Annotated in this window: 55 protein-coding genes (1 of these 55 only partly in view); 33 read left to right on the top strand and 22 right to left on the bottom strand. The window is 71.2% G+C overall.

Annotation, left to right across the window (positions count from 1 at the left end):
* The 20 genes from KV557_RS24725 to KV557_RS24630 all read left to right on the top strand — a co-directional run.
* Positions 1-1,097, top strand: partial view of a hypothetical protein gene (locus KV557_RS24725; protein ID WP_218203667.1) — the final stretch only. Its footprint begins 1,168 nt before the window's first position; only the last 1,097 of its 2,265 coding nucleotides appear in the window; its start codon lies beyond the left edge, outside the window; its stop codon occupies positions 1,095-1,097.
* A gap of 203 nt (positions 1,098-1,300) precedes the next feature.
* Positions 1,301-1,876, top strand: a complete 576-nt coding sequence (locus KV557_RS24720) for a hypothetical protein (RefSeq protein ID WP_218203666.1) — start codon at positions 1,301-1,303, stop codon at positions 1,874-1,876.
* Between the two features lie 55 nt (positions 1,877-1,931).
* Positions 1,932-2,765: a hypothetical protein gene (locus KV557_RS24715; RefSeq protein ID WP_218203665.1), complete on the top strand. Its 834-nt coding sequence runs from the start codon at positions 1,932-1,934 to the stop codon at positions 2,763-2,765.
* A 131-nt stretch (positions 2,766-2,896) separates the two neighbouring features.
* Positions 2,897-3,364, top strand: a complete 468-nt coding sequence (locus KV557_RS24710; RefSeq protein WP_218203664.1) for a hypothetical protein — start codon at positions 2,897-2,899, stop codon at positions 3,362-3,364.
* A gap of 381 nt (positions 3,365-3,745) precedes the next feature.
* A complete protein-coding gene (locus KV557_RS24705) occupies positions 3,746-3,991 on the top strand; it encodes a hypothetical protein (RefSeq protein WP_218203663.1) in 246 nt (81 codons plus the stop codon).
* A 60-nt stretch (positions 3,992-4,051) separates the two neighbouring features.
* Positions 4,052-4,252 (top strand): hypothetical protein, encoded by a 201-nt coding sequence (locus KV557_RS24700; RefSeq protein ID WP_218203662.1) that lies wholly within the window; start codon positions 4,052-4,054, stop codon positions 4,250-4,252.
* 104 nt (positions 4,253-4,356) lie between these two features.
* Positions 4,357-4,809, top strand: coding sequence for a RapZ C-terminal domain-containing protein (locus tag KV557_RS24695; RefSeq protein WP_218203661.1), 453 nt, complete (start codon positions 4,357-4,359; stop codon positions 4,807-4,809).
* Positions 4,810-4,946: 137 nt separating this feature from the next.
* Complete coding sequence (locus tag KV557_RS24690; RefSeq protein ID WP_218203660.1) at positions 4,947-5,306, top strand: hypothetical protein; 360 nt, start codon at positions 4,947-4,949, stop codon at positions 5,304-5,306.
* A gap of 79 nt (positions 5,307-5,385) precedes the next feature.
* Positions 5,386-5,997, top strand: a complete 612-nt coding sequence (locus tag KV557_RS24685) for a hypothetical protein (protein ID WP_218203659.1) — start codon at positions 5,386-5,388, stop codon at positions 5,995-5,997.
* Positions 5,998-6,140: 143 nt separating this feature from the next.
* Complete coding sequence (locus tag KV557_RS24680) at positions 6,141-6,863, top strand: NUDIX domain-containing protein (RefSeq protein ID WP_218203658.1); 723 nt, start codon at positions 6,141-6,143, stop codon at positions 6,861-6,863.
* Between the two features lie 140 nt (positions 6,864-7,003).
* Positions 7,004-7,474, top strand: coding sequence for a hypothetical protein (locus KV557_RS24675; RefSeq protein WP_218203657.1), 471 nt, complete (start codon positions 7,004-7,006; stop codon positions 7,472-7,474).
* A complete protein-coding gene (locus KV557_RS24670) occupies positions 7,471-7,680 on the top strand; it encodes a hypothetical protein (RefSeq protein ID WP_218203719.1) in 210 nt (69 codons plus the stop codon). Before KV557_RS24675 ends, KV557_RS24670 begins: the two co-directional genes overlap by 4 nt.
* A gap of 50 nt (positions 7,681-7,730) precedes the next feature.
* Positions 7,731-8,168, top strand: coding sequence for a hypothetical protein (locus tag KV557_RS24665; protein ID WP_218203656.1), 438 nt, complete (start codon positions 7,731-7,733; stop codon positions 8,166-8,168).
* 121 nt (positions 8,169-8,289) lie between these two features.
* Positions 8,290-8,610, top strand: a complete 321-nt coding sequence (locus KV557_RS24660) for a hypothetical protein (protein WP_218203655.1) — start codon at positions 8,290-8,292, stop codon at positions 8,608-8,610.
* Positions 8,603-9,265 carry a hypothetical protein gene (locus KV557_RS24655; protein ID WP_218203654.1) on the top strand — a complete coding sequence of 221 codons (663 nt, stop codon included), beginning with the start codon at positions 8,603-8,605 and terminating at the stop codon, positions 9,263-9,265. Before KV557_RS24660 ends, KV557_RS24655 begins: the two co-directional genes overlap by 8 nt.
* Complete coding sequence (locus KV557_RS24650) at positions 9,262-9,903, top strand: hypothetical protein (protein ID WP_218203653.1); 642 nt, start codon at positions 9,262-9,264, stop codon at positions 9,901-9,903. The genes KV557_RS24655 and KV557_RS24650 overlap by 4 nt, the downstream gene beginning before the upstream one ends.
* On the top strand, positions 9,900-10,127 hold the full coding sequence (locus KV557_RS24645; protein ID WP_218203652.1) for a hypothetical protein: 228 nt from the start codon (positions 9,900-9,902) through the stop codon (positions 10,125-10,127). Before KV557_RS24650 ends, KV557_RS24645 begins: the two co-directional genes overlap by 4 nt.
* Entirely contained in the window at positions 10,124-10,711 is a 588-nt protein-coding gene (locus KV557_RS24640; protein ID WP_218203651.1) for a hypothetical protein, read from the top strand. The genes KV557_RS24645 and KV557_RS24640 overlap by 4 nt, the downstream gene beginning before the upstream one ends.
* A gap of 27 nt (positions 10,712-10,738) precedes the next feature.
* A complete protein-coding gene (locus tag KV557_RS24635) occupies positions 10,739-11,029 on the top strand; it encodes a hypothetical protein (protein ID WP_218203650.1) in 291 nt (96 codons plus the stop codon).
* Complete coding sequence (locus tag KV557_RS24630; RefSeq protein WP_218203649.1) at positions 11,026-11,292, top strand: hypothetical protein; 267 nt, start codon at positions 11,026-11,028, stop codon at positions 11,290-11,292. The genes KV557_RS24635 and KV557_RS24630 overlap by 4 nt, the downstream gene beginning before the upstream one ends.
* Positions 11,293-11,427: 135 nt before the next feature.
* Here the strand turns inward: KV557_RS24630 and KV557_RS24625 are convergent, their stop codons facing one another.
* From KV557_RS24625 to KV557_RS24615, 3 genes are all read right to left on the bottom strand, one after another.
* A complete protein-coding gene (locus KV557_RS24625; RefSeq protein WP_218203648.1) occupies positions 11,428-12,585 on the bottom strand; it encodes a hypothetical protein in 1,158 nt (385 codons plus the stop codon).
* A 7-nt stretch (positions 12,586-12,592) separates the two neighbouring features.
* Entirely contained in the window at positions 12,593-13,426 is an 834-nt protein-coding gene (locus tag KV557_RS24620) for a ParA family protein (protein WP_218203647.1), read from the bottom strand.
* Between the two features lie 1,301 nt (positions 13,427-14,727).
* Positions 14,728-27,741 carry a hypothetical protein gene (locus KV557_RS24615; protein ID WP_218203646.1) on the bottom strand — a complete coding sequence of 4,338 codons (13,014 nt, stop codon included), beginning with the start codon at positions 27,739-27,741 and terminating at the stop codon, positions 14,728-14,730.
* 1,089 nt (positions 27,742-28,830) lie between these two features.
* On the opposite strand from KV557_RS24615, the gene KV557_RS24610 reads away from it, so the two are divergent.
* From KV557_RS24610 to KV557_RS24585, 6 genes are all read left to right on the top strand, one after another.
* The gene (locus tag KV557_RS24610; RefSeq protein ID WP_218203645.1) at positions 28,831-29,439 is read left to right on the top strand and encodes a hypothetical protein; all 609 of its coding nucleotides are present in this window, start codon (positions 28,831-28,833) and stop codon (positions 29,437-29,439) included.
* A 41-nt stretch (positions 29,440-29,480) separates the two neighbouring features.
* On the top strand, positions 29,481-29,897 hold the full coding sequence (locus KV557_RS24605) for a hypothetical protein (protein ID WP_218203644.1): 417 nt from the start codon (positions 29,481-29,483) through the stop codon (positions 29,895-29,897).
* A 125-nt stretch (positions 29,898-30,022) separates the two neighbouring features.
* On the top strand, positions 30,023-30,238 hold the full coding sequence (locus KV557_RS24600) for a hypothetical protein (protein WP_218203643.1): 216 nt from the start codon (positions 30,023-30,025) through the stop codon (positions 30,236-30,238).
* Positions 30,239-30,423: 185 nt separating this feature from the next.
* Positions 30,424-31,626 carry an AAA family ATPase gene (locus tag KV557_RS24595; protein WP_308130056.1) on the top strand — a complete coding sequence of 401 codons (1,203 nt, stop codon included), beginning with the start codon at positions 30,424-30,426 and terminating at the stop codon, positions 31,624-31,626.
* Between the two features lie 28 nt (positions 31,627-31,654).
* Positions 31,655-33,277: a VWA domain-containing protein gene (locus KV557_RS24590; protein WP_218203642.1), complete on the top strand. Its 1,623-nt coding sequence runs from the start codon at positions 31,655-31,657 to the stop codon at positions 33,275-33,277.
* Positions 33,278-33,312: 35 nt separating this feature from the next.
* Positions 33,313-34,386, top strand: coding sequence for a DUF6744 family protein (locus KV557_RS24585; RefSeq protein WP_218203641.1), 1,074 nt, complete (start codon positions 33,313-33,315; stop codon positions 34,384-34,386).
* A gap of 495 nt (positions 34,387-34,881) precedes the next feature.
* Here KV557_RS24585 and KV557_RS24580 read toward each other — a convergent pair whose 3' ends face one another.
* From KV557_RS24580 to KV557_RS24550, 7 genes are all read right to left on the bottom strand, one after another.
* Positions 34,882-35,103, bottom strand: coding sequence for a hypothetical protein (locus tag KV557_RS24580; protein WP_218203640.1), 222 nt, complete (start codon positions 35,101-35,103; stop codon positions 34,882-34,884).
* Positions 35,104-35,429: 326 nt separating this feature from the next.
* The gene (locus KV557_RS24575; protein WP_218203639.1) at positions 35,430-36,752 is read right to left on the bottom strand and encodes a UDP-glucose dehydrogenase family protein; all 1,323 of its coding nucleotides are present in this window, start codon (positions 36,750-36,752) and stop codon (positions 35,430-35,432) included.
* Between the two features lie 95 nt (positions 36,753-36,847).
* Positions 36,848-37,303 carry a GNAT family N-acetyltransferase gene (locus tag KV557_RS24570; protein WP_218203638.1) on the bottom strand — a complete coding sequence of 152 codons (456 nt, stop codon included), beginning with the start codon at positions 37,301-37,303 and terminating at the stop codon, positions 36,848-36,850.
* Positions 37,297-38,538, bottom strand: coding sequence for a hypothetical protein (locus KV557_RS24565; RefSeq protein ID WP_218203637.1), 1,242 nt, complete (start codon positions 38,536-38,538; stop codon positions 37,297-37,299). Before KV557_RS24565 ends, KV557_RS24570 begins: the two co-directional genes overlap by 7 nt.
* Positions 38,539-38,583: 45 nt before the next feature.
* Positions 38,584-39,879 (bottom strand): aminotransferase class III-fold pyridoxal phosphate-dependent enzyme, encoded by a 1,296-nt coding sequence (locus KV557_RS24560; protein WP_218203636.1) that lies wholly within the window; start codon positions 39,877-39,879, stop codon positions 38,584-38,586.
* Between the two features lie 54 nt (positions 39,880-39,933).
* Positions 39,934-40,128 (bottom strand): hypothetical protein, encoded by a 195-nt coding sequence (locus KV557_RS24555; protein ID WP_218203635.1) that lies wholly within the window; start codon positions 40,126-40,128, stop codon positions 39,934-39,936.
* Positions 40,125-40,277: a hypothetical protein gene (locus KV557_RS24550; RefSeq protein ID WP_218203634.1), complete on the bottom strand. Its 153-nt coding sequence runs from the start codon at positions 40,275-40,277 to the stop codon at positions 40,125-40,127. Before KV557_RS24550 ends, KV557_RS24555 begins: the two co-directional genes overlap by 4 nt.
* A gap of 198 nt (positions 40,278-40,475) precedes the next feature.
* Here KV557_RS24550 and KV557_RS24545 point away from each other — a divergent pair, with 198 nt between their 5' ends.
* Entirely contained in the window at positions 40,476-41,696 is a 1,221-nt protein-coding gene (locus KV557_RS24545) for a helix-turn-helix domain-containing protein (RefSeq protein WP_256177903.1), read from the top strand.
* 414 nt (positions 41,697-42,110) lie between these two features.
* On the opposite strand, the gene KV557_RS24540 is transcribed toward KV557_RS24545, so the two are convergent.
* The 4 genes from KV557_RS24540 to KV557_RS24525 all read right to left on the bottom strand — a co-directional run bounded on the left by KV557_RS24540 (position 42,111) and on the right by KV557_RS24525 (position 44,337).
* Positions 42,111-43,160 (bottom strand): zeta toxin family protein, encoded by a 1,050-nt coding sequence (locus KV557_RS24540; protein WP_218203633.1) that lies wholly within the window; start codon positions 43,158-43,160, stop codon positions 42,111-42,113.
* Entirely contained in the window at positions 43,157-43,459 is a 303-nt protein-coding gene (locus KV557_RS24535; RefSeq protein ID WP_256177902.1) for a hypothetical protein, read from the bottom strand. The genes KV557_RS24540 and KV557_RS24535 overlap by 4 nt, the downstream gene beginning before the upstream one ends.
* A 134-nt stretch (positions 43,460-43,593) precedes the next feature.
* Complete coding sequence (locus KV557_RS24530; RefSeq protein WP_218203631.1) at positions 43,594-43,827, bottom strand: hypothetical protein; 234 nt, start codon at positions 43,825-43,827, stop codon at positions 43,594-43,596.
* Positions 43,828-43,884: 57 nt separating this feature from the next.
* Entirely contained in the window at positions 43,885-44,337 is a 453-nt protein-coding gene (locus tag KV557_RS24525) for a hypothetical protein (protein WP_218203630.1), read from the bottom strand.
* A gap of 354 nt (positions 44,338-44,691) precedes the next feature.
* On the opposite strand from KV557_RS24525, the gene KV557_RS24520 reads away from it, so the two are divergent.
* The gene (locus KV557_RS24520; protein ID WP_218203629.1) at positions 44,692-45,939 is read left to right on the top strand and encodes a hypothetical protein; all 1,248 of its coding nucleotides are present in this window, start codon (positions 44,692-44,694) and stop codon (positions 45,937-45,939) included.
* A 29-nt stretch (positions 45,940-45,968) separates the two neighbouring features.
* A complete protein-coding gene (locus KV557_RS24515; RefSeq protein WP_218203628.1) occupies positions 45,969-46,559 on the top strand; it encodes a hypothetical protein in 591 nt (196 codons plus the stop codon).
* Between the two features lie 74 nt (positions 46,560-46,633).
* Here the strand turns inward: KV557_RS24515 and KV557_RS24510 are convergent, their stop codons facing one another.
* Both KV557_RS24510 and KV557_RS24505 read right to left on the bottom strand, forming a co-directional pair.
* Entirely contained in the window at positions 46,634-47,230 is a 597-nt protein-coding gene (locus KV557_RS24510) for a hypothetical protein (protein WP_218203627.1), read from the bottom strand.
* Positions 47,227-48,030: a hypothetical protein gene (locus KV557_RS24505; protein ID WP_218203626.1), complete on the bottom strand. Its 804-nt coding sequence runs from the start codon at positions 48,028-48,030 to the stop codon at positions 47,227-47,229. Before KV557_RS24505 ends, KV557_RS24510 begins: the two co-directional genes overlap by 4 nt.
* A 246-nt stretch (positions 48,031-48,276) precedes the next feature.
* On the opposite strand from KV557_RS24505, the gene KV557_RS24500 reads away from it, so the two are divergent.
* Positions 48,277-48,591, top strand: a complete 315-nt coding sequence (locus KV557_RS24500; RefSeq protein ID WP_218203625.1) for a hypothetical protein — start codon at positions 48,277-48,279, stop codon at positions 48,589-48,591.
* 97 nt (positions 48,592-48,688) lie between these two features.
* Here KV557_RS24500 and KV557_RS24495 read toward each other — a convergent pair whose 3' ends face one another.
* The 6 genes from KV557_RS24495 to KV557_RS24470 all read right to left on the bottom strand — a co-directional run bounded on the left by KV557_RS24495 (position 48,689) and on the right by KV557_RS24470 (position 53,914).
* Positions 48,689-48,889, bottom strand: a complete 201-nt coding sequence (locus KV557_RS24495) for a transposase domain-containing protein (protein WP_308130055.1) — start codon at positions 48,887-48,889, stop codon at positions 48,689-48,691.
* A gap of 257 nt (positions 48,890-49,146) precedes the next feature.
* Positions 49,147-50,028 carry a plasmid pRiA4b ORF-3 family protein gene (locus KV557_RS24490; protein ID WP_218203624.1) on the bottom strand — a complete coding sequence of 294 codons (882 nt, stop codon included), beginning with the start codon at positions 50,026-50,028 and terminating at the stop codon, positions 49,147-49,149.
* A 146-nt stretch (positions 50,029-50,174) separates the two neighbouring features.
* Entirely contained in the window at positions 50,175-51,212 is a 1,038-nt protein-coding gene (locus KV557_RS24485; RefSeq protein WP_218203623.1) for a zeta toxin family protein, read from the bottom strand.
* On the bottom strand, positions 51,209-51,511 hold the full coding sequence (locus tag KV557_RS24480; RefSeq protein ID WP_218203622.1) for a hypothetical protein: 303 nt from the start codon (positions 51,509-51,511) through the stop codon (positions 51,209-51,211). The genes KV557_RS24485 and KV557_RS24480 overlap by 4 nt, the downstream gene beginning before the upstream one ends.
* A gap of 161 nt (positions 51,512-51,672) precedes the next feature.
* Positions 51,673-53,070, bottom strand: a complete 1,398-nt coding sequence (locus KV557_RS24475) for an IS4 family transposase (protein WP_218203621.1) — start codon at positions 53,068-53,070, stop codon at positions 51,673-51,675.
* Between the two features lie 484 nt (positions 53,071-53,554).
* Positions 53,555-53,914 carry a hypothetical protein gene (locus KV557_RS24470; protein WP_218203620.1) on the bottom strand — a complete coding sequence of 120 codons (360 nt, stop codon included), beginning with the start codon at positions 53,912-53,914 and terminating at the stop codon, positions 53,555-53,557.
* Between the two features lie 158 nt (positions 53,915-54,072).
* On the opposite strand from KV557_RS24470, the gene KV557_RS24465 reads away from it, so the two are divergent.
* The 3 genes from KV557_RS24465 to KV557_RS24455 all read left to right on the top strand — a co-directional run bounded on the left by KV557_RS24465 (position 54,073) and on the right by KV557_RS24455 (position 56,308).
* On the top strand, positions 54,073-54,813 hold the full coding sequence (locus tag KV557_RS24465) for a hypothetical protein (RefSeq protein ID WP_218203619.1): 741 nt from the start codon (positions 54,073-54,075) through the stop codon (positions 54,811-54,813).
* Between the two features lie 89 nt (positions 54,814-54,902).
* On the top strand, positions 54,903-55,769 hold the full coding sequence (locus tag KV557_RS24460) for a DUF6192 family protein (protein ID WP_218203618.1): 867 nt from the start codon (positions 54,903-54,905) through the stop codon (positions 55,767-55,769).
* Between the two features lie 125 nt (positions 55,770-55,894).
* Positions 55,895-56,308, top strand: coding sequence for a hypothetical protein (locus tag KV557_RS24455; RefSeq protein ID WP_218203617.1), 414 nt, complete (start codon positions 55,895-55,897; stop codon positions 56,306-56,308).
* Positions 56,309-57,144 lie beyond the last annotated feature (836 nt).

Genomic DNA, 57,144 nt, shown 5'->3' with positions numbered 1-57,144 from the left:
TGGGCGGCATGAGCCAGACCGGCAAGGGCATGTTGCTGCGCAACATCATCCCGGCCCTGGCGCTCGACCCGCGGGTGAACATCCGCCTGGCCTCCGCCGCGAAGGCCGCCGAGCTGATGGTGTTCGCCCCAGTGTGCGCGACGTTCTTCGGCGGCCGGGGATCGGTGCCGCGCTTCCGCGAGCTGCTGCGGGCCTTCCTCGCCGAGGCGATTCGCCGTGACGACTTCATGGTCGAGAACGGCATCACCCGCTTCACCGAGGAATCCCTCAAGCTGTTCCCGCTGGAGATCCTTATCGCCGACGAGGCCCAGCTCTTCACCCTCGACGCCGAGACGCGCGAGCTGCTGGAGGAGATCAGCGGATTCGCCGCCAGCCTCAACATGGGCGTCCTGCTGGTCACCCAGGACCCGGACACCAGCGCCATTCCGCCGAAGTTCAACAAGAACACCAAGTCCCGGCTGGCGACGCGCACCGCCAACGACAAGCAGACCAACGCGATTCTGGGCGCCCGGGCCACCGGTATGGGCCTGGTCGCGCATGAACTCTCCGTCGATATCCCCGGCATGACGATCGCGGACTGCGCGGGCGCCATCGGGGTGCTGCTGCGGTCCTTCTTCCAGGAGGACCGCAAGTTCGACGCGGTCGCCCCGCTGATTGCCGCGGCGGTCGAATTCCGTGCGGAGGCCGGGCGGCTGCCGGGGCAGTTCGAGGACCCGATCGAGGCCCACCTGATCAAGGCCTTCGGCACCACCTCGGCGGCAGGCGGTCCGCGGGGCATGGGTCGGCCGGGCCCGGTGGCCCAGGCCGAGGCCCCGTTCCTGGTGCTGCTGCGTCAGGTCTTCGAGCGGGCCGGCGTCCAGGAGCTGCGCAGCTCGGACATCGCCATCCTTCTGTCGGTGCTCGACCCGGCCGGGGACTGGGGCCAGCGGACCGAGGAGAACTCCCGGGCCTGGAGCACCCGCGCGGGTGGCCGGCTGCGCGAGGCGATCGAGCAGGCCACCGGCCGCAAGATCGACACGGTGCCGGTGGTCGGCCCGGACGGCAAGAAGGGCAACGGCTACCGCCTCGCCGATCTCGACGCCGCAAACGACGCATAAGGGGCAAATGAGGTTCGCCAGGAGGTTCGCCGCTCCGGAGAACCCCAGGTCAGAAGGTTCACCGCGGGTTCCTTGATCGCCGGTCAGGTTCGACGGCGCGGGAACCTCCGACCCTCCTGGCGAACCTCGTCCAACCTCCCTGGGCAGGACAAATACCCACAAACCTCCCTCGCTGGGAACCTCCGGCGAACCCCGAAGGGCAGATGACGATCATGGACCAGCTCAGCATGTACGCCACCCCGACCCCTGCGACTTCGGCCGCCCCGACCGCCCCGGCGCCGGTCTCCTTCGAGCGGTACCTCATCACCGACGTGACCGGCCGCCAGGTCGAGGTGCACGGCCCCGGCAACACCTGGAACATCGCCCCCGTCGCGCACCAGCCCGTCGCCCCCGCCGCGGCCGGCCCGCAGCAGGCGCAGGCCATCGTCGTCCAGGCCGGCGAGCCGCTGTTCCCGCGATGGGCCGTCAAGCTCGCCCTCGGCATCGCGCTCGGCGGCCTGGCCATCGGCGGGGCCGCCATCGGGCTGGAGCTGCTGGCCGTCGCCCTGGACCACATCGCCCACGCCATCGCCGAACTGGTCAAGGCGCTCGTGATGGTGGTCGCGCTGGTGGTCGGACTCGCCGTCGCGATTGCGGTTCTCGGCACCTTCAACCGCAGCACCCGCGGCGGCGAGGCCGCCGGAAACGTCTACATCGACAACTCCGTGACGACCAACGTCACCAACGTCACCAACCACGTGAAGAAGCTCAAGGTCAGGGCCAAGTTCCTTATCAAGTGACCTATGCAGATACCGAATTGACGACACGAACCCGGAAACCGGAAGGAGAACTCGCGTGGGAATCTTCGGCGGCCCGCACCTGGTGCGCATCCTGGGGCCCCTCTCCATCAACGGCGCGGTCATCGCCTGCCCGCAGTGCCGCGACAACGGCACGGGCCACGGGCACACCATCAGCGCGACCGCCAAGGACGGACTGGCCACCATCACCTGCCGCAACGGCCACCAGTTCACCGCGAACGGCTTGCAGGCCCGCACCGTGACCCACATGCCCCGGCGGGGCCGGTTCGAGCTGCGGCTGGGCGACACCACGATCGGCGGAATCGCCGCCAGGCCGGGAAAGGCCAAGCCGGACGCCGGGGCGAAGCCCTCGCGCACCCTCACCCCGAAGGGCGGCGGTGCCGGCGGGGGTGGCGGCAGGTCGAGCGGGGGTGGCCGTGGCGGCCTGGGTCTGACCGGGCTCCTGGCCGCCGGACTCGGCACCGCAACCGCCGGGCTCAACACGGTCTCCACGCTCGGACGGGCCGTCAGCGACACCACCAAGCTGCTCAACAACGGCGTCGGCGTGGTCCGCGACGGCACCAGCATGCTGGCCAAGGCCCAAGTGGCCGGCTACCACGAGGCCGCGGACGCCCGGGCCGAGGCCGCCGCCGCCCTCCAGCGTGAGCACGATAAGGAGATCGGGGCCGCCGAGCGCGCCGAGCGCGCGGCCGAGCGCAAGCACGAGAAGGCCGTGCTCGGCGCCCAGACGCGCAACGCCGCCGCGCAGCGCACGCACGAGGCGGGCATGCAGGCTGCCCAGGCCCCGGCGAGCCCGCAGGCCGCCCGGCGCCGGGCCCTGGACCGCACCGGCGGCTCGGCCAGCACCCGCGCGGCCCTGCGGCGGGGATAGCGACACATAATGCAGACTCGGAGTCGGCATACACTGGACATGCCGACTCCGAGTCTGCATTATTGGTGGTGCGGGGCCACAACCCCGACAGCCATCGTCCGGCGGGTTCGACCAACCAAGGAGCACACACCGTGTCCCTGAGTAACAACGAGGCTCTAGACCTCACCCACATCCGCACCGAGAACGGCAGCACCACCCTTGTTACCACCCGCGCCGCGCTGGACGAGATCGAAGCCGGAATGATGCGCCCCACCAAGCGCCTCGTCCGCCAGATGTCCGCCGTCCGCTCGTCTGCCAACATCGAGTACCGCGACGGCCGCAAGGTGGACATCCGCCCGGCCACGCCGGACGAGATCGCCGCGCTGACCGCCCTGAAGCAGCCGGAGCCCACCCCCGCGCCGACGCCGCAGTGGCGCACCCTCAAGGGCTACAAGACGGGCGACACCGTCACCCGCTGGGACGGCGACCGCAAGAGCGGCCCCATCGGCGAACCGACCGAGGTCATCCTCCGCATGTACAGCGGGTGCTGGTACGCCACCTACCCCAACGGCCGCGAGCGCTTCATCGGCGGCAGCGCGTCGAAGCACTGGGTCTCGTGACTCGGTCCTGCGGCCATGGCGATTGCGGACCCGACGACCCATGGTGCGCCACCAGTGCCGAGGCGGATGCCGCCCTCGCGCAGTGGCGCACCGCCCGGCGCACCGGGCTCGCGTTGGTGCCGAAGTCGTGCAAGTTCTGCACGGCGAAAGCGGTGACCGGGTGCCGGATTTGCCAGGCCGATCTGTGTGCCGACTGCCGGATCGACCACCACCACGAGGGCTACGACCCCGACGCCAGCCGCCGTTGACGTCAATGCGGCGGCCCGGAACCCCCGGGGCGGTCGGCGAGCTTGCCGGCAGAGGCGACCGCCCCGGGTGCACCCACCAGCTCCGAGCGGAGCGGGAGGGCACCACCATCCTCCCAGCCACCAAGGAGCAGCAGTGACCACCCGCCCGAACCAGCAGACCAGACAAGCGGGCCGCGAGCAGATCGCAGCCCTCAAGGCGGCCCGCGACCAGATCCACCAGGACGCGGAGAAGGCCAAGGCCGAAGCGGACAAGGTGATGTGGCAGGCGATCGGCCAGCTCATCCAGGACGGCCATGCCATCCAGAGCGACGCCGCCGCCGCCACCGGATTCTCGCGCGACCACGTCGCCAAGCGGATCGCCCTCTACCGCAAGCAGTGACCACACCGCCGCCCCGCGGACCACCGCGGGGCGGCCCATCCCCCCCAAGGAGCGCTGATCATGCCCAAGTTCCAGGCGAAGCAGGCGGTGCGCATCGTCGCCTGCGCGGACAACCCCAAGGTGGTCGGAGAGATCGGATACATCGTGGACGAGGCCGAGCCGGGCCCGCTGACCGACTACCGCTGGACCGTCAGGTTCGGCCGCTTCTTCACCGGCCCGGTGCTGTGCAGCTCCGACGAGCTGGCCCCCGCCGACAGCTGACCGGGTACAGCGACCCAGCTCACACCCCGGCTGCCCAATCCTGGGCAGCCTCCCCCGCCGCCGTGCAGCACGATCCCCCTGCAACCCCTCGGAGAGGACCAGCAATGACGCACACCGCCGAGTACGAGCCCGACGTCCAGGTCGAGTCCTTCGGCTTCCTGCACGGCCCCGTACCCGAGGCCCACCTCGTCATCGACCTGCGCCAGCACTTCAAGGACCCGCACGTCAACCCGGAGCTGCGCCACAAGACCGCGCGCGACTTCGAGGTCCGCGAGGCCGTGCTCGCCACCCCCGGCATCAACGCCCTGCTCGACTCGCTGGCCGGTGCGGTGGAGGCCTTCAAGGCCGGGCCGATGGGCAGCGTGCCGCTGCGCGTCGCCATCGGCTGCGCCGGCGGGCGGCACCGCGCGGCCACCGTCGCGGAGACCCTGGCCGCGCGGCTGTCCGAGGTCCACCACCTGGTCGTCACGCTCAACCACCGCGACATCGACCAGAAGGTCGTGGAGCGGGACCAGCACGGCCGCCACCTCGGCCAGCCCGGCCGCATCGTCGCCTGAGACCCGCATCACTCCACTTGCGTCCAGCCCTGGACATACCGAGTCGGCTGCCTGCGCGACGCTCGACCCGGGCTCCCCCAGCCGGTGGGACTCGGAAATTCCGAGTCCCACCCCCATCCAAGAGGAGATTCACCACCATGGCCGACCAGACAGGCAGCAGCCTCCCGGACCGCGTGGTGACCGGCGCCGTCGTTCACCACGGAGCCACCGGTGTCGGCCTCGGCGGCGACCTGGAACACCTCGCCCCGGCCGCCGCAGCCGCCCTGCGACTGCTGGCCGACGCGATCCGCAAGGGCGCCGATCACTGCGACGTTGTCGAGGCCATCAAGTCCGCCGGCATCGCCGAAGCGTTCGCCGACGTCTTCGACGCGGCTGCCGACAAGGAGTTGGGCTCCCTCCCCGACGACGACCCGTTCGACTTCGACATCCGCCTGGCCGCCGACAACCTCAGCGCGGCGGCCAGTGACATCCGCCGCGCCATCTCCCCCTGGATCTGACCGACCCCACCGCGGGCGGGGCGGCCCACCTTCCACAGCCAGCCGCCCCGCCCCACTCCCCGAAGAGGAGCACCCCATCATGCAGCACACCACCACCGGCACGGCCGCCCGCTCCATCGAGCGGCTGGCGCTCTTCGGCGCCCTGCTCTCCGCCTTCGGCGAGGTGCACCCGTTCTGTGACCACTGGGTCCAGGGGTCCGTCACGGCTCGGTGCAAGCGCCTGTACGGCGACCACCAGGTCTACTTCGACGGCGTGGCGGTCGGCGAGGAGACCGGCGACCGCACCGGCCAGCGGACCATGGCCGCCAGCACCCGGGGCCGCCTCGCCGTCGCCTCCCATGTCGCCAGCTACACCGTCGTCCAGACCGCCGCGGCCGTGGGCATCACCCGCGCCTTCGGCTACCGCATCCCCGCCCCGGCCCTGCTGGTCGGCGTGGCGGTCAACGCCGGGACGCACGCCGCGCTCGACCGCGGCGCGTTCTTCCTGTGGCTCGCGGGCAAGGTCGGCAAGGGCGGCTACATCGAGCACTGCCAGGCCCTGCGGCTGGACGAGGAGGACAACCTGCGCAAGGAGGCGAACGGCCCCGGCACCGCGTGGATCGAGCTGGACGCCGCGCTGCACCGGGTGATCGGCGTCGGCGCCGCCGCCCTCACCACCTGGCTCGCCACCCGCCGCCGCACCCGCCGGTGACGCACAGCCGCATCCGCCCGACCCTCCACAACACCCCGGCCCCGACCAGCGCAACTACCGACCCGACAGCCAGCCCCGGGCGGGGCGGCCCACCTTCCACAGTCAGTCGCCCCGCCCCACTCCCCGAAGAGGAGCACCCCATCATGCAGCACACCACCAACGTCCCCGCCAACCTGCGCGACTGGACCGTGAGCTGGCCGGAGTACGCGCCGGTGGACATCACACCGGAGGAGCTGCTGGCTCAGGCGCTCGACCGGGAGGTTCCGTTCTGGGCCGAGGGGGCGGTCACCCCGGACGCCGTGACCGACTGGGCCCAGCGCCAGGCCGCCGCGCTGGTGCCGTTCCAGCTCGACGACCGGGGCTGGCCTCTGCACCCCGCCGGCCGCACCGGCCGCACCGGCCGCAACCTCGGCAAGTGGGGGGAAAACCAGGCCGCCGACCCCATCGTGATCGCGGGCACCGGCTCGGACCGGCGGATCCTGCTGATCACCCGGGACGACATCGGGGTGGAGGCGATCCCCGGCGGGATGGTGGACGACGGCGAGCCCGCCCCGGCCGCGCTGGTGCGCGAGCTGCGCGAGGAGACCGGAGTGGACCTGAGCGACCACAAGCCGATCATCCTGGGCCGGGACCTGGTGGACGACTGGCGCCAGACCGACCACGCCTGGGTGGCCTCCACCAGCGCCCTGTACATCCTGCCCGCCACCGTCACCGCGACGGCCGCCGACGACGCCCTGGACGCCAACTGGTACCCGGCGGGCTCCATGGCCGCCCTGGAGACCGCCATCGCCGCCGCCGGCCGCACCCTGTACGCCGCCCACCGGCCCCTGATCGCCCGCGCCCTCGCCCACCCCGCCCAGCAGTAACCCGGCAGCCCGGACGGTACGGCCGCCCAGCTGCGGCCGTACCGCCCGGCCAGCCATATCACCACCATTTCAAGGCTTTTGCCTCGATTGTCGCAGCAGCCTGATACACCGACATCGACACGGCGCCGAGAGGAGTGACCATGGCGAACACCTCCACCAGCAAGGCCCTCGAACGGATCGTTACCCAGGTCCAGCGCACCCCGGGCTGGACCGTCACCCGCCAGCGCGGCGGCAGCGGCGTGACCGTCCTTGCCCCCGGCGGCGATCTGCTCCACTTCAACTCCCGCGGCAGGGGCGGCCGGAAGCTCGACAACGTCGAAGCCGAGCTGCGCCGGGCGGGCTGGCAGCCGGACGCCGCCGAGAGCGCCCGAGCCCAGATCGCCCGCCAGCGGATCCGAGACGACCGAGCCCGGGCCGACAGCGCCATCGAGACCGCCCAGCGCGAGGGGCAGCGCCGCGCCCACGCCACCGCACTGCAACAGGCCCACGCCGAACTCGAAGGGGCCTCGGCCCAGGTGCGCGGCGCCGAGCTGAATCTGGCCGCCGCCCAGCGCCGATGCACCGCGGCGAAGGCCCGCATCGCCAAACTGGAGAGCGAGCGGCCGGCGTGACCGCGCGACCGCACGACCACCCGCTCTGGGGCTCGCCCTCCGCCGCGCAGCTCGACCCGAAGCGCCTGCCGGCCGGAGACTCCTGGACCTACGGTTGTCCACGCTGCTACCTGCCGACCCAGGGAGGCCGGGGCGGACTGGCCGCCCACCTCGCCACCGTCCACGGCGGCGAGAGCGCCCCGACCACGCGGTTCACGCTCGACTAGCCCGACCATCGACACCACCCCGAACCCGAACCGACAAGGAGGGAACCGCCTTGACCACCGACCACCGCACCCGAGCCCTGGAACTGCTGCCCACCGCCAGCGGCGAGGTGAACGCCGTCGTGCACGCCGTGCTCTACCTCGGCGACCAGTTCGCCACCCTGGTCGAGCAGATGCAGGCCGACGCCACCACGACCAACGCGAACAACGACCAGTACGCGCAGCAGGCCGCCGAGCGCGAGCGCGCCGAGCAGGAGCGCCGGGCGCTGCGGGCCCGGGCTCTGGACGTGCTGCGCGGCGCCAAGGGCGGCGCCACCGACCGCCAGTTCGCCGCTCTGCTGGACGAGGCCGGGATCACCACCGACTGGGAGACCCGGCAGGACTGGCTGGGCGAGTGGCACCGCGGAGACCAGATTCGCACCGTCCGCAGCACCGACCCGCTGGTCTTCCCGGTCCACCACCACGCCGCCAACGTCCCCGACGACCTGTAGCACTCCGGCTCCGTCGCCCATCCCGGCGCACGTAGTCGAGCGGGTGTCCCGCCCACCGCGAAGGGGGCACCCGCTCGGCCACGGCCGCCCGGCCGGCACCGAGACACCCCGAAGGAGAACCGTGCACTACACCCCCACGGACGAGCGCGTCTGGCAGCAGCAGGCCGCCAACGGCCTGCTCTCGCTGCTGAAGACCGCCTCGGACAACGAACTGCCCGTCATCCCGTGGACGGTCGGGCCCGGCCGCCTGCTGTTCGCCCGGATCGACGCGCCCGAGGGCCGCCGGCAGCTGTTCGAGTTGTGGGCGGCGGCCCTGCACCTCACCGACCGCCGGGAGACCGCCCCCGGCGACCGGATCACCCTGACCGCCTCCGGCGAGCTGGGCGGGATCACCGTGCGCATCATCACCGACATCTGGACGGAGGACGAGCAGCGTGCCTGACTCCCTGGAGACCCACCTCGGCTACCAGCGCCTCGACCACAAGCAGGACTGCAAGAAGCCCAGCTTCGAGATCGACCTGCGCCAGAGCAAGGGATACCGGGACTACCCGGCCAGCGGCCACGTCTGTACCGCCGGACAGCACGACGAAGACGGCTACGACTGCGACCACGCCAACACCTACTCCAAGACGACGATCCGGATCATCTGCCAGTCCTGCGAGCAGGCCTATGAGCTCCGCGGCGAGGACGTGACCCTCAGCTCCCGGTCCCCCCAGGACCTGGCCGTGGACCTGCACCCCAAGCGCACCGCCGGGCTCTACCTCTACGAGGGCCCGCGCCGCAACATCTACAACGGCCAGCCCGAGTGGATCCTGGTGGCCCACAACGAGGCCGGCGGCCGATGGCCGGTCGCCGAGGAGCACGTCGCCGGGATCATCTTCCCCAAGTCCGGCAAGCGCGGCGGCCTCAAATGGACCGCGAACGCCGGAATGCAGATCAACCCCACGAAGCCCCGCGGCGACTTCTTCCGGCACACCTGGGAGCGCTACGCCGACACCGAGTTCCCGACCCCGGCCGCCGCCGCGAAGTGGATCGGGGCCGTCGGCGCCGAGCTCTACGCCCAGCGGATTGCCGCCCAGAAGGAGAACGAGAAGTGACGAACACACCCACCCCAGCCCACGCCTACGCCGGAGCACCCGACCCCGTCGGCGAGGCCGCCCTCGTCCTCGACTACGCGGGCCGACTCCTGCGGGACGACCTCTCGCAGCCCGAGCACCGCGAATACCTGCTCCGCCACGCAGCCCTGACGGACCGCACTCACCTCCTGGCGATCGACACCGGCCAGGCCGACACCATGCTCGGCAAGCTGCGCAGCACCGCGGTCGCCGCCGCACGCGAGCTGGTCCGCTTCGACCTGAGGCACGGCACCGACCGCGGCCGGCACGCCATCGGTTCCCCACTGTGGGGGACCGACGACGACGTGACCGCCTACGTCCGCGCCGAGTACCTGATCTGGCGGAACTCGGGACCTGCCGAGCGGGCCGGCGCGGACATCCGCCGGTACACCACCCTCGGCGACGACCTGATCGTCATGCAGAACCGCCTCAACCGGGGTGAGGAGGTGCCGCTGGACGAGCGGTTCGACCTCGCCCGGCGCAAGGTCGCCATCTTCGTGGAGATCGAGGGCACCTGGGGCGGCGTCACCGCCGAGTCCGTCAGCAATGCCAAGGCGGAGCTCGCCGCCCTGGAGCGCACCGCCGCCGACAGCACCCAGTCGAAGGAGCCGCCGCAGTGAGCCGCCGCGACCCCGACATCCCCCGCGAGGTGCCCGGGCAGCAGCCCGGCGCCCAGCCCGTTGACGTCCGCCTGATGGGCGAGGACGGGGCCGTCCGGCGCCTGGTCGCCGCCCTGGCCGTGACCGGCCTGTGCGGCCCCGCGTCCTACCGCCCGATGCGCGACAGTACCGGCACCCGCGCCTACCTGACCGTCATCGTCCCCGCCGAGGAGAACCCGAAGTGACCGACATCGACACCGTGTACAGCGACACCGCCACCGAGGCGTACACCACCGAGTGGGCCGGGGAGAGGTTCCGCATCGATCCGATCCCCGCCGGCTTCGCCGGGATCCACCTCCTCGCCACGCTGGTCGGCATCGACGCGCCGCAGAACCCGAGCACCGCGTCGGACCAGATCGCGCGGGCCTCCACCGACTCCTCGCGCCAGCCGCAGCAGCGCATCCTCCTCCGCCAGGCCGCCACCGAGCTCAAGAACTCGCTGTGGATCGACATGGATGGTGTGACAGCGGCCCGCGAACTGCTGGTGCGGGCCTGGAAGGTGGCACCGGGCGCGTGGGGCTTCACCAGCTCGCCGGGCGGGCAGGCCCAGTGCTGCTTGTGCGGGGAGACCTCGCCGGACCTGCGCACGGACACCGCCAGGCCCTACGCCGACGTGGACGCCCTCAAGGCCTGGTACGGCGGGCATGCCGACGCGTGCGTGCCGCTGCCGCGCCCCGACTGCCGGGAGTGCATCTGCGGTGGTTGCAAGGCCGGACCCTCGCCGATCCACTCGTGCAACCGGTGCACCTGCTACGACGATCACGAGTAGCCTCAGCCGAGACGAGAGGAGACCGACATGACCGCGCAGCCGATCCACAGCAGCGAGCCGTTCATCCCCCCGATGAAGACCTTCGGCGAGCTGCGCGAGGCGCTGGCGATCTGGGGACTGCCCGGCGACCTGGAGCGGTTCAACGCCGAGCTGGACGACGTGGACCTGGACGACATCACCAAGGTCCGCGAGATCACGCAGGCCTACCGGCACCGGGTGATCCTGCGCCAGACCCCCGAGGCCATGGCCGCCCTGACCGTGCCGACCGACGACTTCGAGGCCCAGCTGCGCCGCAAGCTCGAAGAGGTGGGCGGGTGACCCACGCCTGGTACGGAGACGGTGCCGAGAAGGCGCGAGTCGAGCTCACCCGGTCCGAGCGGGCCGCGGTCGAGGACGTACGGGCCTCGCTGGAGCTCGACCCCCGCCAGGGCCGCCCGCTCCCGGACGCGGGGCCCGGCTCGGAGACGTACGCGGTCGAGCTGCTGCCCGAGGTCACGCAGGGCCGCGGCATCTCGGTGATCTACAGGTACTCCCGCGAGCTCGATGCCTGCCTGATCATCTGGCTGCTGGCCGGACCCTGATCCGGCCGGACACGACGAAGGACCCCCGCCAGGCAAATTGGCGGGGGTCCTTCGTCGTTCGCCAGGATATTCGATCAGCTGCCGCCCCGGTCGGGTGCACTGCCGTGTGCACCCGATCCGCGGGGTGGGGTCGCGTCAGGCGCTGGCGTCGCTGAACGTGGCGGCGGGTACCTCCGCCTCCCCGGCCTGCCCGGGGAGTGACACCTGGACGTCGTTGCCGCCCGGAGTGCCGGCACCCTCCGCTGCCGCCTCGCCGGCAGCCTTCGCCGCGCGCTCCTTCTCGGCGGCCTCCCGGGAGAGCCGTCGCTGCTCGGCCCGCTCGGCGGCGGCCTTCGCATCGGCGGCCTTCTTGTCGATGGCCGCCTGGGCCTTCTTGCGGGCCGCGGCGAGGCCCTTGGCGCTCTGCGCGAGCAGGTCGGCCAGGGCATCCAGCTGGGCCGTCACATCCTCCGGCGCGGCCGTGATGGCCCGCCGAAGGGCGTCCGCATCCGTGAAGGTGGCGTTCTTGGCGAGGAGGCTGGTGCTCACCGCGTGGATGCGCTTGGCGGCGGCGTGCGTGGGCACCGGAAGAGCGGACTCTGAATTTCCGAGTTCCTTCCGGTCGGTCAGGAATCCGAGCTCCCGGGCGGTCTGTTGCAGCGCGGCCTGGGTCGGCCGGGGGCGCTTGCTGTTCTTGGCCGCGGCGGTCGTGACCAGCTGCTTGGCGGCCTCGGGGCCCTTCGCCGCCAGGACGTCGACCACGGTCTTGCGGGCGGACGCGCGGATCAGCAGGTCCGTGATGGCGGCGCCCAGCGGCTCCAGCAGCCGGATCCTGCGCGAGTCGTTGATGAGCTCGAAGACGTAGGTGTCGTCAATGCTCAGCCGGTCGGCCGCCCAGGTTGCGAAGTTGGCGTACCCGGCTTCGAGGTGGAGCTCGTTCGCCTGCGCGTACTCCAGCAGGATGCCCTTGTTGAGGTTGACGTAGCTCTCGACGTGCCGGTGTCCGGCGTCGATCTCCTCCAGCAGCGACTCGATGTGGCGCAGCTGGTCCTTCTTGCTCGCGATGCCTTCGAAGTCCTGCGGGGTGACGACCCGCCGGTTGACGAAGAAGCCTGTCCCGCCCTGGGGCTCGGCGGCCGGGGCCGGGGCTGCGGTAGCTTTCGCCGGCACTCCGGCCTTCGCGGCACCAGCGGGGGCCGCGGCCTTCTTCGCCGCTGCTCCGCCCTGGAGCTCGGCCGGCACGGCCGGATCGACCGCGGCGTCCGGCGCCTTGCGCAGTCGGCTGGCGCCCTTTTGAACGAAGTTGTTGCCCATGCTTCTCCTAGGAGTTCAGGGAGGCGGTGAGGATACGGTCGTAGGCGGCCACGACCGCCAGGCCGTGATCACTGGTGCTCGAAGTGATGGGCAGGCAGGCGAACCGTGCCTCCCGACGCTCTTGATACTCGGGGATCGTCAGGTCTTCCCGGTAGTAGTCCGGGTACGTGTCGGCCAGGTACTTGGCGATCTCGGCGGCCAGCCGTCGCGGGTACTTCGACGGCGGCACGATCGAGGGGACGATCGCTACCACCCGCAGACCCGGGTTGAACGTGTCCTGCACGAGCTTGATGGTGGCCATGGCCTCATCAGTACCGATCCGTCCGTCCTCGTCCAGAGTCGCGGGGATGACCACGTCGGTTGCGGCCACCAGACCGGCCGAGACGAGCTTGCCGCCAGCGCGCGGGGGCAGGTCCAGCACCCCGAGGTCGTCCTCCTCGATGACGCCCTCAAACGACAGACGAAGGCGCATCTCCAGACCCGTCGTCGCGTCCGTCTCGCGGTGCGCAAGCGACCGGTCGGCAGGGATCATGTAGAGCCCCGACCAGGCCTCGGGTGCGGCGATCAGAGCCTCTGCCGCGAGACCGCGCGGGCTGACGGGATTGCGCGTGTCGTTGAACAGCAGGTCGTTCATCGTGAAGGCGGGCTCGGTGATGCCGACCTCGGCGGTGAACGTCCCGCGCGGATCGAGGTCCCCGGCGAGCACGCGCCGCACCTTCTTGTGCCGGCGCGCCACAGCGGCCAGGCCCGCTGCGAGGGCGCTCTTGCCCACGCCGCCCTTCTCGCTGTACGACGCGATGACTCTCTTCTTCTTTGCCGTCATGTCCGGGCCTCTCGCCATGCCGCTGTCCTTTGCACAGAGGGCAGAGTATCGGGAGTGCTGGTTGCCGCCATCGGCCGGAACAAGGTGTCACCTGGGAGGAGCGCCAACTTCTCGACGCACGCGAGATGGCCCTGACGTTCGCCCTGTGGGCAGGGCAAAACCTGGCCGCACTGATGAACTACGACGGCGACCGGATCAGGTCCTACACGGACGCGCGCACCCGAGAGCGATCGCGGCGGGCTCAGTTCTAATCACTGGCGCGGCCAGGCCAGAGGGCGGCGACTCCTCTCGGAGTTGCCGCCCCCCCGTGCGGTCTCGGCCCTGCCGGCAGGCGCGCGCCAACCTTTTCGGTCGAAAAGGTTGGCTGACAGTGCCGCTCGATGCGGGCTGCTCGTTGGGCCTGCGTGGATGGTGATCTGTTCGGCCGCATCGAGGTGCACCAGGGGCTCGGGTCTGGGCCGCTCGGGTGTGAGGGCTGTGCGCTGACCCTGCAAATGTTCGAGTTGCTGGCCGGCGCGGGCCCGGGAGTGTCGGCGGTGCCGGGTGCTTGCCCGGACTGCGGTCAGCTCTTCTCGGAGACGGCGGCTCTGGTGGGCGTGCCCGCCCTCGTCGACCTGCCGCCGCTGGCCGGTGGCGACGGCGGGTGGCTGAGCGCGGTGCGCTCCGCTACCGCACCCTGGCCAGCGCCTCGGATGCGCTGGACCATCCCCAGGTCGAGGGCCTGAGCCGCCAGCCCGCCACCGGGGCCGTGGCCGGCCCCGCCGTCGGTCCGTCGCCTCACCGGCCGGGCCGTGGCCGGCCCGGCCTGGCCCCCGCCCACGTCATCGGTGGGTGGCTGAGCACGTCGGCAGCCGTGCGGGCGAGCCATGCGCCCAGTTGCCAGGCCTCCAGGGTGGCCGGGGTCCTTCCGCCTGGGTGTACGGGCCGAGTGCCCCCTGGTCGGTGCTGTCCAAAATGTTCTCCCTTGGACGCCGGTCGGTACGGTTGCCTGATGACTCCTCAGCCGCCGTCGCGCCGTCCGCTCCACGTCCGTCCCACCGGCGGGGAGGAGCCGGTGCCCGAAGCAGAGGTGCGGGGGCGCCGGGCGCTGCCAGCGGAGGTGCTGTGGGCGTCGCTGATGCCCGGCACACCGGTGGTTGCTCCGGCTCCTGGTGGTGGCCGCCGGGTGCTGGCGGACCCGGCGGAACGTGATCCGGCGGTGAGGGCCGGGTAGCCTGCGGTAAGCGCCCGTCGGACCCGAGACGCACATCGGGGCCATCGCCGGCGGGCGCTGTACGTCGTGTGTGGAAGTCCGGACGCTGCGGCGGCCCTGCGGGCGCCTACCTTTGGTTGGGTTTGCGCGTCCGCTGTGTCTCCGCAGCACCACGTCGCAGGTGCGCTGCCTGCTCGCCTGCGGCGGGGGTCGGCTTCTTCGCTCCCTTGCGCGTGCTCGATCGGGACTTGGCGGCAGCAGCGGACACACCCGCGGTCCTGCTCTTTTGCCCAGGGAGGGGCTGCTGCAGGGCTTTGCCCATCTTCTGCAACGAGGGGAGGTTCACCTCGTTCGCCGTCGGCTCGGCGGTGGGGCGCTGACGGTTGGCGGTGTTGAGCGCGCCGTCCCCGAGGGCGAGCAGGGCCTCGGCGCTCGGGAGGCCGCCTTGACCGCGCTGGCGCTGGGCCAGGCTGTAGGCGCCGGCCGCGTTCCCGAGGGCGAGCAGTGCATCCGCGCTCGGCAGATCGCCCTGGTTGCGACGGAGTCGGTCCGCAGCCCTCTGGGCCAGGTGCGCAACCGTGTCGAAGGCACGGATCCCGATCTCGCGGAAGAAGTTCTGCACCCGACCGTCGCCGAAGAGCTTGTCGGCGTACTGGCCAGCCCGCTCCCGTACCGCGCGAAGCAGGTTGCGCGCGGCGCCCCTGACAGTCTGGAGCTCCTGCCACTCCGGGACGTCCTTCAAGGTGGAGGTGTGCTCGTCCGCGCGGCTCAGGGCGGTGCTGACCGCCTCGGCGGCCGGCTGCGAGGGGGCGGCGGGGTCCTTCGGGTCGGCGGAACGCTGCGGCGCGTCCGGGGTGACCGGCCCCGTGACGGGAACCGACACCTGCGGCAGTGGGGCGGTCCGCTGCCACCGCTCTTCAAGCGCTCGGAGAGGTGCCTCCATGGCTTCGCGCAGGTCCTGGACGGTGCCGTGGTCGGCCGGGACGATCTCGGACCAGGCCTCTTCGAGTGCTGCTGTGAACCCGTTGAGGGGGGTGCCGGCGGAGCGCGGCGCCGTCGGCGCGTCGGCGGTGCGGGGGAGGGCTGCCTCCGTCGTCGGTGCGTCGTCGGCGACGGCCTGCGACGATACCTCCGGCGCTGTCGCCTCGTCGGCCGGGACGGCCGGTGTCTCCTGGATCTGGTCGGTCATGGGTGTTGACTCCAAGGTCGGCTCGGGTTCGGTCGTCTCGACGGGCGTGATCGTCGTCTCGACGGCCACCTCGTCGTCGGCAGCGCTGGGCGCGGCTTCGGAGGCCGCCGGGTCGGTGGGCGCGGTGTTCACGAGCTGGGTGCCCGCCAATGGCTGCACGCTCGGCTCCGGCAGGACGTTGTGCTCCGCGATCAGGTCCTCCATGTACTCCTCGTGCATGGCGCGCGCCAACTCGGCGTCCTCGCCCAGCCACTCCTCCAGCGACGCGTATCCGGCGGGCACCCGGCCGGTTCGGACGTACGCCTCCAACTCTCCTGCCCGTGCGTCCTCGTCCGCTGTGACGGCTTCCTGCGAGTCGTCGATCGCGGGCTCGCTCGACTGTTCGGTCGGGGCTTCGGGGGACGTGGCAGCCTGCTCTTCGGCTTCCTCGGGCTCCGGGGCCGCCTCGTCCGCCGTGACCTGCTGGTCACCGGCCGAGGGCGGTTCGACCTCACCGGCGTCGCTTTCCGGGTTGGCAGCGGAGCCGGGCGCAGGCACAGCGGCGGCACCGATGGCGAAGAGGCCTAGCTGCTCCTCCGCCATCTCGGCCGGTACTGCTGGTTCCACTGGGCTCTCCTTCTTCGGTAGCGAGTCGGTGGCGGCCTCCGCGCTGAGGGGTCCCGCAGTGGCCACCGGCCCGGCTTCCGCTTCGGCGGTATCCGGGGAGACGGCGTTAGGCACGGCCTGCTCCTGCACCAGAGTCTCGACCGGCGCAGCGGGCGCCGGATCGATCACCGCGCCGGCTTCGGACTGGCTGGTGGCCTCCTGTTCGACGGGTGCCTGGTCGGAGACTGCCGCTTCTTCCTGAAGAGGCGCAGGTTCCGCAGCGAGCGCCTGGGCGGCAGCAAGGGCGGCCTGGAACCCGGCACTCAACCGCAGGGCCGCGCTCTCCACCCCGTCCAGGGCCTCCCGCAGTTCCTCGGGAACGGCAGGACGCAGCACCCGGGCCCACGCGGCCGGAGCGTAGAACGTGGCGAGCACTTCGCTCGGACCGCCGGGCACCGGCGGGCGGATGTTGATCACACGCAGATAGGCGTGACGCAGCGCGGCAACCGGATTGATGGGATCGCCGAAGCCCCCGGGGCGAGCCAAGTTGTCCTGATCCACGTAGCGGCCGACCAGCGGAAGCCGATCCCACCGGCCGTACGCCTCGGTCAGGGCCTGGATCGCGGCGTTGAGTGAGGCGTTGTCGTGCGGCTCCGCAGGGCCCAGCTGCGGCGGCGTCAGGTCGGGTGCCTCAACGTCCAGGACGGGCACCACGGCGACGCCGAGACTGAAGAGGCCCGGCTGCTCCTCCTCATCCAGTGAGGCTGATTCCACGGATGCCTCCTCCCGCGGCGGCGTGGCGTCGTTCGCCTCCCCGGCGGGAGGCTCGGGCAGTTGCTCCGGCCCGAGCGTTTCCGGGCTGGCGTCGTTCGGCCCGGCCACCCGGGCGGCCATGGCCATGGTGTCCACGGCAGCGGGCGGCTGCGACTCCGGCCCGGCCGCGAGGGCGAGCAGCGCGGCATGGTGCGCGTCGATGCCGACTTGGAGCTCGTTCAGGTCCTGCCGGTGCTGCTCAGGCATGACGGCTGGCGGCGCGTACCAGCGGACGACCTCGGCGGTTGCGGCGGCAGCCGTGCCGAACAGGGCCAGCTGCTCGGGGGTGCCCTGATAGGCCCACCCGCCGGGGTGGGGGAACTCCTTCACCGCGGTCCAGGCTGCGGCGAAGGCCACGGCCACGGCCGGGTCGCTGTCGTTGAGGAACTCGAACGAGGAGTTCGCGAGCCAGGCGTCGGCGAGTTCGAGCAGCACCAGCTGCGCGTAGTCCTCGTCGCCGGGCACCGGCGCCGGGGCGGCGGCGTGCCAGAAGCCGTCCGCGCCGCGGTACATCGTCCGGCCGTTGGCCTGCCAGGTCTCGGCCTCTCCCTCCGGCTCTCCTTGCACGGGATCGACGGCAGGTTCAGCTGCGGCCTCAGCCGGCGTAGCCTCGATCGGCTCGCTGGCGGTCTCGAACACCATTTGCCCGGGGACCTCGGCGCGCTCCGGCTCCGGCGCAGCCGGTTCGACCGGCTCCGGTGGTGGCTCGGGGAGCTGCACAGGGGTCAGGGCGCCGGCTCCGACATCGAGAGCCGTCTGGCCGTCCAGCTCGCCCGGGCCGACCGGTACCGGTCGGGGCGCCTCTTCCCCGGCATCGGCGCCAGACTGCCCGGTGGAGTCGGCGACGGAGGATTCTTCTTCGACCTGTCGCGGCTCGCTGTCCGGCGGCTGCGCTGCGGTGGCAGGCTGCTCACCGGCCGCCGGGGCAGCAGCGCCCGGGCCGAGGGCGGGCGGGCCCGAGCGGGCAGCGTCGGCCACGCGGTCGGCGGCCTCGGCAGCGGGCATCCGCCTGCTGGCGCTCTCGGCCGCGTCCGGCCGGCTAGGTCGGCTGGACGCTTCGTCCCCGTCGGGGGAGACCCGCAGGCTGGGCACGTCAGGGGGCAGCGGTGCGGGGTGGTCGCGGTCGAACGCCTCCAGCAGGCCGACGGCCTGGTCGATCTTGGCTTGCAGGGGCTTGCGCTCCTCGGCCCGCTTGTTGACCTCCCGCTCGCGGGTCTCCACCGACCCGTACCGCGCGGGATCGAGGTCGTCCACCGTCAGCTCGGGCAGCTTGTCGCGCTCGGCGATCGCGGCCACCACGTCGTCCAGCAGCTCGGTCCGCCGACGGGCGTGGTCGATCCGCTCCCCGAAGTCCACCGCGGCCTGCTGCTCGCTCAGCAAAGCGATTTGCGATTCAAGGCCCGGCAGCGCCTCACGGTCCAGGACCTGCTGATCCGGGGCCTTCTCCAGCGCGGTCGCCAACCGACCCAGCATGGTGGTGCCGATCCGCTCCCCCGTCAGGTCCTGCACGCTGTACAGTGCTTCGCTCTTGCGTAGGTCGGGGAAGCCGACCCGGATCTGCATCTGCCCGGTGGCGGTCATCTCGGCCTGGACCCCGACGGGCAGGCCGCCGAATCGGCCGACCACCCGCCACGGGCCGGTGCCGGGGGTGCGGTGCTCCATGAGGGCGCTGGCCGTGGCCTGGCGCAGCGCGGGCCCGGCAGTGCGGCGCTCGGTGTGGGTGCTTTGGCCGAGCTGGATGGCGAAGTCGTCGCCGCGCACCCGTGACAAGTCGATCTGCGGCAGCGCCGCCTCGCGCCGGGTGATGCCCTCGCGGGTGGCCTCGGCCTCGGCCCGGGTGGTGGCGAGGAGTTCGGCCTGCAAGAGCCGGTCGGCAGCGTAGTTGCGCCGGTCGGCTTCCAGGCCGGCCAGGTGCTGGCGGGCCTCCATGAGCTGGCCCAAGTAGGGGTTGCCCCCGATCTCGGCCTGCATCGTGGCGTAGTCCCACTCGCCCTCGCCGATCTCCTGGACCGTGTCGGTGGTGTCGTCGCCGTTGTCGGGCCGCCGCATGTCGTCCAGCCCCTCCGCCTTCGAGGCGAGCAGGGCGGCCTGCCAGGAGTCCATGCTGCCCAGGGTCGCGAGGATGTCGATCTCGACCACGTCATGCTGGTTGCCCTGCCTGATGCCGCGCCCGTTGCGCTGCCTCATCCCGCTGGCGTTCCAGTCCAGGTCGATATGGGTCACCGCGAAGTTCCGGTTCTGCACGTTCGCGCCGGTGCCCAACGTCTCGGTGCTGCCGAGCAGTACCGAGACCTCCCCTTCACGGCAGCCGCGAAACAGCTCACCCAGCGACTCAGGGCTGTGGTTGTGCTCCTGGACGAAGGCGATCTTCTCTTCCGGGACGCCGCGCTCGACCATCAGCCGGCGCAGCTCGGCGTAGGCGTTGAAGTTGCCCTTGTTCTTGCCGCCGGGCGTACCAGCGTTGAGGAAACCGACCTGGAGCCCGCCCCGCCTCGGGTGCGGGGTCGAATCCCGGGTGGAGACTGTGTAGGCGCGGTCCTTGTTGGCGTGGTATCGCGCGGCGAACAGGTCGGCGGCGGCGGCGAGCTTGCCACCGGCCGGTGCGTCGGCGTCGAGCAATCGCGGGTCCAGTGCGATGGCTCGTCCGTCGTTGCCGACGTTCAGCATGTTGTCCTGCTGGCGGGTCACCTCGCCGCTGTGGATCGCCGCACCCCGGGCCATCAGCTTCTTGAGCCGCGCCTGCTGGTCGGCGGTGGGCTCGATCAGGATCAGGCGCGGGCCACCCCCGGCGACCGAGGGGCGCGGCAGACCCACCTCATCGGCGGTCTTGCAGTCGGCGACCAGCCCCCACATCGTCTTCATGGCGCTCTTGTTGACGAACCGGGAGAAACGCTCGACCACCTTGAGGCCGGAGCCGTCCGGGGCCATCTCGATCCGCGGCACCGTGACCCCGTACGTCCCTGCCCACAGGTCCGGGGCGCCCACGCCGAACTCGTCCAGCACCCATGGCGCGGCCAGCGCCAGCATGCCGTACTGCTCGCTGATCGACTTGTTCAGCGGGGTGCCGGTGGCCAGGGTTACGGTCGGACGGCCGCCCTCCTCCCCGGCGACCTGGTGCATCCAACTGAGCTTCTGGTGCAGGTCGATGCCGCGCAGCCTCGCCGGATCGCCCCCGCCCTCTTTCGAGCGGAACCCGAGGCCGCGGAACCGGTGGGCCTCGTCGATCACCGCGTAGTCGAAGCCCAGGTCCTCCCAGTACAGCTCGCCCGGGGTGCGCATCGGGGCCGCGTTGCGGCGCAGCCTGGCCTCCAGGGTGGCCAGGCGCTGCTCCAGCTTGATGACCGCCAGCGCGTTGTTCGGCACTCCCCGTTCGCGCAGCACCTGCTCGCGGACGGCTTGAACCTCCCGGAACTCGAACTGCTCCTGGTACTCCGGGCTCATCTTGACCTTCAAGAAGGCGCCCTCGGTGAACAGGGTCAGGTCCGGGGAGTTCGAGCGCAGCCACTCCAGGGTGGCGCGGCGCTGGTCGCCGTTGAGCATGTCGGAGGTGATCAGGCGGATGTCGGCGTGCGGGTACAGCATCGACGCCTCGTCCAGCAGCTGCTGGGCGAGGTGACGCTGCATCACCAAGAACGGCTTGCTGATCTGCCCGGACGCCTTGAGGGCCTGGGTGCCCATTGCGAACGTGGTCGTCTTGCCGAGCCCGACCTCGTGGTCGAGGATCACGCCGCGCTCGAACTGCATCCGGGCTGCGGCCCCGAGCTGGTACCAGTAGGGAGTGCGCTCGGGCGTGAACCCGGCCAGCGACGGCCGCATGGTGTCGTAATTGCGGACGACGTGGCCGTTCATGACCTCGTTGTAGGCGTCGGTCAGCTGGGCCACGCGCCCGCTGTCCGCCGTCAGGTACGCCTCGAAGGCGGACCTCATCTGGTCGGCCTTCTGCCGTGCGGCCCGGGTGGCGTCGTCGTTGACCTCGGTGACGACCTTGCCCTGGTCGTTCTCGAAGGTGTCTTCGACCACCAGTGAGCCGCGCCCCAGCAGTGCGCGGGCGATGTGGGCGGCAGGCCTGCGCGGGGTGCCCTTCAGAGCGTCGATCGCCGGGGGGACCTTGCCGGGGTACAGGGACCAGCCGTAGCGCTCGTTGTGGTCCACCCGGAGCGTCGGGTCGCTCAGGTACTCGCGCAGGAAGCCCTGCACGAGCGGGGCGGGGATCCAGTGGGCGCCCAGCTGCGGGGTGAAGTCGCCGATGCGCTTCTCGCGCGGCTGGACGGCCTGAAGCGCGGTGACGTTGACCGCGAATGCCGGGTCCTTCACCGCCGCTTCCCGTGCGGTGGCCAGCTTCTTGCGCACCGCGCCGGTCAGGTAGATGCCGGCGTGCTCCAGCTTCCCGGTGGCCGGGTTGTCGAACACGGAGGTGCCCAGCCGCAGCCGGGCTTCGGCCGGGTCGGTGCCGAGCAGCTCGGCGATCCGGTCCAGGTCCACCTGGCCGGTAGCGCTCATCACGGCGGCCAGCGCCACCGCGGGGTCGTCGGTGCGCTCCAGCTCCCCGCGCAGCGAGCCAGGCCGGCGGGTCAGGACCTCGGACAGCACCGCGGCACCGGCCTTGCGGTCCCAGGTCTCCAAACCCAGCACGGTGGCTGCGTCCGGATCCGCGCGGAACCAGCCCCAGGCGGTCGGGGTGCGCTCGTCGTCGCGCACCTCCCGGCCCTCGGCCGCGGCCCGGGCCCGCACCTCGGGCGTGGCCGCAAGGCGGGTCTGGCGCGGCTGGGACAGCGGCCCGTGCGCCTGGGTGTAGGCGCTGTGCAGCTGCCGCAGCCGCCCGCGCAGCTCCTCGGCGCGCGGCGCTTCGTCGCCGGTGCGGTCCAGCTCCTTGAGCTCGGCGGCCACCGTACGCATCTCCATCAGCGCGACCAGCTGGCCGGTGTTGCCGTCAGAGGGGATCGCCTCGACGGGGTCGCCGCCGTTGACGTGCTGCCAGATCCGGCCTTCGCCGTCGCGGTAGAGGCGGCCGGTGTAGTCGTTCGCATGCTTGTCGCGGGCCCGCATCAGGTTCAGCGGCCTGCGGTCGATGCCCTGCGGATGCGGCTGGTAGCCCCGGCCCTGCGCGAGGGCCTGGGCGGCGCTGGCCGCCAGCTCGGTGCGCAGCTGCTCGATCGCCCCGGCCGGGTCGCCCAGCACGGTCACCGCCGGGCCGTACGGGCCCGAGGTGGTGGTCAGCTGGCCCAGGACGTGCTCGGGGTGCTGCTCGAAGTACCGGTTGATGGTGTGGGTGCTGTCGTTGACCTCGCGCTTGGGGGCGTCCAGCCAGCCCTGATCGCCGGGCGCTTCGCCGTCCGGGCGGCGGCGCAGCACCAGCACGTCCACTACCACGCCGGTGCCCGCGGTCTCGCCGAACACGCCACCCGGCAGGCGGTAGGCGGCCACCAGGTCGCCGTAGCGGGCCATCTGGCGCCGTGCCGAGTCGTCCTCGGCGTCCAGCGTCCAGCGGGAGGTGACGCCCAGGACGTAGCCGCCCTCCCGGGTGAGCGCGAGCTCCTTGATGAGGAACCCGTTGTGCAGGCTGTGGCCGGTCGCACCGTAGCGCCGCTCGGTGAACGGCACCTGGGCGAACGGCACATTGCCGATCGCCGCGTCGAACGCCCCGGCCGGCGCGTCGGTGTCGGCGAAGCTCTCGGCGAGCACGTTCGCGTGCGGGTAGATGTACTGGCAGATCCGGGCGGTGGTCGGGTCCAGCTCGATGCCGGTCAGCCGCAGCTGGACTCCCTCGGGCGCGGCGCCGAAGAACACGCCCGAGCCGGATCCGGCCTCCAGCACCTCGCCGCCGTCGAAGCCGAAGGCGCGCAGCCCCTCCCACATTGCCCGGGCCAGGGCCTGCGGGGTGTAGTGGGCCGACAGCGTCGCCCGGGAGGCGGCGTTCCACTCGAACGGGTCGAGCAGCTCGCGCAGCGGGGCGCGGACCGGGGAGTACTCCTCCCACCGCGTCAGGTCCTTCTCGTACCGGCCCTCGCGCTCCCCGCCCGGCCCGTAGGCCGGGTTCTTCTCGTCCGGCCGCTCCAGGAATACCACCGGGACGGAGCCCCAGCCGGACCAGCGTGCCAGGACGCGCTTGTCCTCGGCGCTGGCGCCCGTGTGCTCCGCCTCCAGGCGGCGCAGGACCCGGATCGCCTCCAGGTTCGCCGCGGCCCGGGCCAGCGGACCCCGGGGGATGTCGGCCGGGTCCGGCCGGAACGGGCCTACAGCGCGTTCAGGTCCCGCCAGATCGAGTCCAGCTCGGCCCGGGTCTCGCTCGGCTCCAGATCCGGGTCCTCCTCCTCGTCCTCCGGCGGCGGCAGCAGCTCCGCCATCACCTGCTCCTCGGCTAGCGCCCGGATCTGGTTCAGCTGGCCCACCCGCTCCTGGTAGTTGGCCGCCGGCTCCGTCGCCTCCTCCAGCGCCTCCTCGGCCTCGATCACCGCGCTCTCCAGCTCCCGGCCCTTCTTCGCGAAGAACGCCTCCGGGTCCTGCATCGCGGCCAGCTCCCTGGGCCGGAACTGCTCCCAGTGCTGCCGGGCCTTCAAGCTGTACTGACTCGCCGTCACCGCTGTCTCCGTCCTCGCTGCTGCCCTCCACGCTACCGGCCAGCGCGGCCAGCTGGGCGGCCACCTGGCTGGCGTCCACCCCGCGCCGGTCGGTGTCCCGGCCGGCCTCGCGCAGCCGGTCCCGCTGCCCGTTGACGTTCATCAGCGCCGCGCCCATCGCGGGGATGCGGCGCTTGGCTGCCTCCCGGTCCCGCTGGGGTACCTCGGGGTCGGCCCCCCGCTCGCGCAGCTCGGCCGTCGCCTGCTCCGCCACCCGGGATAGCTCTCCCAGTAGCCCCTCCTCGACGCGGTACTCGTATGCCCGCATCGTCTTGCCCGTCACCGGATTGCGGCGCGGCTGCTGAGTCGGGGTGCGCTCCAGGATCTCCACCAGCCGCTGCCGCTCCGGCGTGCCGCCCTCGCGGGTGCGCCTGCGCAGCCACGCCAGCACCTCGTCGCGGGCGCCGATCGGGAGCACCACCTCGCGCGGCACGCCCCAGGTGCGCTGTGGCAGCGTGCGGGGGTTCTCGTCGTAGTGCCGCACCAGCGCGGCCACCGCCGCTGGCCGCGAGGGGAACCGGCCGATGTTCTGGCGCTCCCAGCCGACCCGGGCCTCGAACTGCCCGCCGTAGGCCGTGTCCACGCTGCCGTACATGTCCGGCATCCCATCGACCTTCACCTCCCGGTACGACGTCCTGCGGGAGGTGCTCACCTGCGCGCGGGCCAGCTCGTCCGGGTACTTGGCCGCCTCGCGGCCCTCCATCTCTCCCTCGACGGCGCCCAGGCGGGCGGTGCGGGCCTCATCGACCTCCTCGCGGCCCGAGATCGCAGGGTCCTCGCTGCCCTTGGTCAGCTCGGCGCTCTCCGTGGCCAGGTCCTTCAGCAGCATCTCGCCGACCGCCGGACGCTGCTCGTAGTGGCGCACCCGGCGCGCCGCCATCTCGCCGCGCAAGCCCTCTTGCAGATCCTGCATTGAGCCGCGCAGTTCGTGGCTGCGCGGCATGTGCAGGTGCAGCTGGGCGACCGCCGCGTACGCCTCGCCCAGCTTCTCGTCGTCCAGCTCGGCTGCTGCCGGTCCGGCCAGCAGGGTGCGCGCCTTGCGGGCCTGCTCCTCGCCGGACACCGCGCTAGTGCGGGCCTTCACCACGAGGTCGCCCTCGGTCTTGTAGGCGAAGGCGTTGTGGGCGAACGGTAGGACCAGCCACTGGTGCTCGGCTGCGAGCTCGGCGTCCGTCATGCCGGTTACCTCCGGCGCAGCCGCGATCCGCCGCAGGACCCGCTCCTGGCGCTCCGTCTCCAGCACGGCGGCCCGCTCCGCGGCCCGCTCGTCGCGCTGGATGCCGTAGCCGACCCTGGCGCTTGTCTCGCGGATCGCCTCGGCCAGCTCCTTGTCGCTCAGCGTCTCGACGCCCGGCTCGGCGGCCGGAGCCTGCGCAGGCACTGCCTCCGGCTGCCGGGGTGCGGGGACGGCAGCAGCAGGAATGGGCGTTGAGGCGTCCTGGCTGGATCCGGGGCGGCGGACCACCACAGCGCGGCCCTGCCGGGCGAACTCCGACAGCACCGCGGCCACGTTCTGGTCCACCGTCTTCGCAGTCCAGTTCCGCCCGCTGACCTTGGCTTTCTTCTCCCCTGACCAGTAGAGGTTGCCTGCCTTGGTCGCCCGTTCGTCAGGCGCGTCATCCCTTACGGTGCCGCGCACCACGATGACGCGCTTCGTCTTCGAGGTCGCGTCCGGCACGATCTCCACCCACACCCGGTCCTGCTGCTCCGGGGGGAGCTGGGCGGCTCGGTGCTGGGCGGCGGCGAGCACGTGGAACCTGGCGCTGCCGTACCCTCCGGCAGCGATGCGCACGCCGTCCACCAGGCCCGCGGTCACCCCGTCACCGACGTACCTCCCCCGCGCCACCGGCTCGTTGTCCGGCCCGTAGACCGTGGTCTCCATCCGGGCGGACTGGAGATAGTGGTAGCCGGGGAAGCCATCGACCGGCAGGGCCCCATCGGGCAGGACAACGAAAGGCGACTCGTCGGCGGTTGGCTCGGCGCCCTCGGGCAACACCGCCATCTCGGCCTCGCCGGCTTTCGGCTCCGGCGCAGGCCCGTCCGCCTGCGCGCTCCCGGCCTGGACCACAGCCGGCGCTACCGCGGCATTCAGCTGCTCGTTGGCGGCGGGTGCGGGCTCGGCCGTCTTCTCGGCAGCCTGTACGTCACCTGCATCACCACCCTGGGCCTCCTCGGCCGTGTCAGTCTCCTCGGTCGGAGCTGCGTCCGGGCCTGCGAGCAGTTCGTTCAGCCGGGCCCGGCTCTCGTGCAGGCGCAGCTCGTCGGCCAAGTAATCGATGTCCCACTCGAACCAGGTGCCGTCGCCGTTTTTCACCTGCTCCAGCTCGGTCGCCCACGCCACGGCTTCGCGCTTCGAGCTGTAGCCGGCGCCCTGGTTCATCAGCAGGCCGCTCGCGCAGTGGTAGACGTACCACTTGGTGGAGCTGCGGCCGATCAGGAACCGTGCGAGCGGGCTGAGTTCGGCGTTGTCGGAGTTGTGCTGGGAGGCCGACTCGGCACCGAGGCGGGCCTGAGCGCGCTCCAGCCGCGGTGTCGCCGGGTCCGGCCAGCCGCCGGACAGGGTGCGCGGCGGCCGGCGCCACAGTGGGGAGGTCTTCCCCTCGGTCCAACGCCTCTTCACCTCGGAGGCCGTAAACACCCGGCGCACCCGCACCTGGGGTTTGTCCGGCTCTGCGGCCGGCTCGGCGAGGTCGAACAGGGGCACATTGTCGGCAGTGGGTTCGGCCACGGGTAGGACCTCTCCAGGTGCTGTGTCACGGGGCGTGCTGGCGGCGTGGGCGCGGGCGGCGGCCGTCAGCTCCTTCAGGCGCTTGAAGCTGCCGAGCTCCTCGTCGCCGAAGGTGAGGCGGTAGTTGTCCAGCGAGTCGCTCCGGATGGCCCGGTAGAAGTTGTCGGTCGGGGTGACCAGGTAGACCGGCCCGTCCTCCAGCGCCAGGCGCCAGCCACGTGCCAGGCCGGGGATCCGCTCCAGCAGCCCAGCCCGGTCGCCGGCCGCGTGCCGTGCGGCCATGGCTTTGGCGTCGTCCAGGTCCTCCACCTCGCCGAGAAGCAGGCTGGTGTCGGCAATGCCCCCGACGTTGACCGTGAACGTGCGAGAGCTCGGCCCGGTCCAGTGCGCCGAGTACTCGGCTCCGTTGACGCTGATCGTCCAGAAGTCCGTGGTCGTGCCCTGCTCGGTGCGCACCCGCGCGCTGGAGATCTGCGGCTCGGCCCCGGCCGGCGCCGCCGCCTCGTGCTCGGGGTGGTTCTGGCGGTAGTGCCGCACGCAGATGCCCACCGCGCTGGCCCGGGACTCGACGCCGTAGGCGAGTTCCTCGCTCTCGCCCTGGGCAGGCGCGGTCTCGACGTGGAACAGCTCGATGCCGTTGTCGGCGCGGTCCAGCCGCAGCACGTACGGGCTGCCGTTGACCGTGACGTCCAGGAACGGCAGCGGCCCGCCCATCGGCGCCTGGCGGTGGTGCACCGTCAGCTCGACCGGCGGCACCGGGAACTGCATGTGCCCCGCGGGATCGCGCCACTGGGCGTAGGGGATCGGCGTCGGCGCGACGGTCGCGCCGCGCGGCAGCTCCTGCCCCTCCTGGGTCGGCACCGGATCCGGAACGGCCTGCCCCAGTGACCGGGGGACCCCTCCGCCCGATACCGAGTACGAGTAGGACCCGTCGCGTCGCCGGTTCCGGGTGAGCACGTGGTACTCACCCGTGGTGGCAGACCGGTCCGTCCACACGAACCAGCGGTTCGCGTGCGCGCCGGGCGACCAGACACAGCCGCGGATCGGCTCGGCCCCCTCCTCGTCCGGCGTCCACTCGATCCAGTCGCCGACCTCGAACGGCTTCGGCGCCCACGCGTTTTCCTGGCCCTTGGGGAGCCTCATCCGCCCGTTCACGTACGGCCGCAGCGAGGCCTTGACGGTCATGGCGCCGGAGTTCTTGTTCGCCACGTGCCGCAGCACCTCGGCCCGAAAGAACTCCGCGCGCTCCCGGTTCGGATGCCCCGGCTCAGGCAACTCCGGCAGTGAGAAAGACAGCTGGCCATCGTCCGACCGGATGTCCTCGAACGGCACAGGCCACACCTTCCCCCGTGAGTGCGTCAATCCAGTGATCGTGCCACGCGAGCGAACACAGATCACGGCAATAACACCGGGAAACGCCAGCGGACCAGGGGAAGCAGGCGCGGGCCCGGCCGACCCGCAGGGGGTGTTCCGGGATCCGGGGCGCGCCGTGATCAAGAACGGCCAGCGGTCACCAGTACCGTGCACACCACAGCGATCCACCACGGGAGGCGCGTTGAGCTACAGCGAATGGGAAGACCTCGCCAACTCCCTGTCCACCAGCAGAAGGCGGCTCCCGGCCAAGGGCGCTGCGAACCTCGCCCGCGCACTGGCGAAGCCCACCCGGCCCCGGCCCGTGCCCACCTCCCTTCCCGGTCGGGCGCGCGCCTGCCCTGCCGCCCTGCCGCCGACACCTCGCGGGGCCCGGCCCGTGCAGACGGCGCAGACCGTATGGTGTCCAGCGCCGCGGCCGTGCGGGGGTGGACGAGGAGACGGGGGACAGAAGTAGGGCGGTCCCCGGGTCGCCACCTGCACGTTCATGCCGAACGGTGCTGCCTGCCCTGCTGCCCGCAGGGGGTGACCTGGCGACGGTTGCTGCCGATCAGGGCCGGACGGTTGATCGCTCCCGGGAAACGGTCCGGCCACCGGGAAACGGTGAGCACACCGGCGGATAGTGGGCACCTGGGGTGCCGAACCGCCGGGGCGGCGGCGTGGGGGTGGCTGGTCAACATCGGCGGGGCCTTCTAACTACTGAGAAGCGGCGAATCCCTGACCTGCGGACACTTCCGTCTGCTGGCCCCGTTTCGGGGGCCAGAACGGTACGCTCCTGGCCCCGTTTCGGGGGCCAGAACGACGCGAGCTCCTGGTCGCCGCGTCGGCGCGTTGGCCCCCAACTCGGGGCCAACGCGGTTTAGCCTGTGCTACCGTCCCCAGGACGATTCGTGATCATGTGTCCGGTACCGCCCGAAGGAGAACGAGTTGAAGCGCCAGGGCAAGCAGCCGGCCAGCACGCACCTGGTGGTCCGCATCGACGCCGCTGGCCGCCTGGTCTGCACCGAGCAGCAGGCGACCGGATTCGAGTTTGTCGCCGGCGAACAGTGCTTCGGCTACGTCCTCGACGCCAAGCTGATGCACCGTCTCATGTCGCGCATGGGCATGCCCGGCACCTGGTTCCGGCTCTGGCACGCACTGCTCAGCTGCCAGGAACGGGGCGAGGGCTATATCACCGCCAATCAGCGCACCCTGGCAGTAGAGTCCAAGATCGCCCGCTCGCACATCAGCGAGCCCATGCTCTACTTCACCGAGATCAAGTGGCTGCGCAACGCTGGCCGAAGCCGCTACCAGCTCAACCCCTGGCTCACCTACTGCGGCGACTCCGGCTCGCAAGCACGGTTCCAAGCCGAGTGGCTCGCCGCCGTCGGCCGGGACTTCATCGTCCCGACGAGCGGGCACCCCGACCAGTGGCGGGCGCAGCGCGAGCAGTTGCGCCAGGCCGAGCAGTCCGAGACCGCCGCCGTCGTCCCGATCAAGCGCCAGCGCAAGAGCCCGGCCCGCCGTGCGACCGCCCCTGCCGCCGCAAACGGCTGATCGCCGATGATGGACACGCCCACACGAATCGAGGTCACGCCGTGAGCGTTCAACCGCCGGTGCCGCCCAGCTCCGCGCCCATCACCTTGCCTCGCGAGGTCTACGAGCTACTGACCCTGGTGGACCTGACCCGCACCGGCCGGCGGGTCCTCGACATCCTGCTCGCCCACCAGAGCGAGCAGACCGGCGCGGCCAAGCTCAGTCAGGCCGAGATGTGCGCGATCCTCGGCGCGTCCAAGCCGTCTGTGAACCGGGGGTTCAGGGAACTGCGCGAGATCGGCCTCGCCTGGGCCATCGAGGACGCCCTCTATCAGCTGCACCCGCTGCTCACCGGCGGCCGTTCGGTCACGCGCCTTGCCGCTGTCCCGAAAATCAAAGTCCCTGCGGTTGAGGAGGTCGGCGAGCAGCGCCGCCAGCGCTACGCTGCCCAGCTTGCCAGCCTCGGCCTGTCGGCCTGAGCTGATCCACTGTTCCGTCCGTCGGCCCGGTCCGGGTCGGCGGACGGGTGCGTTTGGCCCCCGGGCAGGGGCCAGAACGGTGCAGCCGGTGCTACCGGGCCGGCCAGACTGCGAGACTGGTGATCATGACCGACCGCCGCCCGCTCTCGCTGCCCGCCTTCTCCGAGTCCGCCACCGACCCGCCCCTGCCTGCCCAGCCCGGCGTGCGTCGGCTGCCGGTCGAGCAGGGCGCCGACTTCCGCCAGCCGCCGGGGGAACCCGTGACCGTACCCGCCCCGGCCCGTCGGCGCCTGCTCTCGCCTGGCGGGCTGACCTTCTCCGACTCGGATCGGCAGATCTGACCGCAGCTCGCGCAGCCGGAGTTTGGCCCCCAACCGGGGGCCAAACCGGTTCGGATGGTGCGACCGCCATGTCCGGTCCTCTTCGGGGCCTCGTTCGAGTGCACTGGTGCCAAAACGGCCGTTTTGGCACCAGTGCACTCCTATGATTCTGATTGCTGGTCACCCCGGAAGAACGGAGTCTGCTGGTGCAGGACGAGTCTGGAACGACGCAGACGGCGGGCGCGCTGCGCGCGATCGCCGACGAGCTGTCGGAGATGTACCTGGAGCGCGACGACGTGGTGCGCACGCTGGTGGTGACGATCCTGGCCGGGCAGCACGCACTGCTGCTCGGACCGCCGGGGACCGCGAAGTCGGAGTTGGCCCGGGAGCTGACCGGCCGCATCGAGGGCGGCACCTACTGGGAGACCCTCCTGGGCAAGTTCACCGCCCCCACCCGGCTGTTCGGGCCGATCGACGTGGCCGCGCTGGCCCGCGGCGAGTACCGGCAGGTCTACGAAGGCCGGGCAACGCAGGCTCACATTGCCTTCGTGGACGAGATCTTCAAATGCAGTACGGCGGCTCTGAACGAGACCCTGGCCCTGCTGAACGAGAGGATCTACCACCCGGAGAACGGCGGGACCCCGATCGACTGCCCGCTGATCAGCGCCATCACCGCCAGCAACGAGCTGCCGAACGGCGAGGACAGCGCCGCGATCTATGACCGGCTGCTTGTGCGACTGGAAGTCGGCTACCTCGCGGATCCCTCGAACTTCGCCGCCCTGGTGCGCTCCGCCGTCCAGCGGCCGGTCCCCGCGAAGCGGACGACGGTCGGGCTCGCCGCGCTGCAGCACGCGGTGAACGTCGACGTGCCCGCGGTGGACGTGCCGGATCCGATCGTGGACGCCATCAGCACCTTGCGGACCTCCCTGCGCCGCAAGGAACTCATCGCCTCGGACCGCCGCTGGCGGCAGTCGGTGCGCCTGCTGCAGGCCTCCGCCTACCTCGCCGGTCGCCAGGAGGTCGCCGACGGCGACCTCGCGGTGCTCACTCACGTGCTGTGGGACTCGCCCGCCCAGCGCCCGCTGGTCGAGCGCGAGGTGCTGCAGCTGGTCGACCCCGACGCGAAGAACACCCTCGACCTGGACGACGCGATCGCCGAGCTCGAAGCCGAGCTGGACGCGCGCGCCGGCGAGTCCCGGGAGGAGCTGAGCAAGTGGGCGATCACGGAGGCCAACACGAAGCTGGCCCGGGCCTCGAAGCAACTGGCGGCGATGCGCAGCGGCGCCACCGCGGAAGGGCGCTCGACCGCAACGCTGGACCGGGTCATCGCCCGTCAGCGCGCCGTGCACGCTCGGGTGCTAACCGAGGCGCTCGGCGTGGACGCCAGCATGGTGCAGGCCCAGCTGTGACCCGGCGGCCGCAAGGGGAGGAACCGCGGTGGGCAAGAAGCTGAACAAGCTCAAGGACCTGGCCCTCAGGGCAGGACGGTGGCTCGCGGCGGCGGGCGCCGCCGTCCCCGGGCAGGCGTCGGCGGTGGTCTCCGACCGATTCGACGCGATGGCCTGGCGCGAGCTCCTCGATGCAGCCCCGGCGCTGCGTGAGCTCGCCGATGATCTGGGTGAGCAGCACAACCACGTCCAGGACCTGCTCGCCGACGTCTTCCTGGCCGCCTACAAGGTGCCGCCCCGGGTGCGCGAGCGCTCCGAGATGGCACCCTCACGGCTCGTCAACCACCAGGTCATCACCTCCATGCTGAACTCCCGCGAGTTCGGGGAGCTGCGCCGGGAGACCGCCGGTGACCCCTACGCGGCGGCCATGGCCGTCCTCGCGCAGGCCTCGGAGCTTCGCCGGCTGCTGGAGCACGCCCGCCGTGCGCAGGAGGAGGCCCGGCGGGCCGAGGACGCCCGCCAGGATGCCGAGCGGGCCGCCCGGGAGGTCGGCGAGGCGATGGAACGGGCCGCAGCGGCGGCCGGTGAGGACGGCACCGTCCCCGCTCCTTCCGCTGTGGAGGTGGAGCGTGCGCTCCGCCGGGCCGAGGCCGCGGACGAAGCCGCCCGCTCGGCGGCCGGCGCCGCCGAGGCCGCGCTCGCCTCCGCCGCTCCGGGCATCCGTGCCGCCGTTCGACGGGCCGTATCCCAGGCCGCGGACGCCGCCCGCGAGGAGGCGGCCCTCATGCAGGCGTGGGGCATCGGCCCGGGCCAGCTGGAGCGAATGCCCGCCCAACAGCGCGCCCGCCTCGCCGAGCGGCTTCGCACCGGCCGGATGGCCCGGTTCGCCGAGCTGATCGGCCGCTTCCGGCAGATGGCCTCGGGCGAGCGGGCCCGCAGGGTCGAGCATGTGCCGGGCGAGCTGGTGGGGGTGACCCTCGGCGACGACCTGACCCGCGTCGTCCCCTCGGAGGTCGCCATGCTCGGCACCCCCGCCCTGCGCGCGGTGTTCGCCGCCCGCTTCGCCGAACAGCAGCTGATGCTCTACGAGAACCGAGGCGAGCAGCCCGCCGGCCAGGGCGCGATCATCGCCTGCATCGACTGCTCCGCCTCGATGGCCGCCCCCTACGGCGGATCCGGCATCACCGGGGAGGCGTGGGCGAAGGCCTGCGCACTGGCACTGCTCGACCAGGCACGCAAGGCCCGGCGAGACTTCGTTGGCATCCACTTCTCCTCCGCGCACGAGGTGAAGACCTACCGCTTCCCCGCCGCGGCCCCGGCCGACATCGGCGACGTCCTCGACTTCGCGGAGCACTTCTGGGGCGGCGGCACCGACTACCAGGCCCCGTTGACCGAGGCCGTGGCCCTCCTCCAGGACGAGTACAACACCGAGGGCCGCCAGCGCGGCGACATCGTGTTCATCACCGACGGCGAGTGCGCGGTGAGCGAGAACTGGATGCGCCGCTGGAACGACGCCCGCCACGAACTGGCCCACCGGACCTTCGGTGTCGCCATCGGCGAACCGCACGCCGCCGAGCCCGGCGGGATCCTCGACGCCCTGTGCGACAACGTCCGCACGATCGACGACCTCACGGACACCCGCGCCGCCGCCGACCTCTTCCGCGTGATCTGACCACTTCCCTGCCTGCCCCCGACCATGGAGACCACGTGACCGCCGCCCAGCCGCAGCCCCCGACCCCCGACCTGGCGACCGGCGACGCGGTCCTCGACGCCTACGCCGCCGCACTGGCCGGCGGCGACGCGCCCGTGCTCGGCTACCTGGTGCTCTACTCGATCTTCGACGGCGACGTCACCCGCGACGACCTGGAGCGCTGGTTCGCCGAGCTCAAGCTCGACCCCGACCTCCTGCCGCCGCCCCTGCGACCCGTCGACGCCTACGAGCGCATCACCGGCCCCGACGGCGTCCGCTACAGCTACCCGCTCGACGACCCCACCGCCACCGGCCGCGACGGAAGCAGGAAACGCCGCAAGACCTCCGAACTCGGCCGCTCCGCCGTCCTCATGGTCCGACCCGTACGCCGGGACGGCGACCGCATCGTCCGGCACATCGTCCGCGAAGTCCGCGACGAGGCGAAGACCAAACTGCGCTACGACACCCGCCTCGGCACCGTCGTCTTCAACCGCGACCACACCACGACCACCGACGGCGCCGGCACCCTGCACGTCGAACCCGACCACCAGGCCATCGCCAAGCTCCCCCAGGCCGAACAGGCCACCGTGAACCAGATGATCGAAAGCCTCAAGACCAGCTACCAGCGCCGCTGCACCTACCTGACCGGCGATAAGCTGCGCTCTCTCGTACGCCGCTACGTCGAAGACCTGAACGCGATCCGCGTCCGCCCCACCGGCGGCGTCTACTACGTCCACCGCCAGCACTCCCCGGCGCTCGCCGCACTGCGCGAACTCGTCAGCCGATTCGGCAAAGGCAGCCACCTGGTCCGCGTCCCGCTCCCCGACCAGGACGAGATGCGCGAGATGATCGTCACCGCCTTCACCACCAAGGCCAAGGACGACCTCGACCGCCTGGCCAAGGACATCGCCGCCGCCCAGCGAACCGGCCGCACCGCAGACGTCAAGCGCCTCTACGACCGCTTCGCCGCCCTCCAGAAGACAACCGACGAACACGCCGCCCTGCTCTCCACCTCCCTCGACGACACCGCCTCCGCCCTCCAGCTCGTCAAACTCCAGCTCGGCAGCCTCCTCGCCACCGCCGACGCCTAGCCATGTGCAGCCAGCCGACCCTGCGAGCCAGCACGGCTCTGCCAAAACGGCCGTTTTCGCGCCTCGCCAGGCCGTCGCGCTAGGCAGTGCCGGGTGATGCCGACGGCGACTCCGATCCCTCTCGTGACGGAGGCGAGGAACTGGCATCTGGGGACCCGCATCTCGTTGGTGCGGTTCCTCATCGTCGTTCTTCTTCGTGGTACGACCTCCACAAGAAGCAAGAAGGTCTTCCTGAACCTCTTCGTGAAGGCGTTCAGGAACATCTTCTTGTCGATCGACTTCATGTCGAATGACTCGTTCTTGCTAAGGTTGAACCGAGACTGCGGATGCAAGTCTGCGAGTTCTCGGTGTACTCGACTCCCGGTGATGCCGGGAACAATGAAGAGCGGGACCGCCCTCCTCGTCAGGTAGACGGCCCCGCTCAGTGACACCGCTAAGAGACGGCCGGGCTGGCACCCGGCCTCTCGCGTTTCAGGGCCTGGCGGCCCCGCGCGGCTACGACAGCCAGATCAGCCGGATGATCTCGATGACGAGACCCCCCACACTGATGTACTCGGCCGCCGTCCGGCGGCCCAGCGCCCGGGAGTGCTCGCGCAGCTCCTCGGTCAGCCTGTCGATCGCCGCGACGAGCGTCTCATCGCGGTGCTCCACCGCCGGCTCCTGCTCGGGCTGTTCGCCGTTGCCAGTGCCGTCGTGTTCGGGTAGTACATCACCCATGGTGGAGCGCCTTTCTCCTGTACCGGTACCAGGCCCGGCGGCGCCGAGCCTGGTGGGGCCGACACCGCCGAGGCGGCACCGGGCACCCGGCCGGGATGCCCGGTCGGAGAAGTGCTGAACGACAGCCTACCGGTGCCACGCTGACTGACCGTCAGCCCGAGGCCCCCTACTTGGTGCGTCCGGGCCTCTGCTCCGGGCCCTCAGGTCCACGCCGAAGGGCGGCCCGGCCTGAGTGGCTGGTACCGCCCTTCGGCGTGCTCGGTGTTCTACGCGGCGACCGGGTGGTGCTCGGCGCAGGCCTCGATGGTGATTGTGCGGGCGGTGAGCTACTTCCCGGGTCGTCCGAGCTGGTGGACGGTCCAGCCCGCCACGCGCCAGGGCTCGGGGTCGAGGATGGTGCGGCAGTCGATGAGCAGGGGGTTGGCGGGGCGGTCCGCGAGGGACTGGGGGTTGGCCTTCATGTACTCGGGCCAGTCGGTGGCCAGGACGACGAGATCGGCGCCGTCGAGCGAGGCGGGCAGGTCATCGGTGTAGTCGAGTTCGGGGTTGCGGATCATGGCCGTGGCCACGGCTTGCGGGTCGTGCACCGTGACGGTGGCGCCGACCTGCTGGAGCGCCTGGGCGAGGGCGAGAGCCGGGGATTCGCGGACATCATTGGTGCCGGGCTTGAACGCGGCGCCCCACACGGTGACCCCGGCGCCCTTGACGGGGCGGTCGCCCATGGCGCGGGTGATGAGGCCCATAGCGACGCTGACGCGCGTCTCGTTGATCTTCTCGGCGGCGAGCAGCAGGTTGGCGGCCTGGTCGGCGCCGAGCTGGCGGGCGGAGGCGGTGAAGGCGCGGACGTCCTTGGGCAGGCAGCCGCCGCCGTAGCCGATGCCGGGCTTCATGCCGCCGGCGCCGATCCGCGGGTCGATGCCCAGGATCTCCACGATCTTGGAGATGTCCCCGCCGGCGGCCTCGCACATGTCGGCCACCGCGTTGATGTACGAGATCTTCAAACCGAGGAAGGTGTTCGCCGCGCCCTTGGCGAGTTCGGCGGTCTGCGGATCGGTGACGAACAGCGGCACGCCGGCGTCCAGGATGCCCGCGTAGACCGCGCGGATCGCCTTCTCTCCCTCGGCGCTGGTGACCCCGGCGATGAGGCGGTCCGGGCGCAGGGTGTCCTCGACCGCGTGACCCTCGCGCAGGAACTCCGGGTTCCACACGACCTCGACACGCTCGCCGGCCGGGGCCAGGCGCTGGGCGAGAGCGGTGACCTGGACGGTGGTCCCGACCGTGACGGTGGACTTCCCGACGATCGTGCACGCCTTGTCGAGGTGGGGTGCGAGCTGGCGGATGGCGCCGAAGACCTGCGCGTTGTCGTAGGAGCGGCCGTCGGCGTCGATGGGCGTTCCGACGCCGATGAAGTGCAGCTCGGCGAAGTCGGCGGCCTCGCGAATGTCGGTGGTGAACCGCAGTCGGCCGCTCGCGGTGTGACGGGCGATCAACTCGGGCAGGCCGGCCTCGAAGATGGGGCACTCGCCAGCGTTGAGCCAGGCGATCTTCTCCCGGTCGACGTCCACGCCGATGACCTCGTGGCCGAGTTCGGCCATCGCCGCCGCGTGCGGGATGCCGAGGTGGCCACAGCCGATCACGGAAACACGCATGGAAGGTCCTTGTCTGGTCGGGGGCACACCGCTACTCGGTGTGCCCCCGACGCTACCGGTTTGGGGCAGTGGCCTTGAGTCAGGCCCGATGCCGATCAGAAGTTCGCTGTCGGGATGGGCTGGATCAGCCGCATCGCCCGCTCGTTGGCGGTGAAGCCGAGCGAGCTGTAGAGGTGTGCTCCGTCGTTGCTGGCGTTGAGGGTGATCAGGCCGCAGCCCTGCTCGGTGAGCCAGTCCACCAGGGCCTGCACCGTGGCTCGGGCACAGCCGCGCAGCCGGTACTCGGGGGCGGTGTAGACCGTGTGGATGTGGGCGTAGATGCCAGCGTGGTTGGGGCCGGGGATGGAGTGGGTGATGGTGGCGCAGGCGCAGGCCGCGAGTCCGCCGCGCGGGCGGTCGATGACGAACGCGGCGACCCGGTCCGTCTCGACGTGCTCGTGGAAGAAGGCTGTCAGTCTGCTGCTCCAGGCCCCGACCACGCCGGCGAGCTCGGTTGCCAGGCGGGCGAGCTCGGTGGCGTCGGCCGCGGTGGCGCGACGGGCTGTCAGCACTCGACTCCCAGGAGCTCGGCCAGGCGCCGCAGCGCCGGGATGGCCTCGGAGCGCACGATGACGTCGCCCTTGCGGGCGCCCTCGATCAGGTACTCCTTGTGGACCCCGTTCTCGGTGACGCCCTCGGTGTCCAGGAAGAACACCCGCAGCCCGCGCTCGCGGGCGCGCTTTTGGACGTCGCGCCGGTCGGCGTGGAGGCCGATCACCAGCAGGGCCTTGGCGTCGTCGGGATACTCCATGTGCGGCGTCTTCTGGTCGTACCTGCGCATGAACGCCTCGGGCACCCCGGTCCGGGCGAAGAGCCGGTCGAAGTTGTGGGTCGCGATCTTTCCGACCGCGTGGCCCGCGTCGTACAGGGCCTTCAGCACCCGGTGCGCCTCGGTCGGTTCCGCCTCGACCAGGGCGCGGAACATGCTCACCATGTCGCCGATCTTGCGCTCAGTGGCGGTCAGCATCTCCTGGACCAGGACGTCGGAGCCCGGCGACATGGTGAACTTGTAGCCCTGGGTGAGGTCGTTGCCCTTGCGGGCGGTGACCCGGTAGACCTCGTGCAGCCAGTGCAGCGGCTGGACGCCGGCCTCGATGCTGGTGCCGCACCCGGCCTCCACGACGAACGGCAGGTGCTGCAGCAGCCCCGAGAGGTCGTCGGCGTACTCGGGGGTGCCGCGCTCCTCCTTGACGCGCATCCCGCCGGCCAGCACGTCCCAGGGCAGGTTCCGCGACGCCCGGGCGAGCGCGTAGTCGATGGACTGGATCGTGACGTCGATCGACGTGAACCCCTCGGGGGTGTCGCGGCCGGCCCGCTCGTCCTGCGGGTGGACGGCGTGCTCGGTGACCATGGCGAACAGGTCGCCGAGCCGCCAGAGGTTGCCCCGGTCCCCGGCGGGCTTCCACCCGCCCTCGGCGAGCCACTTCTCCAGGTCGCGCCGGTGGGCGGCGATCTCGTCAGCCGGGGCCAGCCACGACACGTACAGGTACAGCTCCGCCAGCACCAGGCGGTCCATCGGCTGAGTCTGGTCGAGGTCGTAGTGGAGCCGGTAGTGGACGACGCGGCGCCGCCCGTTCTCGTCCTCGCTCCACCCGGACTGCTCGGCGTTGCGCGGGTCCTGGGTCCGCCGCCAGATTCCCTCCTCGGTGGACGGGCGGCGCCCGCCAGCCTCGGGCGAGAAGTGTTCGGCCCACATGCGGGACTGCTCGGGGGTCAGGGAGTCGATCACGGAGTACGGCAGAAGCACGATGCCTCCTTGGGGCGTCGGCCGGGTGGGGCCCGGCTGGTCGTTTCAGTTCAGGGCGGTGACCGCGCCGGTGAGCGCGGTGGTCAGGAAGTCGAGGTCTTCGTCCGTCGAGGTCAGCGGCGGGGCGACGACCAGGCCCTCGCTGCGCGGCTCGCCGGCGCCGGTGAACGGGTAGAAGAACACCCCGCGCTGCTCGGTCTGCCGCAGCAGGGGCCACAGCAGGCCGGGCGCGAGTTCCACCCCGTACAGGTGGCCCAGGCCCCTTACCTCCCGCACACCGGGCAGATCGGTCAGGGACCGCAGGGACGCGCCGAGCCGCTCGCCACGGGCCCGGAAGGCGTCGTGGTCCATCGCCTCCAGCTCGTCCAGGACGCCGAGGCAGGCCGCCGCCATGAGGGGGTGGGCTGCCATGGTGCCCATCGCGGGCAGCGGGTCCGCGTCGGCGTGGCGGATCAGCGGGGCGATCTTGGGCGACGCCAGCACCGCGGCCACCGGGGTGTAGCCGGCGCCCAGGCCCTTGGACAGGATGACGATGTCCGGCTCGCAGCCGTCCCAGTGCCGACTGGCCAGCGGCGTGCCGGTGCGCCACAGCCCGGTCAGCACCTCGTCGTGGATCACCAGGACGTCCCGCTCCCGGCAGATCTCCCCGACCCGGCGCAGGTAGCCGTCGGGCGGCACGAAGGCCCCGCCGGTGGTGCCGTTGACCGGCTCCAGCAGGACCGCGGCGACGTGCTCCGCGCCCCTGCTGTCGATCGCCTTCGCCACCTCGTCGGCGCACGAGGCATCGCACACCTGCCCGTCGCCGTGGCCGTGGGTGGGCGGGTACGGCGCCGGGAACGCCGGGCCAAGGCCCATCGCGTCCTCGGGTCGGGGCCGGCGGGCGTGGTTGCCGGCCAGCGCGAGGGTGAGCGCGCTCATCCCGTGGTAGCTCAGGTCGGACGTCAGGATGTCCCCGCCCCGCTTCCCGCCGCGCACGCGCGCGATGTTGCGGGCCAGGCCGATGGCGACCTCCACGCCGAGTGTTCCGCACGTGACCAGCGCGACGGAGTCCTGCGGTCGGCCAACGGCGCGGCACAGACGGTCCATCAGCTCCAGCTGGATGTGGGGCTGGACAACGGCGGCGCCCCCGAACGAGTACGCCTGGAACTGCTGCTCGATGCGGGCGAGGACCCGCGCGCTGCTCTGCCCGACGTTGGCGGTGAGCATTCCGCTCGATCCGTCGAAGATCCTGGTGCCGTCGGCACGGTGGAGCCAGGGCCCGCTCGCGGACACCACCTCGAAGTCCGGCAGCGACCGGGTCGAGGTCAGCAGCCGTCCGCGCTGGGGCAAGTACCGATCCACGGGGGAAGTCCCTTCTTGAGTGTTCTCACTGGGCGGTTGGGAAGTGCGAGCCGGTCAGTGCCCGCCCCTGCCGCATCCGCAGGTCGGCCAGCGGGCCGACGGGTGGAGATCCTGCGCGCGCACGTCGTCCGGATCGACGGTGGCGGTGCCGGAGTCGTCGTAGGTCTCGCCCGCCGCGTCGACCTTGTAGGTGCGGATTGTCAGGCCCTGCCGGCGCTTCTCCAACGGGACGAAGTCGGAGCCGGTCATCGCATGCTCCGGGCCCGGCGTAGCCGGGTCTTGCGCCGGACCTCTCCGATCTGCCACAGCACCAGCGCGCGCTTGTGCGCTCGCGTCACGCCCGCGCTGGCAGTGGCCGAGGTACGGCGGGGCGGTGGTTGGTCGGCTGCGACGGGCATGACGGGCCTCCTCGAAGGTCGGGGAAGCCGCCCGGCACGTTTCCACGGGCGCCGAGGGGGATCGGTATTCCTCGCGCCGAGCGGCTTACGCACAGTCAACTGGCGGGTACAGCACGAGAGAAGCTGCCAAGCTGTAGGCCCGTATAGACCCGAGTAGGCCAGGGCATAGACCAGGAATAGGCCAGAGAGGGGAGCGCGTTGCCGGGCGACGCCGAGATCGGAAACATGATCAGGGCCGCACGCGAGGCCCTCAACTGGAACCGGCCAAGGCTGGCCCGTGAACTGGGGATCGCCGAAGGGCGCGGCCCCAAGGGCTTAGGCCAGGATTCGGTGTACCGGTGGGAGACCGCCAGGCGCACGCCGGACTACTGGATGCCGTGGCTCGTGCAGGTGCTCAAGCTGGACCCCAGCGCCGCGTTGGGCGGCCAGAACAACAAGGTCATCGGCGGCGAAGGGACGGATGAGCCTGTGGAACGTCGGGAGTTTCTGGGAGTCGGTGCAGCGGCGTGGGCAGCGATGCTCTCGCCGGCGGCGGTAGCCGGTGGACAGCGGATCGGCACCGCCGATGTACGCAACATCAAGGACCGGGTGGCCGACCTGCGCCGGCTGGACGACTACACCGGAGGGGCGGCCACCAGGCCGCTCGCGCTGACCGAGGTGGCGCGGGTCGAGAATCTGACGACCGGCTCGTTCACCGCGGCGAACGGCCGCGCGCTGCTGTCGTCCTTCGCCGAGCTGTGCCAGTTCAGCTCGTGGACGGCCTTCGACGCCGGGCATCACCAGGAAGCGCGCCAGCTCGCGCTGAAGGCGGTGAAGGCAGCGAACCAGGCAGGTGACCGGGTGCTGGCGTCATCAGCGCTCTCCGAACTGTCCTACCTCACCGCCTCCTCCGACAACCCGGGCGAGTCGGTACAGATGGCGCGGGCCTCCCTGGTGAACGCGCCGGTAGCGGAACTACCGGCGATGGGCGTTGTCCTGGCCGACCGTCTCGCCTGGGCATGCGCCCGCACCGGCGACGCCGCTGGTGTCGACCGCGCTCTCGGGATGGCCGCGCAGTTCCACGATCAGCGCGACCACGCGAAGGTCGAAGAACCGGACTGGGTGTACTGGATCAACCGCGAGGAATCCCGCATCATGGCCGGCCGCTGCTGGGCACAACTGCATCAGCCGCAGCGTGCGGTACCCATCCTGGAACAGGTCACCGCGCCGTACGACGAGACCCACGCCCGCGAAGTGGCCCTCTACCTGTGCTGGCTGTCCGGCTCCTACCTGGACGCCGGGGAGATCGACCAGGCGCGCACCACCGCCTCCCGGGCCGCCGCGCTGGCGACGAACACCGCCTCCCCCCGCACCGACCGCTGGGTCACCGGACTCGCGGAACGCCTGCGCCCGCACGGCGGAATCCCCGCCTACGCCTGACCCCGGAGACGACGAAGCCCCTGGTCGCCGCGGTGAGCGGCAGCGGGGGCTTCGGCGTGCTGGCGCGCAGAGCGACTCTCGCGGCAGAGGGCGCGTCAGGGCGCCTGCGTGGCCGTGGCGATGCGGTCGGCGTAGGCACGGTAGGCCTTGCGCCCGGCCGGGGTGGAGCCGTCGCCGGCAAGGGCGGCGCACTGCTTCAGCGCCACCTGGTGCAACGTGAGTGGGGCGTTGACGCGTACCGAGTAGCCCTGTCCGCGGCGAATCGTCCGGCCGCCGGCCAGCGGCCTGCGCCCGCCTGGGGGCGACGGCTGTGGTGATCAGCTACGCCAGAACCACAGGGCGCAACCAAAAGAGGTGGTGTCGGCGGAAACCGACACCACCTCTGGCGCGTGTCCGTGCTGCTTGGGCCCCGGGCTACTTGCTGCGCCCGCGCCTCTGCTCCGGCCCCTCGGGACCACGCCGCGGGGCGGCATGGCCCGCATCGGCCGCGGGCGCACCGGGCGCGGTGGGATTCGGGCGGCGGACGGTGGTGCTGCGCGAGCGGGCAAGCGCGGCGGAGGGACGGGCAGGTCCGAGCCGGGCGTTGGCGGCGGGAGTGAGCAGCGGACGAGCCTGTTCCTCGATCGCCGCGAGACGGGCCGGCCACTCGCCACCCAGGGCGCGGCTGAACTCGCGCAACTGGAGCTGCGTCTTCACGAAGCCATTGCTCTCGGCGTCCGACAAAGGCCGCGCCCGCTCGTCCTCCACGCCCCTGCGGAGGGCTGGCGCGCTGATCCAGATTCCCGTCTGGTCAAGGGAGTTGCTGTAGCGGGGCTTTCCCTCGCCGCGGCGGTAGACGCTGGCCAGGTCGACCAGGGCGCCCGCGTCGACGCGTTCCGCCAGTTCCAGGATGCCTTGAAAGGACTCGTCGGCGTTGGCCTGGACGGTGAGCCTCCCCTGCCCGCGGTCGGCGAGCTGCTCGAAGTAGCGGTTGACGATGCCCTGATCGCTCAGGGCCTTCGGCACGCCCATGAAGAGGCCTTCAAGGCGCGCTCCGGCGTCCCGGTAGGCGCGCATCTTCTCCTCTACGGCCGGGGCGTTCTGGGAGGTCTCCTGGATGATCGCGTGCAGGCCGTGGTCGCGGACGTACTGCTCGGCCTGCGCCATCCATGCCCGGCCGTCGGCGCGGGTGTACGCGGCCATCAGCGTGTCATCACGCGCCATCAGCTCGGCATAGGCCGGGTGGTACGGCTTGTACAGGTCGCTGTCGATGTCCGCGAAGCCCCCGTGCTGGTTGAGCTTGGCGGCCACCATCTCCGTTACCCGGCTCTTGCCCGCACCGGGCTGCCCGATCAGGACGACCACGGTCGGCGTCTCCTGTAAGGCACGTCCCGCGAGGAGGTCGGGCACGATCCGCTCGCGGAAGATCTGCTGGTTCTGCTCTTCGGGGAGGCGGTAGCGCTCGACCTCTGCCGGATCGATCACGCGATCCGCCCCAGCACCTCACGGGCGAGCCGCGCGTAGCCGGCGCGGGCCGCGGCGATCTGCTCGCGGTCGCTGGAGCGAAGCGCCTCGCGCTCACGGGCGAGCCGGGACTGCGCCGCCCGGGCCTCGGCGATGACCGCCTCGTCCGGCGCCGACTTGGCCTCCTCGGAGGCAATGAGCGCGCTGTAGGCGCCGACCGCGCCGTTGACCGCCTCGATCGCCGCCTCGTACGCGGCCGTCTCCTCGTTGGACCACTCGTGCGGGCCCAGCTGGTCGGTGATGGAAATGCCGTTCGGCATGTCGTCCCCCTTCTGCATTCTGTTGATCATTGTGATGGGCGCTTCGCGGACCGCGCTCGTCTTTGTGGGGCCCTACCTGACTGCCAGGCAGGGATTCGCTTTGGCAGGCAGGTTGGTGGCGTCCACATTGGTAGTCAGTCGTTGGCCGGTTGGTGGGTGGCGCAGTGCCGAACGGTGGCAGTGGCCGGCACCGTCTGCCAGCCGGTGCCGGCCGAGCAGTGGCAGGCCGGACAGGCGACGAAGAGCAGCTCCAGGTCGTCCACGGCGGAGCGGGTCGGCTGCTTGAGCGGTTGTCCGCAGCAGGCGAGGCTGTCGAGGTCGCCGACGGCGACGACCTCGGGGAGGCTGGCGAGGGTGGTGTCGTTCATGTCGGTCTCCTTCGGGTGGTCATCAGGCCAGCCGGTGGGGGGCGGTCAGCTTCCCGCCTACTGGTCGGCCTCGGCGTCGAAGCGGGTGACGGCAGCGCGAAAGACGGCGGCGACGTGATCGTCGGCCAGCTGGTAGCCGAGCGCCCGCTGGGGACCGGCCACCTCCGAGTTGTAGACGGCCTCGATCGGCTTGACCGTGGCCTCGGGCCACCAGCCGTTGCGGACACCACGTTTGAGGGCCTGGGTGATGGCGGCCGTGTGCCCCTGAAGGCCCTTGCCGTCGGCGGTACGGAGGTGCTCGGCGTCCACCCAGCCGCCGCCGGCGGCGGCGAGGCGGATCACGGTGGCGGCCCGGGTGGGCAGCTCGCGCAGCAGGCGCAGGGCGCGCTCTTCGGTCCAGGCCGGGTCGAGGCTTTCAGTGGTGAGCGCGCCGGGGTGCTCCGCGAGGAGGTCGAGAAGGCGGTGGGCGATCTCGGGCGAGGCGTCTTCGATGTGCACGGTGATTCGCATGATCCACTCTCGATGAGTCCGACATGACTAACGTCGAAAGGATGTCGGATAGAACCTAGCGCGCGGACCGGCCTGCCGTCCACATGAATCTGACGTCAACTTAGATGTTCGGCTCATGTTGGTCTCATCGGGCGCTGCTCCCCGGATGTCGATCTCGGGGACATCGCACGGACTGAGGCCATGTCAGCTATTATCGGCGGCTAGGTAAACCTAATCGCTGATAAGACTCCTTACCGGAGGTTTCAAAGTGGGACAAACGAGCGACCCCTCGCAGAGCCCTGCCGGGCGTCCTCGGAGCGAGGACAACGAGCCTGCTCGCCACCGCTGCGACCGAGCACGAGAGGAAGGAGAACGATGGGGCTGAACCCCAACGGCCACCCCCGCGGGCTCCCGGCCGTCGGCGGCGAGTTGGTGGTCCGCGCGGACGGGCAGATCGTCGCCGACGTCTCCGAGTGGACCGACGCCGACCACCAACTGACCGAGCGCACCCGCGAGAAGCTGCGCGCCGCGGTCCCGGCCGAGACGTTCCGCGCCTACCAACGGTGGTGGCGCCTGGCCGCGACGTGGTGCGCGAGCGAGGGCCGGGTCCCGCTGCCGATGACCCCCGCCACCCTCACCGAGTTCGTGCGGGTCCTCACCGACACCATCAGCGACCGCACCGGCCGGCCGTACTCCGTCGCCTCCCTCGACCAGGCCGTCGCGGCCGTCCGCGCCGTCCACACCCAGGCCGGATGGGACGGCATGCCCGGCACCACCGAGGCCCGCACGCTGATCCGCGACCACGGCGCGCAGCTCGCCGACGACGGACGCACCGAGAAGCAGTCCGCGATCGTCACCGCCGACCAGGCCCTCGACGTCGCCGAACGCTGCGACCCCGCCACGCTGGCCGGCGCCCGCGACCGCGTCCTCATCAGCTTCTCCTTCGCGGCCTGGACCCGCCGCTCGGAGCTCGCCGCGCTCACCCTCGCCGACGTCCGTGTGTCCACCGACCCGGAGAGGCCCGGCGTCTACGTCCGGTTCAGGAGGTCCAAGACGGACCAAGCCGGGAAGGGCACGGAGAAGCTGCTGCCCGCGCGGGGCGGCGACGCGCTGTGCCCGCTGGCGGCGTACCGGACCTGGCGGACGATGCTCGCCGAGCGCGGCATCACCTCCGGCCGGCTGCTGCGCGGCGTCTACCAGGCCCGCACCCCGGCCCGGCAGATCACCGACTCCATCGCCCCGCGCACCGTCAACGACATCTCCAAGCGCCTGGTCGGCGCCGCCGGGTACGCCGTGGACGAGCAGGGCCGCGAGTTCACCGCCCACGGCTGGCGGGCCAGCGGGCGCTCGGCGGCCCGGAAGGCCGGCGCCTCCAAGGAGAGCGCAGACCGGCACGGCCGCTGGAGCGCTAAGACCAACACCGGCGACCGGTACGAGCGCGACCGCGGCGAGTACGCCGACCACCCCATGGCCAGGGTCGCCGCCCAGCAGGCCAGGGAGGCGGCCGAGCGCCGGACCGAGGCCGCCGGGGCCCCGGCCGAGACCCCGGTCGAGGGCTCGCCCCTGGTCCAGGTCCACGACCCCGGCCAGAACTCCGGCCAGCTGGCCATGCCCATCCGATGAACTGCCCTTACACCCCGGAGGACTTCACGATGAGTCGCAGCACGCAGGCGTTCCAGCTCGGCCGGCACCTGTCGGAGAAGACCGGCGTCCGGGTCGAGCTGGTCTACGACAGCGGCGCACGGTGGCTGGTGCAGTGGCCGGACGGCCCGACGCTGGATGAGATGCGCGACCTGGTCGACCGGACCATCGCCGCGCACCCGCGCCACTTCGGCCTGCTCGCCGACCGGCAGCTGAGCGTCTCCCGGATGGACTCCGTGCGGGCCTGGGCCGCCCGCGCGGTCGCCGCCCGCCGCGACGGCTCCCTCGCCACCGAGGTCGCCCGCGACGTCGCCCGGCGCCGCGAACTGGGCCTCACCCCGCCCCGGCTGGGCAGGGCCGAGCCGAAGCGCGAGGAGTACTACGCGCTCCTCAACCACATCGAGCGGCTGGTCAACAGCACCTCCTACCCGGAACGGCCCGACGAGGAGGCCGACGTGCCGGTGATCGAGCAGTTGCTCACCGCCGGGCGGCGCGACGAGTACAAGATGGCGGACATCCTGGTCAACGAACTGCTGGCCCCCGAGGCCAGCGCTGCCCCCGCCCTGCGTGCCGTGAACACGCCCACCAGCAACCAGTCTTGAGAGAAGCCGACATGTCGGCGTGGATTTCCACGCCTTCTCCAACGAGCCGCCCGGGCCGCTCGATCCGGGGGCGGCTACTGCTCGCTGGCCTTCTGGGCGTCGGGCGCGACCTTGCGCAGCCGCTCGGCGGCCTGCAGCAGCCGGGACTTCTCCACCATCACCGTGCCGTAGGCGTCGTCGATGGACGGGATGAGGTTGGCGCCTTCGTGGAGCAGCTGCGCGAGCGCCTCGATGGCGCGGGCGACGTCCTTGATCCCGCCGTCCAGGTCGCCGCTGGACGTCAGCCGTTCCTCGGCGCGGGCCAGCAGGTCGTCCGGCTCCAGGCCGCCGCGGTCGAACTCGGCTCCGGCGTCCTGGTGGTGCTCGGCGACGACCGTGGTCAGGCCAAGGGCCGGACGCATCCGGTGCGTCCCGTCGGGGTTGTCCGAGTCGACCGGCTCGGCGCACGGGGTGAGGTGGGCGACGACGCTGTGCACCGGGTCCTCGATCGGGCCCGGGCGGCTGACGGCGTGGTCGGAGAGGAAGAGCGGGGTGTCGCCCGGCAGGGCGGCCAGGATCTCGGCGAGCTCCCCGGTGGTGGTCACCGCGCGGGGCGCGGGCAGCCCCTGCCTGAACCGGGCGGTCGCGGTCTCGGCCTCGGCGAGCAGCTCTTCCTTGGACGGCTCGGTCATCGCTCGTTCTCCTGCGAGTCGGGGCCGGCCGCCGTCTGCGGCTCGGCGGGCTGGGCGATGATCCGCGCGGCCAGCTCGCGCTGCTTGGCCGCCCGCGAGTGGTGCTCGTCGGCGAGGGTCGGCTCCAGCTGGGCGAGGCGCTCGTACGCCTCGGCGCTGTGGATGTGGGTGTCCGCCCACCGCCGGAGCGCGGCGGCGCGGGCCTGCTGGTCGTCCAGCGCGGTGAAGGTCGCGTTGTACGCGTCGGTGCCCTCCCGCTGCAGTTCGGTCAGGCGGATCCGCAGCAGCCACGCCTCGGAGCGCTCGGCGTCGGCGGCCTCCTGTTCGACGGTGTTGCGCGGGTCGAGGGCGGCCAGGCCCGAGGTGATGGCGAACTTCTCGTCCGGGTACAGCTCGGCGAACCACTGGTCCAGGGTCTGGGCCAGGTGCGCGCTGCCGAATCGGCTGGGGTGGCGGCGGTGCAGCAGGGTCCAGGAGCCCACCACGGTCCCCCACCGCTCGTGGGCGGTCTGCTTGGTGGTGCCGGCCGCCGACCCGATGTCAGCCCAGCTGGCGCCGCGCTCGCGCTCGACGACGACGGCCCGCTGCACGACCAGGTCGGCCAGGTAGCGCAGGTGCAGCGCGTCCTTGAGGAACGTGCCGGGCTCGGCGGCGACGGTCCGGGGCTTGAGCGGGAAGTCCTGCAGGATGTCGTGCGCCAGTTCGCTGAGCGCGTCCGAGTGCGCCACGTACGCCTCGTCCAACGGCGTCAGCCGGGCGTAGCCGGGCGCCGTGATGGGGTTCTCCGGAGTCTCTGGCATGCCGTCAGGATAGACCTGACGGCAGCAGATCGTCAGGGAAAACCTGACGGAGGGGCGTGCCGGGCGCCGCCACCGACCCGCGGGCGGTGCGCGGTGTCGGACCGCACCGAAGAATTCAGTAGCGCGTGAAAGACTTCAGTAGGTTCTTCACTACGGCACCGAACAGTTCGGGCAGGTCGAGGTGGCTCCTGCCGCCCGCCAGTCACACATCACACGCCCGTCGAAACCTAGGGAGAATGCCCAAGCATGGGACACGTGGTAGATGACATCGAGAAGTACGGGCGCGCCGTGGAGGACGGCGAGATGACGTTGCAGGAGGCCGTGTCGGCGCTGGTCGCCGCCAGCAAGGGGGGCCTGGCCCCGCTTGGAGCCGCTGACCTCTTGGCGAACTGGAGGACCGACCGCTCCGAGTATGCGGAGGTGGCCCCCGATGTTCTGCCCAAGGACCCCGACGAGCACCTGGCGTTCGTGAAGCAGTACGGCGAGCGGTCCCGGGCGAGGATCGCTGACCTCGACTTCGCGATGAAGAACGGCATCATCCCCGCCCGGCTCCAGGACTGACCGGTAGGGGTAACGGTTTGAAGACGGGGTCTTCAGCGTCCGCTGCACTGAACTCTTTCGTGCAGCCAACATGACCGGGTCCACCGCACGGAACGTTTCAGTGGCCAGGTCGCAGCCGTGCCGACTGAAATCTTCGGTGCGGCCCGACACGCGGCTTCTTGGAGCCGTGCCAGCGTCCGACCTCGGCCTTCGGCGCCAGGACGAAGTACACGACCAGGCGGGCCGGGAGTATTCGGCGCCGCCGCTCGGCTCTCCCGTGCTCGGCTATCACCGCGTCGACCACCTCCGGCGTGCACACCTGAGCCAGCAGGAGCGGCAGAGCGAGGAGGCCGACGTCGTGATCGAGCAGCTGCTCGCCGCCGGAAAGCGCGACGAGTACGCGATGGCAAACATCCTGGTCAACGAACTGCTGGCCCCGAGACCGGCACCGCCCCCGCCTTGCGTGCCGTGGACACCGCCGCCTCCTCCGACCAGACTTGAGAGGCCCGGAGTCTGGCCGGGAATGCTGCCGAATTGCACGGCAACAACGATTCCGCCTCCAGGTCGCTGTCGTGGTCAGTCGGTTTGCCGCAGGGCTTTGAGGACCAGGGGGCGGGACATCGCGCCGTGGACCCGCTCGGCAAGATCGTTGGCGCTGGTGCCGGTTGCCTTCTTCTCGGCACGGAGTGCGGCGCCTAGCACGGCTCTGGCCTTGTCCACCTTGGCGAGCGCATCGAGGACCCCTTGGGCGGCAGCATCGGTGGCGGTGGTCAACGGGTTGACCACTTTGCTGGGCTCCCGGTCTTCGGCCGCCTCACCAGGTTCGACCTGCTGGTGGTCAACGGCTTGACCAGTGGTGGCAGGTGCGCCCAGGTACGGGCTGGACAGGTCCAGGACCTCCTGCTGCCATGGGGCTGGCAGCGGGTAGCCGATGGACTTTGGGTCGGCCAGGCCGCGGTTGACCTCGTCGCGGTCGAACATCGCCGGGTTGTACCTGTGTAGGCCCCACTCGCGCAGTTCGCGGTATCGGGGCCCGCTGCGGCTCCGGATTGCCCGCAGAGTGCGCTCGTAGCCCAGCGGCCCGCCGCAGTCCTCGGGCGGGCAGGCGCGGGCGCCGGCGCTGCACCGCGGGTAGTGGGTGTTCGGGGCGGGCCGGTGGATCTTCTCCACCACGATGTGGTGCACCCACTCGTCGCCGAAGTCGTATACGTAGCCAGCGCCGTCGCCGACCGCGGGCATCAGCTGCGCGACGGTGTAGGCCGAGGCCGGGTGGCCGTTGTGCCCGTACTGCTCCCACTTGGCGCCGAACTGGTATAGGTGTGCATCGTCCCAGCCCATGGTGGCTTGGATGAGGGCGTGCAGGCCGGACAGCGGAGTGTGCGAGTAGACGTGGATGCGTCGCCACACGACCGGTTCGATGTCCGGCATCGTCACTTTCAGCTGGTGCACGGTCTCCACGGGCATCACCGTAGCCCTGCTCGACCGCGCCGAGCAGCAGTAGCCCGCATTCGGCTCGTTCTACGCCCGAGGGGGGTGTCAGCTTGGCTGACACCCCCTCGGTGTGGTTGCTGCCTGGGGTACCCGGGCCGCTTCCGCGCCCGGACCTACCTCTGGTGTGGCTTTCGCCCGGGAGCTGGTGCGGTGGCGTCGCGCCGCAGGTGCGCGGGCTGCTGGCCGGCGCCGGAGGTGAGTTGCCTGGGCCTGGTGGCCGTGGTTGAGCGTGCTCGCGCGGCGGTACTGCTCGGTGCGGTCGCCAGCAACGGGGCGGCGAGGGAGCGGATGGTGGTCACTTCGGCGAGCACTGCGGCCCGGTCCGCTGCGGGGAGGGTCCGGGCCGCGGCCTCGGCGCGCTGGACGGTGAGCTGGAACGCCCGGGTCTCGGTGGCGTTCCAGGGGCGGTTGCGCTCGGCGGTGACAGCGGCGGCGGTGGCCGCCGGCTTCTGCCATGCGCCATCGGGGCCGAGGCTGTTGGAGTACACGACGGTGGCGTCGCGGCGCACCACGAAGACGTGCTCGGCCAGGCGCTCGGTGTCGATTGCGTTGCTGGAGCGCACCACGCCGTCGTAGCAGGCGTCGTGGATTGCCGGGTCGATGAACCGGCCGACCCCGAAGTCCTCGACCTGCTGGAGGTACCTGGTCAGGGCGCCGAGGCGGCTCAGGGCTGCGGGCGTGGCGACGATGGCGACCTCGATGCGGTGCGGGGTCAGGCCGTCGGGGCGGGCGGCGCGCATGCGCCGGACCGGGTCCTCGAAGTCACGCGGGTCCCGCATCGCCGACTCCCAAACGATGTCGAAGCGGTGCTGGAGGGCGTACGCCTCGCTGGCGTCCATCCACCGGTGCCCGTCGATGCTGGTGTAGGCGCCGGCGGTGATGTCGTCGGCGGCCATCAGGGCGGCGTGCATCGGGTGGTGGGGCTTGTAGGTGTCCAGGTTGATGTTGACCCAGGCGCCGCGCTGGTCGAGCGCACGCTGCACGAGGTCGGTGACGGCAGTCTTGCCGGCACCGGTCTGGCCGGCCACGATGACCGAGACCGGCTGCGCCTGCTCGGTGCCCTGGAGGTAGAGGCGCACGATGTCCTCGCGGAAGATGCGGTCGCTCTCGTCCGGGGGGAGGACGTACCGCTCCCGGTCAACGTCGCTCATCCGAGCAGCTCCTCACGCAGCCGGGGCAGCAGAGCCTTGCACTCGGCGCGGACCGCGGCGACGGCCTGGTGGTCGTCGGCGTGCAGGGAGCGCCGGCGCCTCTCCCACGCCTCCTGCTGCTCCTTCCAGGCGGTGATGGCAGGGGATTCGGGGTCGGTGGTGCGCTTGCGGGCGATCAGGCCGGCGTAGGCGCCGACGACGTGGTTGATGCCTTCAAGGGCGACCTCGTAGGAGATGCCTTCTTCGTGGGTCCAGGTGGCGGTGCCGAGGCCTCCGAGGACCGGGTCGTTGTTGACCATGATTCACTCTCCCAACGCCGTGGTGGGTTCGTCTGGCCCACCGTATGCCAAGAGAGTGACGAGTGACGATCAGTTAGTTACGAGTAGGCCGTCGGGCGCCGGGGGTGGCGAGAGGGTTGCTGCCTGGGGTACCCGGGCCGCTCCCGCGCAATGCCGTTGCTTTAGCCCGGCGCAGCGGTCGTGGCCGAGCGGGCTGACTTCGGCTTCTTGGAGCCGTGCCAGCGGCCGACCTCGGCCTTGGTCATGCCGGACCGGCTCCTCTTCTGGGGGAAGCGGCTGGGCGGCTTCTTCACCATCCGCGGCTGCTCGCGGCGCCGCCGGGCGGGCAGCAACCGGTGGCGGAGTTCCTCGCAGACCTCCACCAGGGCGTGCTGGAGACCGACGGCGGTGGCGGCGACCTGAGCGACGACGGTGCGGCGGATGACCCGTACAGCGGCCAGGTAGGAGACGCGGTCGGGATCGACAGCCGGGCCGCTGGTGGCGGCGGTGTGCATCACCTTGCGCAGCGCGTGGTGGACGGCGAGGAAGGCCCAGATCTCCTGGCGGATCCCGTCGGCGGTGCGGGAGCGGAGCGGGCCGGAGACGCCGAGGTGGTTCTTGATCTCATCGAACGCCATCTCGATCTCCCACCGCTGCCGGTAGAGGTTGACCAGTTCGACGGCCGGGTGCTGCTTCGGGTCGAGGAGGGTGGTGGCCAGCCACCAGGGCTTGCCGTCGACGGCGAACGGGATCACCCGGAACACCATCTCGGTGGGGAACGGGCGGCCAGCCTTCTTCGCCCGGAGCATGTTCTGCTTCCTCGGCCTGATCTCGGAGATGAACGTCCCGTCCGGCAGGTCGTGCTGCTTGCGGCCGAGCTTGTTGGACGGGAGCCGGGCCAACAGGTGGGCGCCCTGGACCGCGTGGAAGTCGCGGTAGAACGCCGAGCTCCAGAAGCCGCGGTCGGCGATGACCAGGTCGTCCGGGCCGACCGAGCGGGCGAGCGGCTCGGCCAGGCCGGGTTCGCCGTCGCGCCAGCCGCCGATCTCGGCGTCCACCACGGCGTGGGTGCCGACCTCGGCGAGCACCACTGCGCGGACCTGGGGGAAGCCGGTCGGTGTCCGGTCCTGGAGGCAGGGGCCGTCGAAGGTGGTGGCGTTGCTGTGGCTGTCCGGGACATCGATCTGCGTGCCGTCGATCGCGAGCAGCCGCAAACCGCACCAGAAGGCGCCCGGCGTCTCCGGGGTGGCCAGCGTGCCAGCGATGCTGCGGAACAGCGACTCCAGCGGCTCGGCCCCGAGCCGGGCGCGGGCCCGGCACAGCGAGGACTTGTTCACCCGCCGCAGCGCGGTGGTGCCCGGCAGGCCGGTCGCCAGCAGGCGGACCACCTCCTCGTACGACTCCCGCGCGAACAGGCACAGCGCCAGCACGAAGTACACGACCAGGCGGGCCGGGAGTATTCGGCGGCGCCGCTCGCCCCGGCCGTGCTCGGCTATCACCGCGTCCACCAGCTCCGGGGTGAACACCGTCGCGAGCACTCCCAGCCGCAGCCGGCGCCCCGGCCCCCCTCGAAGATCCACGCCCAGCCAACAGCTACAACCGACCGGAGGCAACGGCCTGGCCCGTGTGTCGCTGGCGCCAGGTTGGGGGCCACACGCCCGGGTAGCCTGGGCGCTCACCACGAACGGAGTTCTCCTGATGCCGAAGCCCGACGCCATCGTGTGCACGACTACCGGATGTGAGAGCGCCGCAGCAGTGCCTCAGGACCGTGACCATCGGCCGCTCTGGGCAGCCGGCTGGCGCTGGATCGGGTCCCAGAACCTGTTCTCCTGCCCGAACTGCCCGCCCCTACTCATCGAGGAGGACGGGGTGCACGTGGCTGGTCCTGGTCTGCACGGACAGCAGGTCACCGTCGGCTAAAGCAACGGCATTGCCGCTCCCGCGCCCGGGACCCAGGGCTGCGCGGCACTGCCCGGCGCGCAGCCCGAGCGCGACCTCGGCCCGCCGTACGCGCCGGACAGCACCACGCCTCGGTGTTCGCCGGGCCCGCCGTTGTCGGCTGAGCTATCCGACCTGCTGGCCTTCCTTCAGCGCTCTTCGCACGTTCGGTGGCAGGTCCGGGTGGGTGTGGAAGGGGTGGGCGGTGTCGAGCAGGATCTGCCAGAGCGTGTGGGCGGTGTCTTCGTCGGGTTGGTCGCCGAGGAGCTCGCCCTCCAGGTGGTAGGCGGCGGCTTCCGCGGCCTGGCCGAGGGCGCGTACGACGTGGAGCAGTTCGACGGTGTCGGGGGTGTCGTGCTGTTCAACGGGGATGCGTTGCAGGAGGTGTTGTGCGCCTTCCTCGGCGCGGGCCTGGACGAAGGCGGCTGTCGCGCGGACGGTGCTGGCGGCCGGCAGTGGGGGCCGGCCGGTGGTGACGTAGGTCATGCGCGCGAGCGTAGCCGCCGGGGGCGACTACGCTCGCGGGTTTCTGCGGTGGGCGCCGAGCGACCCGCAGGGCATCAGGCCGCGGCGGGATGCTGGCAGCTCAACTCGGTGTCAACGTGGACCCGCTGGCCGGCCGCCCGCCGATAGAGTCAGCGCCCATGACTGACAACGACGTTGAGCCCTCCCCCGGCCCCCGGCCAGCGCGCTGGACCGACCTGATCGCCCCCCTCGGCCGCTCCGTCGAGACCGGCGAGAAGACGCTGGCCGCCGCGGTCGACGAGCTGCTGGCCGCCTGCGAGCCGGGCGACCTCACCCGCCCCGGGGCAGCCGAGCTGATCGGCGACTGGGAGCACGCCACCGCCCAGTACGAGGCGATCTACGCCAGGGCGCCTTACATGCTCGGCGTCTTCTCCGACGCGGCGGCCGCGGTGCCCTCGATGGAGCAGGAGATGACCGAGGCGTTCCACGGCCTGGCCGCCCTGGTCAACGGTCGCACCCTGCACCCCTCCGCCTCGGCGCTGTGGCCACCGGAGGAGCAGTGGTTCCACGACGTCTGGGAGGACGCGATCGACCAGATGCCCGAGGCCGACTGGCCGGTGCTGGCCCGGCTGCGCCCCCTCAGGATCTTCCACGGGACGCTGCTGCTGGAGGCCGACGACCAGGACGCCAAGCAGGCGATCGACAAGGGCGGCCCCGACCCGCTGCGGCTGCGCCTGCAGGTGACGCTGAACGCCGCCGCCGAGCCCGGCTCGCCCCAGATCACCGCGCTGGGTGCCGCCCTCGCCCCGGATGCCGTGTTCGAGCGTCGCCAGGCCGGCCGGTCGGGCGAGAGCCCCCGGCCGAGGAGTACCAAGGTGCGGGCTCTGCTTGGAAGCACTGAGCCGAAGGCACAGCATTGAAGATCAGCAAGGACAGGGGCAAATGGGACACCACGCGCCTATGGGCATAAAATCTTGCCATTGGCAGACTGGTTGTCTGGGAGGCCCCCATGGCCACGAGCTCAGTCGACGGCTACGGCGCGAACGAATGGGACCAACTCGTCCATCGAGGCCAGAGGCTTGTCGCCTCTGAGGGCTCATCCCAGTTCGCACTGGGTGACATCGGCTTGGAGATGGTCCCACTGCCCCCCAAGGGCAGACGGCCGCCGATGAAGGCATACAAGCTGCTTGCGACGTACGCCGAAGAGGTAGGTCTCGAAAGCGAGCGCTTCGAAGAGTATCGACTCGTCGCCGGAGCGTGGCCGAAGAAGGAGCGCGCCAAGAACGTGTGCTGGACGGTCCACTCCATCCTGGCTCACCGGCATGACCGGTTCGAGATGGTTAAGGACCCGCCGATTTACAGACGAACTGGCGAGCGCCGGTGGACCTGCGACGGCGCGCACCGGGCCCTGGGATGGAAGACCCAGGTACCCGAGACCATGGAGGAGAAGGTCAGGCAGATCGAGGATCTCCTGGATGACGAAACCGCTGTAGAAGTGGTCGAGCGGGCAATGCGCCGCCCAGAGGTGGTCAAGCGCGTCGCGGCGAGCCCCCAGGTGCGGGAGACCTTCAATCGCGCCCAGGCCAGCGAGATCCGTGAAGCCCGAGAGGAGACCCGGAGGCGCCCCGAGGTTCAGAGGCTGAACGAGCAGCAGGAGGTGCTGACCGTCCTCGGCCTGTGCTCCGCCTTCGCTAGCGGCATCGGAAGGACCTTGCCCGGTCTTCACCTCGCAGAGCTGTCTGAAGATGCCCAGGACTCCATCCGCGAGGGTCTCGGTCGGGTCAAGGCGGCGGTCGAGTGGACCGAACACGTCCTAGAAACCGGGCGTACCGACATGGACGCCGCGCTGGAGCGTCTGATCGCCGGAGAGTCGTAAGACGGCTGGAAGAGTCCCCGGCGCAGAGGAGACACAGGAAAAGAGAAGATCAACAAAGCTGGAAGAGTGCCAGGAAGCCGGCCGAGTAAGCAGCTCTTCCAGGCGGGGGCGAGGAGACGAGAATCATGACCGCTCACCAGCGCCCCGAGTTCTTGGCGCGGAGCGTGTTCGACGCCCTGCAGAGCGCAGGCTCCCGGGGACTCACGTTCGTCGAGCTCATGGAGGTAACCGGCCTTACGGCACACCAGGTGCGTCACGGCCTGAGCGTCCTGCGAGAGGCCCTGCCCGGAATGACGGGCACAGATGCGGTGTACACATACGACCCGCATGGGCATGTGTACCGAACGGCCTACCTTCCAGACATAGCCGAGGCATACGAGCTGATGCGCCTCAGCGCTGAGGCGACCCGCAGCTATCGAGTTCTCACCGGAACCGTCCTCCCACACGCTCGGCAGTCCCGAGCCAAGCAGCTCAGGATGCTCAAACGCCACCTGCAACTGGTCGTCGACGAAGCCAAAGACATCCTCGAACCTGCCTGAGGAGATCGTCTCTCCGAGCGATCGCCGGGATGCGAGCAGGGGAACGTGCTGGTTTCGCAGAGGGGTCCCACCATGGAGCCGTACGAGCCGGACGAACTCGGGGTGCCGTTATAACGACCGTGTCATGAGCCGCAAACGGGCTTCTGGCTACTCGGCGGCCGTGATGCGGGTGGCGTAGACCCGGTGGGCCTTTCGCTCAGCCGGGCTGGCCGTGTCGGCGGCGAGGGCGGTGCTCTGCTGCAGTGCCGCGCGGTGGAGTTCGAGCGGGGCGGCGAGGCGGATCGTTATCTGGGGTGCTCAGGAGCCGTAAGGCACGTAAGGCAAGTGGGCCAGCAGCATCTGGATCTGGGCGTCCGTCAGATCGGGCAACGGCTCATCGGGGATATCCATGGCCGCGAGGCTACTGGCCGGCCACGCGAGGTGTCCCCACTTCCGAGGAACGGTTGACAGGACCACGAGCTGACCACCCTGCCAACGGCCCTGGTCAACCTCCTACGACGCCTTAGCGTTCAATCGTGGAGGAATACCAGTACGAGACCCCAAGAAGGCACGGGGCTGAGCGGAGGTCCGTTCTGCCCGCCCGGGCGGCCGGGCGTACGGTGAAGACATGGCCGAGGCCACTGTGGGTCCTCCGGGCGACGCCGGGACGGGTCAGGACGTGCGCAGGTGCGTGCACTGCGGCAAGCCGCTGCGGACGCGCGGTTCCTTGGTTATCTGGGGTTGTCAAGAAACTTGGCTGGTCAACAGGATCTAGAGCTTTCAGTTACATGAGGCACGTTGGAGGGGCGTGATCTCACTCGGCTGCGGTTGCGGCCGTGAGACTCTGATCCCATGAC

Source organism: Kitasatospora aureofaciens (genome assembly GCF_019192735.1).
Taxonomy (GTDB): Bacteria; Actinomycetota; Actinomycetes; order Streptomycetales; family Streptomycetaceae; genus Kitasatospora; species Kitasatospora aureofaciens_A.
The sequence above is the reverse complement of the archived record's forward strand: the minus strand, read 5'-3'. Positions and strand labels throughout refer to the sequence as shown.

What these genes read in the sequence shown, in the direction of transcription:
- KV557_RS24720 (WP_218203666.1), top strand. Translation starts at nt 1,301, where the DNA reads ATGACGATCATGGACCAGCTCAGCATGTACGCCACCCCGACCCCTGCG.
- KV557_RS24700 (WP_218203662.1), top strand. Translation starts at nt 4,052, where the DNA reads ATGCCCAAGTTCCAGGCGAAGCAGGCGGTGCGCATCGTCGCCTGCGCG.
- KV557_RS24695 (WP_218203661.1), top strand. Translation starts at nt 4,357, where the DNA reads ATGACGCACACCGCCGAGTACGAGCCCGACGTCCAGGTCGAGTCCTTC.
- KV557_RS24690 (WP_218203660.1), top strand. Translation starts at nt 4,947, where the DNA reads ATGGCCGACCAGACAGGCAGCAGCCTCCCGGACCGCGTGGTGACCGGC.
- KV557_RS24685 (WP_218203659.1), top strand. Translation starts at nt 5,386, where the DNA reads ATGCAGCACACCACCACCGGCACGGCCGCCCGCTCCATCGAGCGGCTG.
- KV557_RS24680 (WP_218203658.1), top strand. Translation starts at nt 6,141, where the DNA reads ATGCAGCACACCACCAACGTCCCCGCCAACCTGCGCGACTGGACCGTG.
- KV557_RS24675 (WP_218203657.1), top strand. Translation starts at nt 7,004, where the DNA reads ATGGCGAACACCTCCACCAGCAAGGCCCTCGAACGGATCGTTACCCAG.
- KV557_RS24635 (WP_218203650.1), top strand. Translation starts at nt 10,739, where the DNA reads ATGACCGCGCAGCCGATCCACAGCAGCGAGCCGTTCATCCCCCCGATG.
- KV557_RS24625 (WP_218203648.1), bottom strand. Translation starts at nt 12,585, where the DNA reads ATGGGCAACAACTTCGTTCAAAAGGGCGCCAGCCGACTGCGCAAGGCG.
- KV557_RS24620 (WP_218203647.1), bottom strand. Translation starts at nt 13,426, where the DNA reads ATGGCGAGAGGCCCGGACATGACGGCAAAGAAGAAGAGAGTCATCGCG.
- KV557_RS24600 (WP_218203643.1), top strand. Translation starts at nt 30,023, where the DNA reads ATGACCGACCGCCGCCCGCTCTCGCTGCCCGCCTTCTCCGAGTCCGCC.
- KV557_RS24580 (WP_218203640.1), bottom strand. Translation starts at nt 35,103, where the DNA reads ATGGGTGATGTACTACCCGAACACGACGGCACTGGCAACGGCGAACAG.
- KV557_RS24575 (WP_218203639.1), bottom strand. Translation starts at nt 36,752, where the DNA reads ATGCGTGTTTCCGTGATCGGCTGTGGCCACCTCGGCATCCCGCACGCG.
- KV557_RS24555 (WP_218203635.1), bottom strand. Translation starts at nt 40,128, where the DNA reads ATGACCGGCTCCGACTTCGTCCCGTTGGAGAAGCGCCGGCAGGGCCTG.
- KV557_RS24550 (WP_218203634.1), bottom strand. Translation starts at nt 40,277, where the DNA reads ATGCCCGTCGCAGCCGACCAACCACCGCCCCGCCGTACCTCGGCCACT.
- KV557_RS24535 (WP_256177902.1), bottom strand. Translation starts at nt 43,459, where the DNA reads ATGCCGAACGGCATTTCCATCACCGACCAGCTGGGCCCGCACGAGTGG.
- KV557_RS24530 (WP_218203631.1), bottom strand. Translation starts at nt 43,827, where the DNA reads ATGAACGACACCACCCTCGCCAGCCTCCCCGAGGTCGTCGCCGTCGGC.
- KV557_RS24525 (WP_218203630.1), bottom strand. Translation starts at nt 44,337, where the DNA reads ATGCGAATCACCGTGCACATCGAAGACGCCTCGCCCGAGATCGCCCAC.
- KV557_RS24520 (WP_218203629.1), top strand. Translation starts at nt 44,692, where the DNA reads ATGGGGCTGAACCCCAACGGCCACCCCCGCGGGCTCCCGGCCGTCGGC.
- KV557_RS24515 (WP_218203628.1), top strand. Translation starts at nt 45,969, where the DNA reads ATGAGTCGCAGCACGCAGGCGTTCCAGCTCGGCCGGCACCTGTCGGAG.
- KV557_RS24510 (WP_218203627.1), bottom strand. Translation starts at nt 47,230, where the DNA reads ATGACCGAGCCGTCCAAGGAAGAGCTGCTCGCCGAGGCCGAGACCGCG.
- KV557_RS24505 (WP_218203626.1), bottom strand. Translation starts at nt 48,030, where the DNA reads ATGCCAGAGACTCCGGAGAACCCCATCACGGCGCCCGGCTACGCCCGG.
- KV557_RS24500 (WP_218203625.1), top strand. Translation starts at nt 48,277, where the DNA reads ATGGGACACGTGGTAGATGACATCGAGAAGTACGGGCGCGCCGTGGAG.
- KV557_RS24485 (WP_218203623.1), bottom strand. Translation starts at nt 51,212, where the DNA reads ATGAGCGACGTTGACCGGGAGCGGTACGTCCTCCCCCCGGACGAGAGC.
- KV557_RS24480 (WP_218203622.1), bottom strand. Translation starts at nt 51,511, where the DNA reads ATGGTCAACAACGACCCGGTCCTCGGAGGCCTCGGCACCGCCACCTGG.
- KV557_RS24470 (WP_218203620.1), bottom strand. Translation starts at nt 53,914, where the DNA reads ATGACCTACGTCACCACCGGCCGGCCCCCACTGCCGGCCGCCAGCACC.
- KV557_RS24465 (WP_218203619.1), top strand. Translation starts at nt 54,073, where the DNA reads ATGACTGACAACGACGTTGAGCCCTCCCCCGGCCCCCGGCCAGCGCGC.
- KV557_RS24460 (WP_218203618.1), top strand. Translation starts at nt 54,903, where the DNA reads ATGGCCACGAGCTCAGTCGACGGCTACGGCGCGAACGAATGGGACCAA.
- KV557_RS24455 (WP_218203617.1), top strand. Translation starts at nt 55,895, where the DNA reads ATGACCGCTCACCAGCGCCCCGAGTTCTTGGCGCGGAGCGTGTTCGAC.